General features: G+C 50.8%; 46 protein-coding genes and 1 pseudogene. 22 read left to right on the forward strand and 25 right to left on the reverse strand.

Annotated features, from left to right (window positions below):
* Positions 1–6: 6 nt before the first annotated feature.
* Complete coding sequence (gene cobO, locus FDX03_RS11900; protein ID WP_061068008.1) at positions 7–597, reverse strand: cob(I)yrinic acid a,c-diamide adenosyltransferase; 591 nt, start codon at positions 595–597, stop codon at positions 7–9.
* Positions 594–1,355, reverse strand: a complete 762-nt coding sequence (locus tag FDX03_RS11905) for a YciK family oxidoreductase (RefSeq protein ID WP_115601974.1) — start codon at positions 1,353–1,355, stop codon at positions 594–596. The genes cobO and FDX03_RS11905 overlap by 4 nt, the downstream gene beginning before the upstream one ends.
* 220 nt (positions 1,356–1,575) lie before the next feature.
* Here FDX03_RS11905 and sohB point away from each other — a divergent pair, with 220 nt between their 5' ends.
* The gene (gene sohB, locus FDX03_RS11910; RefSeq protein WP_115601975.1) at positions 1,576–2,622 is read left to right on the forward strand and encodes a protease SohB; all 1,047 of its coding nucleotides are present in this window, start codon (positions 1,576–1,578) and stop codon (positions 2,620–2,622) included.
* Positions 2,623–2,730: 108 nt separating this feature from the next.
* Here sohB and FDX03_RS11915 read toward each other — a convergent pair whose 3' ends face one another.
* The gene (locus tag FDX03_RS11915) at positions 2,731–2,982 is read right to left on the reverse strand and encodes a YciN family protein (protein ID WP_003020616.1); all 252 of its coding nucleotides are present in this window, start codon (positions 2,980–2,982) and stop codon (positions 2,731–2,733) included.
* A 398-nt stretch (positions 2,983–3,380) separates the two neighbouring features.
* Between FDX03_RS11915 and topA the strand changes: the two genes are divergently transcribed.
* From topA to acnA, 5 genes are all read left to right on the forward strand, one after another.
* A complete protein-coding gene (topA, locus tag FDX03_RS11920; RefSeq protein WP_061068007.1) occupies positions 3,381–5,978 on the forward strand; it encodes a type I DNA topoisomerase in 2,598 nt (865 codons plus the stop codon).
* Positions 5,979–6,186: 208 nt separating this feature from the next.
* A complete protein-coding gene (cysB, locus tag FDX03_RS11925) occupies positions 6,187–7,161 on the forward strand; it encodes an HTH-type transcriptional regulator CysB (protein WP_005126442.1) in 975 nt (324 codons plus the stop codon).
* Between the two features lie 310 nt (positions 7,162–7,471).
* Positions 7,472–7,612 carry a YmiA family putative membrane protein gene (locus FDX03_RS11930; RefSeq protein ID WP_213083770.1) on the forward strand — a complete coding sequence of 47 codons (141 nt, stop codon included), beginning with the start codon at positions 7,472–7,474 and terminating at the stop codon, positions 7,610–7,612.
* Positions 7,613–7,615: 3 nt separating this feature from the next.
* On the forward strand, positions 7,616–7,786 hold the full coding sequence (locus FDX03_RS22715) for a hypothetical protein (RefSeq protein ID WP_162873148.1): 171 nt from the start codon (positions 7,616–7,618) through the stop codon (positions 7,784–7,786).
* A 301-nt stretch (positions 7,787–8,087) separates the two neighbouring features.
* Positions 8,088–10,763: an aconitate hydratase AcnA gene (acnA, locus tag FDX03_RS11935; protein ID WP_137345968.1), complete on the forward strand. Its 2,676-nt coding sequence runs from the start codon at positions 8,088–8,090 to the stop codon at positions 10,761–10,763.
* Positions 10,764–10,817: 54 nt separating this feature from the next.
* On the opposite strand, the gene ribA is transcribed toward acnA, so the two are convergent.
* Positions 10,818–11,408: a GTP cyclohydrolase II gene (gene ribA / locus FDX03_RS11940; RefSeq protein WP_005126450.1), complete on the reverse strand. Its 591-nt coding sequence runs from the start codon at positions 11,406–11,408 to the stop codon at positions 10,818–10,820.
* Between the two features lie 196 nt (positions 11,409–11,604).
* On the opposite strand from ribA, the gene pgpB reads away from it, so the two are divergent.
* The 5 genes from pgpB to yciH all read left to right on the forward strand — a co-directional run bounded on the left by pgpB (position 11,605) and on the right by yciH (position 15,257).
* Complete coding sequence (gene pgpB, locus FDX03_RS11945) at positions 11,605–12,363, forward strand: phosphatidylglycerophosphatase B (RefSeq protein ID WP_048211500.1); 759 nt, start codon at positions 11,605–11,607, stop codon at positions 12,361–12,363.
* Positions 12,364–12,518: 155 nt separating this feature from the next.
* Positions 12,519–12,827 (forward strand): LapA family protein, encoded by a 309-nt coding sequence (locus tag FDX03_RS11950; protein ID WP_005126452.1) that lies wholly within the window; start codon positions 12,519–12,521, stop codon positions 12,825–12,827.
* Positions 12,828–12,833: 6 nt separating this feature from the next.
* Positions 12,834–14,003 carry a lipopolysaccharide assembly protein LapB gene (gene lapB, locus FDX03_RS11955; protein WP_137345969.1) on the forward strand — a complete coding sequence of 390 codons (1,170 nt, stop codon included), beginning with the start codon at positions 12,834–12,836 and terminating at the stop codon, positions 14,001–14,003.
* A gap of 189 nt (positions 14,004–14,192) precedes the next feature.
* Positions 14,193–14,930, forward strand: a complete 738-nt coding sequence (pyrF, locus tag FDX03_RS11960) for an orotidine-5'-phosphate decarboxylase (protein WP_061068003.1) — start codon at positions 14,193–14,195, stop codon at positions 14,928–14,930.
* Entirely contained in the window at positions 14,931–15,257 is a 327-nt protein-coding gene (gene yciH / locus FDX03_RS11965; RefSeq protein WP_048211503.1) for a stress response translation initiation inhibitor YciH, read from the forward strand.
* 91 nt (positions 15,258–15,348) lie between these two features.
* Here yciH and osmB read toward each other — a convergent pair whose 3' ends face one another.
* From osmB to fabI, 7 genes are all read right to left on the reverse strand, one after another.
* Positions 15,349–15,567 carry an osmotically-inducible lipoprotein OsmB gene (gene osmB / locus FDX03_RS11970; RefSeq protein ID WP_003020583.1) on the reverse strand — a complete coding sequence of 73 codons (219 nt, stop codon included), beginning with the start codon at positions 15,565–15,567 and terminating at the stop codon, positions 15,349–15,351.
* Between the two features lie 266 nt (positions 15,568–15,833).
* Positions 15,834–16,586: a DNA-binding transcriptional regulator YciT gene (locus tag FDX03_RS11975; protein WP_048211504.1), complete on the reverse strand. Its 753-nt coding sequence runs from the start codon at positions 16,584–16,586 to the stop codon at positions 15,834–15,836.
* Positions 16,587–16,682: 96 nt separating this feature from the next.
* On the reverse strand, positions 16,683–16,865 hold the full coding sequence (locus FDX03_RS11980; protein ID WP_048211505.1) for a hypothetical protein: 183 nt from the start codon (positions 16,863–16,865) through the stop codon (positions 16,683–16,685).
* 194 nt (positions 16,866–17,059) lie between these two features.
* On the reverse strand, positions 17,060–19,051 hold the full coding sequence (gene pdeR, locus FDX03_RS11990) for a cyclic di-GMP phosphodiesterase (RefSeq protein ID WP_115601980.1): 1,992 nt from the start codon (positions 19,049–19,051) through the stop codon (positions 17,060–17,062).
* A gap of 261 nt (positions 19,052–19,312) precedes the next feature.
* A complete protein-coding gene (locus tag FDX03_RS11995) occupies positions 19,313–21,247 on the reverse strand; it encodes an exoribonuclease II (RefSeq protein WP_119922088.1) in 1,935 nt (644 codons plus the stop codon).
* An 89-nt stretch (positions 21,248–21,336) separates the two neighbouring features.
* Positions 21,337–22,482, reverse strand: coding sequence for a carboxymuconolactone decarboxylase family protein (locus FDX03_RS12000; protein ID WP_115643341.1), 1,146 nt, complete (start codon positions 22,480–22,482; stop codon positions 21,337–21,339).
* Positions 22,483–22,698: 216 nt separating this feature from the next.
* A complete protein-coding gene (gene fabI / locus FDX03_RS12005; RefSeq protein WP_005126472.1) occupies positions 22,699–23,487 on the reverse strand; it encodes an enoyl-ACP reductase FabI in 789 nt (262 codons plus the stop codon).
* 511 nt (positions 23,488–23,998) lie between these two features.
* On the opposite strand from fabI, the gene FDX03_RS12010 reads away from it, so the two are divergent.
* Positions 23,999–24,688, forward strand: coding sequence for an EAL domain-containing protein (locus tag FDX03_RS12010; protein WP_048212578.1), 690 nt, complete (start codon positions 23,999–24,001; stop codon positions 24,686–24,688).
* 44 nt (positions 24,689–24,732) lie between these two features.
* Here FDX03_RS12010 and sapF read toward each other — a convergent pair whose 3' ends face one another.
* The 5 genes from sapF to sapA are packed head-to-tail and all read right to left on the reverse strand — an operon-like array spanning position 24,733 to position 30,015.
* Positions 24,733–25,539, reverse strand: coding sequence for a peptide ABC transporter ATP-binding protein SapF (gene sapF, locus FDX03_RS12015; RefSeq protein ID WP_048211509.1), 807 nt, complete (start codon positions 25,537–25,539; stop codon positions 24,733–24,735).
* Position 25,540: 1 nt separating this feature from the next.
* A complete protein-coding gene (gene sapD / locus FDX03_RS12020; protein ID WP_003020556.1) occupies positions 25,541–26,533 on the reverse strand; it encodes a peptide ABC transporter ATP-binding protein SapD in 993 nt (330 codons plus the stop codon).
* The gene (gene sapC, locus FDX03_RS12025) at positions 26,533–27,423 is read right to left on the reverse strand and encodes a peptide ABC transporter permease SapC (protein WP_005126480.1); all 891 of its coding nucleotides are present in this window, start codon (positions 27,421–27,423) and stop codon (positions 26,533–26,535) included. Before sapC ends, sapD begins: the two co-directional genes overlap by 1 nt.
* A complete protein-coding gene (gene sapB, locus FDX03_RS12030) occupies positions 27,410–28,375 on the reverse strand; it encodes a peptide ABC transporter permease SapB (protein ID WP_005126482.1) in 966 nt (321 codons plus the stop codon). The genes sapC and sapB overlap by 14 nt, the downstream gene beginning before the upstream one ends.
* Entirely contained in the window at positions 28,372–30,015 is a 1,644-nt protein-coding gene (gene sapA / locus FDX03_RS12035) for an ABC transporter substrate-binding protein SapA (protein ID WP_048211510.1), read from the reverse strand. Before sapA ends, sapB begins: the two co-directional genes overlap by 4 nt.
* A gap of 545 nt (positions 30,016–30,560) precedes the next feature.
* On the opposite strand from sapA, the gene FDX03_RS12040 reads away from it, so the two are divergent.
* Positions 30,561–31,013 carry an SgcJ/EcaC family oxidoreductase gene (locus tag FDX03_RS12040; RefSeq protein ID WP_137345970.1) on the forward strand — a complete coding sequence of 151 codons (453 nt, stop codon included), beginning with the start codon at positions 30,561–30,563 and terminating at the stop codon, positions 31,011–31,013.
* Between the two features lie 74 nt (positions 31,014–31,087).
* Here the strand turns inward: FDX03_RS12040 and FDX03_RS23305 are convergent.
* The 7 genes and pseudogenes from FDX03_RS23305 to pspF form a co-directional block, all read right to left on the reverse strand.
* Positions 31,088–31,228: pseudogene (locus tag FDX03_RS23305) on the reverse strand (pentapeptide repeat-containing protein); the annotation flags it as partial.
* Between the two features lie 5 nt (positions 31,229–31,233).
* Positions 31,234–31,875 (reverse strand): PAS domain-containing protein, encoded by a 642-nt coding sequence (locus FDX03_RS12050; protein WP_048211512.1) that lies wholly within the window; start codon positions 31,873–31,875, stop codon positions 31,234–31,236.
* A gap of 126 nt (positions 31,876–32,001) precedes the next feature.
* Complete coding sequence (locus FDX03_RS12055; RefSeq protein ID WP_048211513.1) at positions 32,002–32,970, reverse strand: threo-3-hydroxy-L-aspartate ammonia-lyase; 969 nt, start codon at positions 32,968–32,970, stop codon at positions 32,002–32,004.
* Between the two features lie 26 nt (positions 32,971–32,996).
* Positions 32,997–33,392, reverse strand: coding sequence for a RidA family protein (locus FDX03_RS12060; RefSeq protein WP_048211514.1), 396 nt, complete (start codon positions 33,390–33,392; stop codon positions 32,997–32,999).
* 374 nt (positions 33,393–33,766) lie between these two features.
* Positions 33,767–34,339, reverse strand: a complete 573-nt coding sequence (locus tag FDX03_RS12065; RefSeq protein ID WP_061067996.1) for a TetR/AcrR family transcriptional regulator — start codon at positions 34,337–34,339, stop codon at positions 33,767–33,769.
* A gap of 85 nt (positions 34,340–34,424) precedes the next feature.
* Entirely contained in the window at positions 34,425–35,288 is an 864-nt protein-coding gene (locus tag FDX03_RS12070) for an arginase family protein (RefSeq protein ID WP_115643346.1), read from the reverse strand.
* Positions 35,289–35,502: 214 nt separating this feature from the next.
* On the reverse strand, positions 35,503–36,492 hold the full coding sequence (pspF, locus tag FDX03_RS12075; RefSeq protein WP_161958607.1) for a phage shock protein operon transcriptional activator: 990 nt from the start codon (positions 36,490–36,492) through the stop codon (positions 35,503–35,505).
* Between the two features lie 155 nt (positions 36,493–36,647).
* On the opposite strand from pspF, the gene pspA reads away from it, so the two are divergent.
* From pspA to tyrR, 8 genes are all read left to right on the forward strand, one after another.
* Positions 36,648–37,316 (forward strand): phage shock protein PspA, encoded by a 669-nt coding sequence (pspA, locus tag FDX03_RS12080; protein WP_003020532.1) that lies wholly within the window; start codon positions 36,648–36,650, stop codon positions 37,314–37,316.
* A gap of 54 nt (positions 37,317–37,370) precedes the next feature.
* Complete coding sequence (gene pspB / locus FDX03_RS12085) at positions 37,371–37,595, forward strand: envelope stress response membrane protein PspB (RefSeq protein ID WP_048211519.1); 225 nt, start codon at positions 37,371–37,373, stop codon at positions 37,593–37,595.
* Positions 37,595–37,954 (forward strand): envelope stress response membrane protein PspC, encoded by a 360-nt coding sequence (gene pspC / locus FDX03_RS12090; RefSeq protein ID WP_048211520.1) that lies wholly within the window; start codon positions 37,595–37,597, stop codon positions 37,952–37,954. The genes pspB and pspC overlap by 1 nt, the downstream gene beginning before the upstream one ends.
* A gap of 8 nt (positions 37,955–37,962) precedes the next feature.
* Positions 37,963–38,184, forward strand: a complete 222-nt coding sequence (pspD, locus tag FDX03_RS12095; protein ID WP_040230893.1) for a phage shock protein PspD — start codon at positions 37,963–37,965, stop codon at positions 38,182–38,184.
* Between the two features lie 76 nt (positions 38,185–38,260).
* Positions 38,261–38,578: a thiosulfate sulfurtransferase PspE gene (gene pspE / locus FDX03_RS12100; RefSeq protein WP_101742271.1), complete on the forward strand. Its 318-nt coding sequence runs from the start codon at positions 38,261–38,263 to the stop codon at positions 38,576–38,578.
* A 142-nt stretch (positions 38,579–38,720) separates the two neighbouring features.
* Positions 38,721–40,118: a YcjX family protein gene (locus FDX03_RS12105; RefSeq protein WP_048212579.1), complete on the forward strand. Its 1,398-nt coding sequence runs from the start codon at positions 38,721–38,723 to the stop codon at positions 40,116–40,118.
* A complete protein-coding gene (locus tag FDX03_RS12110) occupies positions 40,115–41,176 on the forward strand; it encodes a YcjF family protein (protein WP_061067994.1) in 1,062 nt (353 codons plus the stop codon). The genes FDX03_RS12105 and FDX03_RS12110 overlap by 4 nt, the downstream gene beginning before the upstream one ends.
* Positions 41,177–41,322: 146 nt before the next feature.
* Positions 41,323–42,867 (forward strand): transcriptional regulator TyrR, encoded by a 1,545-nt coding sequence (gene tyrR / locus FDX03_RS12115; RefSeq protein WP_061067993.1) that lies wholly within the window; start codon positions 41,323–41,325, stop codon positions 42,865–42,867.
* A 52-nt stretch (positions 42,868–42,919) separates the two neighbouring features.
* Here the strand turns inward: tyrR and tpx are convergent, their stop codons facing one another.
* On the reverse strand, positions 42,920–43,426 hold the full coding sequence (tpx, locus tag FDX03_RS12120) for a thiol peroxidase (protein ID WP_040230898.1): 507 nt from the start codon (positions 43,424–43,426) through the stop codon (positions 42,920–42,922).
* A gap of 115 nt (positions 43,427–43,541) precedes the next feature.
* Between tpx and ycjG the strand changes: the two genes are divergently transcribed.
* A complete protein-coding gene (gene ycjG, locus FDX03_RS12125) occupies positions 43,542–44,528 on the forward strand; it encodes an L-Ala-D/L-Glu epimerase (protein WP_137345971.1) in 987 nt (328 codons plus the stop codon).
* Here ycjG and mpaA read toward each other — a convergent pair.
* Positions 44,503–45,104, reverse strand: a 602-nt coding sequence (gene mpaA / locus FDX03_RS12130; protein ID WP_249357045.1) for a murein tripeptide amidase MpaA, incomplete at its 5' end; no start/stop codon positions are given. The two genes, ycjG and mpaA, sit on opposite strands and share 26 nt — an antisense overlap.

Consider the following 45,104-nt stretch of genomic DNA (forward strand, 5'->3'; position numbering starts at 1 on the left):
CTGCTGTTAGTAATCAATCCCCATTTGGGCTTTAATGCCCGCCTCAAAAGCATGCTTGACCGGACGCAACTCGCTGACCGTGTCGGCTAACTCCAGAATATCGCGATGGCATCCTCGACCAGTAATAATGACCGTCTGCTGGGCTGGGCGCGCGTTTAAGGCGTTGATCACCTCTTCAAGCGGTAGGTAGTCGTAGGCCACCATATACGTCAGTTCATCCAGCACAACCATATCCAGCTCAGGATCGGTCAACATTCGCTTACCGTGTTCCCATACGGCCAGACAGGCAGCGGTGTCAGCTTCACGATTCTGTGTTTCCCAGGTAAACCCGGTCGCCATCACCTGAAATTCTACACCATGAGGTTCGAGCAGGTTTCTTTCGCCGTTTGGCCATGTACCTTTAATGAACTGCACTACACCGACTTTTTTGCCGTGGCCCACCGCGCGAGTCGCTGTACCGAACGCAGCTGTAGTTTTACCTTTACCATTACCGGTAAAAACGATGATAATTCCGCGCTCGTCCCTGGCGGCCGCAACACGCGCGTCAACCCGGTCTTTTACGCGCTGCTGGCGCTGCTGATAGCGTTCTTCACTCATTGGGCAATTCCTGGTTTACGGCCCGGCTGGGCATCAAAAGTCATACCGGTTTTACGGCGGCTGTCATCGCCCATCAGCCACAGGTAAAGCGGCATAATATCGGCGGGGGTTTTGAGTTTTTGCGGATCTTCCGTCGGGAATGCGCTGGCACGCATGCCGGTACGCGTGCCGCCTGGATTAATGCAATTTACGCGCAGATGACGATTCTGGTATTCGTCTGCCAGTACCTGCATCATTCCTTCAGTAGCAAATTTCGAGGTGGCGTACGCTCCCCAGTTAGCCCGTCCCTGACGACCGACGCTGGAGGAGGTGAAGACCAGCGATCCTGAATCTGATTTGAGTAACAGCGGCAGCAATGCCTGAGTCAACATAAATGTCGCGTTGACATTGACCTGCATGACATCCTGCCATACCTGCGGGTTTTGTTCGCTCATCGGGCAGATATCGCCCAGCAATCCGGCGTTATGCAGTACGCCATCCAGACGCGGGAAATGTGCAGCAATGCGCTGCGCAAGCTGGTGACATTCTTCAGAGGTACAGGTCAGTAGATCCAGCGTGAACCATTGTGGTTGTGTTCCGTTTTCATCGGCGACGGCGCGGGCAACCTGACGCAATTTTTCTTCATTACGTCCAAGCAGGATAACGGTCGCGCCGTAGCGTGCATAGGTAAGCGCGGCTTCACGCCCGATGCCATCACTGGCTCCGGTGACCAGAATAATGCGATCCTGTAACAGGTCTTGTTTAGGTTGGTAATGCACGGCTACTCCTCGGCGACGTCTGGCCATCTCGTTCGCGATAACTTTTCGGCTTTATGCCTTAAACACTGGTGTTTTTCAATCAGCCAAAGGTAATAACACCGCAAAATGAACACTTTGTCATGCTTTTTGCCGATTCAGCATCGGATGGATGAAGCAAGACGGGTTTACACGCCTGTTGTACACTGAGCGAAAGTAGCGTTGTTTAACCAAGGTGGGTCTCGTGGAATTGTTGTCTGAATATGGGCTGTTTTTGGCAAAAATTGTCACTGTTGTGGTGGCTATTGCGGTGATTGTCATGCTGATTGTAAACGCGACACAACGTAAGCGTCAGCGTGGTGAACTACGCGTTATTAATCTTAGCGATCAATATAAAGAGATGAAGGAAGATCTGTCGATGGCATTGTTGGATAGTCATCAGCAGAAGTTATGGCATAAAGCGCAGAAAAAGAAGCACAAGCTGGAGGCCAAAACCGCCAAAGCCAAAGCAAAACTGGGGGACAGTTTGTCATCAGAAAAACCTCGCGTCTGGGTGCTTGATTTTAAGGGCAGTATGGACGCCCACGAGGTCAGCGCATTACGGGAAGAGGTCACGGCGGTACTGGCAGTGGTGAAACCGCAAGATCAGGTGGTTGTGCGTCTGGAAAGCCCCGGCGGTGTGGTACATGGCTATGGTCTGGCCGCTTCGCAGTTACAACGCCTGCGCGATAAGCAGATCCCGCTAACCGTCACGGTAGATAAAGTCGCTGCCAGCGGCGGATATATGATGGCCTGCGTGGCGGATAAAATTGTCTCAGCGCCGTTTGCCATTGTCGGCTCTATTGGCGTCGTCGCGCAGATCCCAAACTTTAACCGTTTCCTGAAAAACAAGGATATTGATATCGAACTGCACACGGCAGGACAGTACAAACGCACGCTGACACTGCTTGGTGAAAACACGGAAGAAGGGCGACAGAAATTCCGTGAAGATTTGAATGAAACCCATCATCTGTTTAAAGATTTTGTGCAGCGCATGCGTCCAACTCTGGACATCGAACAGGTTGCTACAGGTGAACACTGGTTCGGGCAACAGGCGTTGGCAAACGGGTTGGTCGATGAGATCAATACCAGTGACGAAGTGATTCTGGGGTTGATGGATGGCCGTGAAGTGCTGAACGTCCGCTATATGCAGCGTAAAAAACTGATGGACCGTTTCACTGGCAGCGCGGCAGAAAGTGCAGACCGCTTACTCATGCGTTGGTGGCAGCGGGGACAGAAGCCCCTGATGTAAAATTGCAATTGCCGGATGGCGATGCTCACGCATCTTCTCCGGCCTACAGGTTCAGAGCATCGTAGGCCGGAGAAGGCAGCGCCGCCATCCGGCAAATGATTTCTCGCGTTAATCGATCAAGTGATACTTTTCAGAAAGTACGTGCGCCAGGTGTTTAAACATATTAAACACAGCCGTACTTTTGGGCGTCGGCAGCCCTTGCTCGTCTAAAAAGTAATCTCCGCTGAAAACCAGCACACCATTTCGCTGCGTAACACCGGTGGCGACAATCCCCGCCAGCGTGTCCTCATGCTCACGAATGATTTTGTTGGCTTCAATCAGCAGTGTCTCGCGATCGATGGGTTGAGTATCTTTATGCATTTTTTACTCCTTAAACAAGGACATTAGTCTACGCCGAGCCCGGCTTATGGGCAAATATTCCCTGACACAAATGAAGGTTTTACGACGGTGTTACAACTAGCGAGATTTGTTTTTGCATGCTAATAAAGTTGCGTAACGCATTTTATCAGGTACAGTGTGACGCTTTCGTCAATCTGGCAACAGATTTGCTTGACATTCGACCAATACTCCGTCGCGCCATAGCGTTTGCGTGTGAAAAAGCCTGTTAACTCAGTTATATGAGCGTTACATTACAAGCGCGAATCAGTTTAAGGGGTTGATATCCGCCGACACAGAGACCATATCGATGTCTCGTCGCCAGTGGAAGGTGAATCAACGTGCGACGCATTCTGGAAGAATCAAATTAGGTAAAGGTGAATATGGGTAAAGCTCTTGTCATCGTTGAGTCCCCGGCAAAAGCCAAAACGATCAACAAGTATCTGGGTAATGACTACGTGGTGAAATCCAGCGTCGGTCATATCCGTGATTTGCCGACTAGTGGCTCAGCAACTAAAAAGAGCGCCGACTCAACCTCCACCAAAACGGCTAAAAAGCCCAAAAAGGATGAACGTGGCGCTCTCGTCAACCGCATGGGCGTTGACCCGTGGCACAACTGGGATGCGCGCTATGAAGTGCTGCCTGGTAAAGAGAAAGTTGTCTCTGAACTGAAACAACTGGCTGAAAAAGCCGACCACATCTATCTCGCAACCGACCTTGACCGCGAAGGGGAAGCCATTGCCTGGCACCTGCGGGAAGTTATCGGTGGCGACGACACCCGCTACAGCCGCGTGGTGTTTAACGAAATTACTAAAAATGCTATTCGTCAGGCGTTTGAAAAACCGGGCGAGCTGAACATCGACCGCGTTAATGCGCAACAGGCGCGTCGCTTTATGGACCGCGTTGTCGGCTATATGGTGTCGCCGCTGCTGTGGAAAAAAATTGCCCGTGGCCTGTCTGCTGGCCGCGTACAGTCTGTTGCCGTGCGTCTGGTGGTTGAGCGTGAACGCGAAATCAAGGCATTTGTACCCGAAGAGTTCTGGGAAATTGATGCCAATACCACGACGCCAGGCGGCGACGCGTTACCGCTCGAAGTGACGCATCAGAACGATAAACCGTTCCGTCCGGTTAATCGCGAGCAAACACTCGCGGCAGTAAGCCTGCTGGAAAAAGCGCGCTACAGCGTTCTGGAACGTGAAGATAAGCCGACCAGCAGCAAGCCGGGCGCGCCGTTCATCACCTCCACGCTACAGCAGGCCGCCAGCACGCGTCTGGGCTTCGGTGTGAAGAAAACCATGATGATGGCGCAGCGCTTGTATGAAGCGGGTTACATCACTTACATGCGTACTGACTCAACCAACCTGAGTCAGGATGCGGTGGCGATGGTTCGCGATTACATCAGCGATAATTTTGGCAAAAAGTATTTGCCGGAGAGCGCGAACCAGTACGCCAGCAAAGAGAACTCGCAGGAAGCGCACGAAGCTATCCGTCCTTCCGATGTCGCCGTACAGGCAGAATCGCTGAAAGATATGGAAGCCGATGCGCAAAAACTGTATCAGCTGATCTGGCGCCAGTTTGTTGCCTGTCAGATGACGCCAGCGAAATACGACTCCACCACGCTGACCGTGGGCGCGGGTGATTTCCGTCTGAAGGCGCGCGGTCGTATTCTGCGCTTCGATGGCTGGACGAAAGTAATGCCTGCACTGCGTAAGGGTGATGAAGATCGCATTTTACCGGCGGTAGAAAAAGGCGATACGCTGACGCTTATTGAACTGACGCCAGCACAGCACTTTACTAAACCGCCTGCGCGCTTTAGTGAAGCTTCGTTGGTTAAAGAGCTTGAAAAGCGTGGCATTGGTCGTCCTTCCACCTATGCGTCGATCATTTCTACGATTCAGGATCGCGGTTATGTTCGCGTGGAGAACCGTCGTTTCTACGCAGAAAAAATGGGTGAAATCGTCACCGACCGTCTGGAAGAAAACTTCCGCGAACTGATGAACTACGATTTCACCGCGCAGATGGAAGACAGCCTTGACCAGGTGGCGAACCACGAAGCCGAGTGGAAAGGTGTGCTCGACAACTTCTTCAGCGATTTTACTCAGCAACTGGATAAAGCCGAGAAAGATCCTGAAGAAGGCGGTATGCGTCCGAACCAGATGGTGCTGACCAGCATTGATTGTCCGACATGTGGGCGCAAGATGGGTATTCGTACCGCCAGCACCGGCGTTTTCCTTGGTTGCTCCGGCTACGCACTTTCCCCGAAAGAGCGTTGCAAAACCACCATTAACCTGGTGCCGGAAAACGAAGTATTGAACGTGCTGGAAGGCGACGACGCGGAAACGAACGCTTTGCGCGCGAAACGTCGCTGCCAGAAGTGTGGTACGGCGATGGACAGCTATCTCATCGATCCAAAACGTAAGCTGCATGTCTGTGGTAACAACCCGACCTGCGATGGTTACGAAATCGAAGAGGGCGAGTTCCGCATTAAGGGTTATGACGGTCCTGTCGTTGAGTGCGAGAAATGTGGTTCTGAAATGCACCTGAAAATGGGGCGTTTCGGTAAATACATGGCATGTACTAACGACGAGTGTAAAAACACCCGTAAGATCCTGCGTAACGGCGAAGTGGCTCCGCCGAAAGAAGATCCTGTTCCGTTGCCGGAACTGCCGTGTGAAAAATCGGACGCGTATTTCGTGTTGCGTGATGGTGCAGCAGGTATTTTCCTGGCTGCGAACACCTTCCCGAAATCACGTGAAACCCGTGCGCCGTTAGTGGAAGAGTTGTATCGCTTCCGCGATCGTTTGCCGGAAAAACTGCGCTATCTGGCCGATGCGCCGCAGACGGACCCCGATGGAAATAAGTCGATGGTTCGCTTTAGCCGTAAAACTAAGCAGCAGTATGTCGCTGCGGAAAAAGACGGTAAAGCAACCGGGTGGTCTGCATTTTTCGTTGATGGCAAATGGGTAGAAGGGAAGAAATAACAGCATTCCGGCTGAATTTCTCCTCAAAGGGTCGCGTAAGCGGCCCTTTTTGTTTCTGGCGTATTATTTTTTGTCATCCCTATACAGCGTACATAGAAATGATATAGTGGTTATAGTTGGCAGGCTTTTTATTATTAAATCGTATTAGCAGCGCGTGTGAGTCTGCTTTTAAACGATGTTCTGATGGCATAATTCTGGATGGCTTAACATGAAATTACAGCAGCTTCGCTATATCGTTGAGGTGGTAAATCACAACCTTAATGTCTCCTCAACGGCCGAAGGACTCTATACCTCCCAGCCAGGGATCAGTAAGCAAGTTCGTATGCTGGAAGATGAGCTTGGCATCCAGATTTTTGCCCGTAGCGGTAAGCACCTGACGCAGGTGACTCCGGCAGGGCAGGAAGTTATTCGTATTGCCCGCGAAGTCTTGTCTAAAGTGGATGCTATTAAGTCGGTTGCAGGTGAACATACCTGGCCCGACAAAGGCTCGTTGTATATCGCAACCACGCACACCCAGGCGCGTTACGCGCTGCCCAACGTGATTAAAGGTTTTATTGAGCGTTATCCTCGCGTCTCGTTGCATATGCATCAGGGATCGCCGACGCAAATTGCCGAGGCCGTTTCGAAAGGGAATGCTGATTTTGCCATCGCGACGGAAGCACTGCATTTGTACGATGATCTGGTGATGCTGCCATGCTATCACTGGAACCGTTCGATTGTTGTTACGCCAGACCATCCGTTGGCAGGCAAAGCCTCCGTATCCATTGAAGAGCTGGCGCAATATCCGTTGGTGACTTACACCTTTGGTTTTACGGGGCGCTCAGAACTGGATACCGCGTTTAATCGCGCGGGTCTTGAGCCGCGTATTGTCTTTACCGCGACTGATGCCGATGTTATTAAGACCTATGTCCGACTGGGGCTGGGCGTGGGCGTGATTGCCAGCATGGCGGTAGATCCTATCTCTGATCCGGATCTGGTGCGTGTTGATGCTCATGATATTTTCAGTCACAGCACCACTAAAATTGGTTTTCGTCGCAGCACGTTTTTACGCAGCTACATGTATGATTTTATTCAGCGTTTCGCACCGCATCTGACACGCGATGTGGTGGATACGGCGGTGGCGTTGCGTTCCAACGATGATATTGAAGCTATGTTCAAAGATATTAAATTGCCAGAGAAATAATAACGGAAGTTGCCTCGTTGGTATCCTGGGTCTCCAGCCATACCAGCGGGGCGGTTGAATGTATTCATGATTTTTATTTGTCTATTATCCCTAAATTATTTATGGAAAATATTCTCCAAAGTAGTTTCAAATGAGTAACCCTGCCAAAATCCCTTTCAAATATTTATAACCGATCAAACAATTAAGTTATTTATAAAGCTGGGTTCGAAAATTATCTGGCTTTTTCAGGATGTTTTTATTAGGATTCCTCTTATCTGATGATTAATTGTACCGATTGTTTGGTGCCTAAATGATAAGTGATTTCGATAGTATGAGGTTAGCAATGCCTTCTGGAAACCAGCCTGCGCGCAGAGATCCCGCGATGAAACGTAAAGCATGGTTCATCGTGTTTCTGGGCTCCGCCGTGTTCTGGATCGTGGTTGCTCTGGTGGTCTGGAAAGTGTGGGGGTAATTGATGTCCACACAGGAACAGCAGTCTACTGTTACACCTGCTCATCATAATAATGAGCAAGAGAATGAAACCGTTATAGAAAAAAAGCAGGATATTCCCGCTTCGTGGGATCTTTCACCTGAGCAACGGGCATTTATTGATCTGTTTATTGAAGATGATAAGCAAGAACAATAAGCAATACGTTTTTTATAATAATAAGTATTAACATGCTTATTGAATTCAGTATGAATAATCACATCGCAATCGCAGTACGTCATCTAAACAGTGTATTGTCGGTTGCATCGATGTATCGGGTCCGTTCATTTACCGCACTTTAATCTTATTCCCCGCCACTTGCATAGTTCGTTACCTTTTTGTCGTTCTCCTCGTTTATCAATTTGAGTTGTTATCAAAGCGTTACATTTTGTTTGTGTTATCTTTAATACTAACCCTGAGGAAGATCAGGGGATCCAACCCTGTCATTTAAGGAGGAGCTATGTCGTCTACCCTACGAGAAGCCAGTAAGGACACATTGCAGGTTAAAGATAAAACCTACCGCTACTACAGTTTGCCCCTGGCTGCCAAATCACTGGGTGATATCACCCGTTTACCTAAATCACTAAAAGTATTGCTGGAAAACCTGCTTCGCTGGCAGGACGGTGATTCTGTTACCGAAGAGGATATTCATGCTCTGGCGCAATGGCTGAAAACGGCGCATGCCGAGCGCGAAATTGCCTACCGACCCGCTCGCGTTCTCATGCAGGACTTTACCGGCGTTCCGGCAGTGGTCGATCTGGCTGCCATGCGCGAAGCGGTTAAACGCCTTGGCGGGGATACAGCAAAAGTGAACCCGCTTTCACCTGTTGATCTGGTTATTGATCACTCCGTTACGGTCGATCGTTTTGGTGACGATGATGCTTTTGAAGAGAACGTTCGACTGGAAATGGAGCGCAACCATGAGCGCTATGTGTTCCTTAAATGGGGGCAGCAGGCATTTAGCCGATTCAGTGTCGTTCCACCGGGAACAGGAATTTGCCACCAGGTAAACCTCGAATACCTGGGTAAAGCGGTGTGGAGTGAGCTGCAAAACGGCGAGTGGATCGCTTACCCGGATACGCTGGTCGGTACCGATTCCCATACCACGATGATTAATGGTCTCGGTGTGCTGGGCTGGGGTGTCGGAGGGATTGAAGCTGAGGCCGCCATGCTGGGGCAACCGGTTTCAATGCTGATTCCGGATGTCGTGGGCTTCAAACTTGTTGGTAAACTTCGCGAAGGGATCACCGCTACCGATCTGGTACTGACCGTCACGCAGATGCTGCGTAAACACGGTGTGGTCAGTAAATTTGTTGAGTTCTATGGTGATGGGCTGGACAGCCTGCCGCTCGCTGACCGGGCGACCATTGCTAACATGTCGCCGGAATACGGCGCAACCTGCGGCTTTTTCCCGATTGACGGGGTAACTCTTGAATACATGCGTCTGAGTGGGCGTAGTGAAGAGCAGGTTGAATTAGTCGGTGCGTATGCTAAAGCACAGGGGATGTGGCGTAACCCAGGTGATGAACCTGTGTTTACCAGCTCATTGGAACTGGACATGGGCACTGTGGAAGCCAGCCTGGCCGGGCCGAAGCGTCCACAGGATCGTGTCGCATTGGGTGATGTGCCGAAAGCATTCGCCGCGAGTAATGAACTTGAAGTGAATAGCTCGCAAAAAGATCGTCAACCGGTCGACTATGTCATGAGCGGTCATCAATATCAGCTACCGGATGGTGCTGTGGTGATTGCAGCGATCACGTCATGTACCAACACCTCCAACCCCAGCGTCCTGATGGCGGCTGGGTTGCTGGCGAAAAAAGCAGTGACGCTTGGTCTGAAGCGCCAACCGTGGGTGAAAGCGTCGCTGGCGCCTGGGTCAAAAGTCGTCTCTGATTACCTGGCGCAGGCAAAACTGACGCCGTATCTTGATGAGCTGGGTTTTAACCTTGTTGGTTATGGCTGTACTACCTGTATCGGCAACTCTGGCCCGTTACCTGACCCTATTGAAACGGCGATTAAAAAAGGTGATCTGACGGTAGGGGCGGTGCTTTCCGGTAACCGTAACTTTGAAGGGCGTATCCACCCGCTGGTGAAGACAAACTGGCTGGCTTCTCCGCCGCTGGTGGTGGCTTATGCGCTGGCCGGGAATATGAATATTGATCTGACGAAAGATCCGCTGGGTCATAACAGAAAAGGCGATCCTGTCTATCTGAAAGATATCTGGCCGAGTGCGCAGGAAATTGCCCGTGCCGTGGAGCAGGTCTCTACCGAGATGTTCCATAAAGAGTATGCCGAAGTGTTCGAAGGCACGCCGGAATGGAAGTCGATTAATGTTGATCGTGCAGACACCTATGGCTGGCAGTCGGACTCAACCTACATCCGGTTATCACCGTTCTTTGATGGTATGCAGGCGAAGCCGGACCCGGTACAGGATATCCATGGTGCTCGTATCCTGGCGATGCTCGGCGATTCCGTCACCACCGATCATATTTCTCCTGCGGGGAGCATCAAGCCGGACAGCCCGGCGGGTCGCTATCTGCAAAGCCACGGTGTTGAGCGCAAAGATTTTAACTCCTACGGTTCTCGCCGTGGAAACCACGAAGTAATGATGCGTGGCACGTTTGCCAATATCCGTATCCGTAACGAAATGGTACCGGGTGTGGAAGGGGGGATGACGCGTCATTTGCCGGGTACAGAAGTGATGGCTATCTATGACGCCGCTATGCAATACCAGCAAGAGAAGACCCCGTTGGCGATTGTTGCTGGCAAGGAGTATGGCTCGGGTTCCAGTCGGGACTGGGCGGCGAAAGGCCCGCGTTTGTTAGGTATTCGCGTAGTAATCGCCGAATCTTTTGAGCGCATCCACCGTTCTAACCTGATTGGCATGGGGATCCTGCCTCTGGAATTTCCGCAGGGGGTTACACGTAAAACCCTGGGGTTAACCGGGGAGGAAGTCATTGATATTACGGACTTACAAAATATTAAACCGGGAGCGACTATCCCGGTGAATATGGTCCGTGCGGATGGGCGAAAAGAGGTGATTTCGTGTCGCTGTCGTATTGATACCGCGACAGAGCTGACCTATTACCAAAACGATGGTATTTTGCACTATGTTATTCGTAATGTGTTGAATTAAATTATAAAAAAGCCTGCGAAAGCAGGCTTTTTGTACTGTCAGCAAGCGAGAATGTCACTCGCTTAACAGATGTCCCATCTTAGCGGCTTTGGTATCCAGATAGTGTTCATTCTTCGGGTTACGGCCAACAATTAGCGGCACACGCTCCACAATATTGATCCCAGCTTCTGTCAGAATTTCCACTTTCTTCGGGTTATTGGTTAGCAGACGGACTTCATCCACGCCCAATAATTTGAACATATCAGCACACAAGGTGAAGTCACGCTCGTCCGCCGCAAAGCCTAACTGATGGTTGGCTTCGACGGTGTCATAGCCCTGATCCTGCAACGCATAGGCGCGGATCTTATTCAACAGGCCGATGTTACGTCCTTCCTGACGATGGTAGAGCAGAATACCGCGTCCTTCTTCAGCGATATGCGTAAGCGCCGCTTCCAGTTGAAAGCCACAATCACAACGCAGACTGAACAGCGCATCGCCGGTCAGACATTCGGAATGAACACGTGCCAGGACAGGCGTCTGGCCTGAAATATCGCCAAAAACCAGTGCGACATGATCGTGTCCGGTTGCCAGTTCTTCAAATCCCACCATCAGGAAATCACCCCAGGGGGTTGGCAGTTTGGCTTCTGCCACACGTTTAAGCTGCATGTAATTCTCCAGATTATGCTGGCACTATGCGTGCCGTAGCCTGTTGGCTTCTGTATTGCACTATTTTGCCATAAGGCAAGGGTGTTCACCTAATTGCAGCAACGCATTCATTTCCGAATGGCACAAAATTGTCAATTTCCCCGGTGTGCGGATTTTTCAGTTATGATTGTGGGACTTATCGACGAAAGGAGACGCAATGCTGTCTATTGCCAAGCGAACCACTGTAGGCGCAGCACTGTTACTGATTATGCCGGTTTCCGTATGGATATCCGGCTGGAGCTGGCAGCCTGGACAGAATGTCTGGTGGTTAAAATCCTTATACTGGGTAACTGAAACGGTGACGCAACCCTGGGGGATTATCACCCATGTTGTTCTCTGTGCGTGGTTTTTGTGGTGTCTGCGATTTCGTCTGAAAGCTGCGTTTATGCTATTTGCGATCCTGGCGGCGGCTATCTTAATTGGCCAGGGTGTGAAATCCTGGGTTAAAGAGAGGGTGCAGGAGCCCCGGCCATTTGTTCTGTGGCTGGAAAAAACGCACCATGTTCCGGTAGATGAGTTCTACACTTTAAAACGTAAAGATCGCGGACACTTAGTAAAAGAGCAGTTGTCCGGGCAGCAGGATATTCCGCCTTTTTTACGTAAGCACTGGCAAAAAGAGACCGGTTTTGCTTTCCCTTCCGGGCATACCCTGTTTGCTGCCAGTTGGGCGTTACTGGGTGTCGGGTTGTTATGGCCACGCAGGCGCACGCTGACGATTGTGTTCTTACTCGTCTGGGCGACCGGCGTAATGGGCAGTCGTTTGCTTCTGGGCATGCACTGGCCGCGCGATTTGGTTGTTGCGACGCTGATATCGTGGCTGCTGGTAACGCTGGCAACATGGCTTGCACAGCGAATATGTGGACCTCTGACACCGCCCGTCCAGGAGACAAAGGAAATAGCGCAGCGTGAGCAATAACGCAGACCGTGATTGATTTTTCAAATTTAGCCCTCAAATCATACAGCGTAAGGCGCTTTTCCGTTTCGCACTCGTCGTGAAAATGGTAATTTAAAAGGCTTAACGCGGTAAGTTGTACACGATTTATTCGCTCAAACCACATAACGGGAAGTAATGTGAAATATTTACTCATTTTCTTACTGGTGTTGGCGATTTTTGTTATTTCGGTGACATTGGGTGCGCAAAACGATCAACAGGTTACGTTTAATTACCTGCTAGCTCAGGGTGAGTATCGTATCTCCACGCTGCTTGCTGTATTGTTTGCAGCAGGTTTTGCGATTGGTTGGTTAATTTGCGGCCTGTTCTGGCTGAAGGTTCGTGTGTCTCTTGCGCGCGCCGAACGCAAAATTAAACGCCTGGAAAACCAGCTTGCGCCTGCGACCGACGTTGCGGTAACTGCCGACTCGTCGGTTGTGAAGGAATAATTATTTATGTTGGAGTTGTTGTTTCTGCTTTTGCCTGTAGCCGCTGCCTATGGGTGGTATATGGGTCGCAGAAGTGCGCAACAAACAAAGCAGGATGAAGCTAACCGTCTTTCGCGCGACTATGTCGCCGGGGTTAACTTCCTCTTGAGCAACCAACAAGATAAAGCGGTAGATCTGTTCCTCGATATGTTGAAAGAGGATACCGGCACCGTTGAGGCTCATCTCACCCTCGGAAACCTGTTCCGCTCACGCGGTGAAGTCGACCGCGCTATCCGTATCCACCAAACCCTCATGGAAAGTGCTTCGCTGACTTACGAGCAACGTTTGTTGGCTGTACAGCAGTTGGGACGTGACTACATGGCAGCCGGATTGTATGACCGTGCGGAAGACATGTTCAATCAGCTAACTGATGAAACGGATTTCCGTGTAGGGGCATTGCAGCAACTGTTGCAAATCTATCAGGCAACCAGCGAATGGCAAAAAGCCATTGATGTTGCAGAACGACTGGTGAAACTCGGCAAAGATAAACAGCGTATTGAAATAGCGCATTTTTACTGTGAACTGGCCTTGCAGCAAATGGGTAGCGACGATATGGATCGCGCCATGGCATTGCTGAAAAAAGGATCTGCTGCAGACAAAAACAGTGCTCGTGTCTCGATTATGATGGGGCGCGTTTACATGCTGAAGGGAGATTACGCGAAGGCCGTTGAATGCCTGCAACGCGTGATCTCGCAGGATAAAGAGTTGGTCAGTGAAACGCTGGAAATGCTGCAGAGCTGCTACCAACAGCTGGGTAAAAACGATGAATGGGCGGAGTTTTTACGCCGTGCGGTCGAAGAAAACACCGGTGCTGCCGCTGAGTTGATGCTGGCTGATATTCTTGAGGCGCGCGAGGGTACTGATACTGCGCAGGTTTATATTACCCGTCAGTTGCAACGTCATCCGACGATGCGCGTGTTCCATAAACTGATGGATTACCACCTTAATGAAGCGGAAGAAGGGCGCGCAAAAGAGAGTCTGATGGTCCTGCGCGATATGGTTGGTGAGCAGGTGCGCAGCAAGCCGCGTTATCGTTGCCAAAAGTGCGGGTTTACTGCTTATTCGCTGTACTGGCACTGCCCATCGTGCCGCTCCTGGTCAACCATTAAGCCAATTCGCGGTCTGGACGGGCTCTAATTTTTAAAAAAAACTCACTTTAGTTACAACATACTTATTTATTTTTCTTCATCCAGCGCTCAGGCTCCTGAGCCACATCGTTTCGCAGAAATGTAAACGCACCTGTTAATTTTCTATTACCACAGGTAGAATGCACGCCGTTTATCCATTTTGCGCCGTTCGTGCGCCCATCATCAAGAAGGTCTGGTCATGACGTTTACTGCTTCATCTTCTTCCCGCGCAGCTACTGATTCTCCCGTCGTTGTCGCGTTGGATTACTCAAATCGTGATAAGGCATTAGCGTTTGTCGACAGAATTGATCCCCGTGATTGTCGTTTGAAAGTGGGCAAAGAGATGTTCACGCTTTTTGGACCTCAATTGGTACGGGATCTGCAACAACGTGGCTTCGACATCTTTTTGGATTTGAAATTTCATGATATTCCCAACACCACGGCGCATGCCGTCGCGGCAGCTGCTGACCTTGGCGTCTGGATGGTAAACGTGCATGCTTCTGGTGGGGCACGAATGATGACCGCTGCCCGCGAGGCATTACTGCCTTTTGGTAAAGATGCGCCACTGTTAATTGCAGTGACGGTCCTGACCAGTATGGAAGCCACCGACCTTGCCGATCTTGGTGTGACGTTGTCACCTGCGGAGCATGCTGAAAAGTTGGCGCGTTTGACGCAAAATTGTGGGTTGGACGGGGTAGTATGCTCGGCGCATGAAGCGTTGAGGTTCAAGCAGGCGTTTGGACAGACATTCAAGCTGGTGACGCCAGGCATTCGTCCTGAAGGTAGTGAGGCGGGTGACCAGCGCCGTATTATGACGCCACAGCAGGCGCTGGCCGCTGGTGTGGATTACATGGTGATTGGTCGTCCAGTCACGCAGTCGGAAGATCCGGCGCAAACGCTGAAGATGATCAACGCCTCTCTGAATCGAGGTGCATAAATGAGCGACTCAAACTCTCGACTGGTTTATTCAACTGAGTCCGGACGAATTGATGAACCCAGAGTGGTAGCAGAGCGTCCGAAGGGCGATGGTATTGTTCGCATCCAGCGCCAGACCAGCGGTCGTAAAGGTAAGGGCGTTTGCCTGATTACCGGTATTGATCAAGATGACGCTGCACTGGTTAAATTGGCCGCAGAGCTGAAAAAAAAATGTGGTTGTGGTGGGGCAGTGAAGGACGGCGTAATTGAAATTCAGGGTGATAAACGCGACCTGATAAAATCGCTGCTGGAAGCCAAAGGAATGAAAGTTAAGCTGGCCGGCGGCTAATAAAAAAGCCACGGAGAGCATCCGTGGCTTCTCTAATAATACAAACCTGAAAAAGTAAACGTATTATTATATCGAGCCGTTCAACCGTAAATTATTTACCCACCTGGTGGCCGATAATACCACCTACTGCAGCACCACCCAGCGTACCCAGCGTGCTGCCGTCAGTCAGGACTGCACCGCCTATCGCACCTGCACCAGCACCTATCGCAGTGTTACGGTCACGTTTGGACCAGTTAGAGCAGGCACTCAAAGACATTGCTAGTGTAATCGCCAGAATGGCAGCGGTCATTTTTTTGCTCGTTACTAACATAATACTTTCTCCTGAATTATTGAATCACGGAATCCAGTTCACTTTAATGATAGCGCCAAAATAGGACGACTAAAGATATTTCCGCGAAACCGTTTAGCGCAGGACGTTACAATCAAATCCTGAGGTGACTGTTCGCTCCTGTTATATCGCTAACATTAATTCTACGACTTTATCCTGTTAACGACAGGTAAAAAGTCTTAATTGGACTGTCGGATAAGTCTCAGAGAGAAGATGATCTGCCCGCGGACAAATCATCTGCTGAAGTATTATGCGTGAGCATCAATGATATTGACGGTTAAACCCGAGTGTTCAAGTTGCATTTGCACGCTGGCGCTGAGTCTGGAGTCCGTGACTACGCGACTGAATCTGTCTAACGGGCCCAGCGTGTATGGATGAATGGCCTCAAATTTAGAGCTATCGGTGAGTACAATCACCTCAGCACCTTTTTCCAGAACCGCATTAACCACATCAGAGCGCATCATATCACGCCCGGTGAAGCCGGTGTCAGCCTGCCAGCCGTCAATACCGATAAAGGCTTTACTGAAATGTACCTGCTGAATAAACTGGCGAGTCAGCGGTCCGACCATGCTCTCGCTTTTTTTCTGATAGATCCCACCGAGGAGAATGACTTCACACGGTGTTTCTTTGAGCAGGTGCGCGATGTAGCTACTGACCGTGATGATGGTGACATCTTTTTGTTCTGCCAACGTTCTGGCCAGCAGCGCATTGCTGCTGCCATTTTCAATAAAGACGGATTCACCAGGATTAACCAGTGACGCCGCAAATTCGGCCAGTTCACGTTTAAGGGTGAAATTGGTCATCATGCGCGTTTCGACATCATCACTGTTCAGTGACACCGCAAAACCGTGCGCACGGCGCAAGTAGCTCTGTTTTTCCAGTGTGTTCAGATCCTGTCGAATCGTCACTTCGGAGACACCGGTGATTTTAGCCAGGTCGGCCACGCTCATCTGACCTTTATCGATCACCATCTGCAAAATAGATTGTTGTCGGGAATTCATAGTATTAATTTTTATAGCGATATCGTATCGGAAATTAAACGGTAGCTGCGTTATCTGAAATCTGATGGCTACAGCGACATAACGTGAGTGAAGTCATCAGATTTCCCACGGGGCCTTCGGTTTTTTTGACACAGACGCGGTATCTTCTTTGACCGTATCTAACAGTTCAGCCTTGAGAATTTCGAGATTGTGGATCGCTGAGTGGTAATCGCCTGCAACGAGAATATCCAGCACAGTATCAATGCGCTCGGCCAGACGTTGTGCGTCGGTATCAGACATGGTCATCATCCTAATGTCAAAAAGGTTTGAATTTCATGATGCAGAAATTCATGCCAAAAGAGAAGGGAAAAATAGTATTAACATGAATGATTGGAGAATATTATATATTCCGTGATTACATACAGATATGGTCATCACGTAGTGTCCATTTATGGCTATTTTTCACGTTTATCCCTTGCACTTTTCTTGTTGCGTTATCGCAATTTTTTATTCAGATGACGTTTATACCAACGTTCAAATGCAGCGGCTGGCATTGGCTTGGCGAACAAAAAACCCTGACGTTCATTGACGCCATTTTTGGTCAAAAAAGCATCCTCTTTCGTACTTTCAACGCCTTCAGCTATCACCTGTAGGTTAAGCGCCTGCGCCACTGCGACAATAGCGCGCACCAGCGACTGTGAAATGGGTTGTTTATGAATATCCCTGACGAACGCCTGGTCCAGCTTAATGGCATCAAGTGGGAAGCGGGCCAGTTGAGACAACGATGAATAACCCGTCCCAAAATCATCTAAATGGATCTGTGCCCCAAGCTGGCTAAATTGCTGAATAACGGACAGTGCCAGGTGTTCGTTTTCAATTAAACTGCTCTCGGTCAATTCGACATCGATAGGGCAATATTCAAAATTGAGATCGTGAAGCACCTGTTTCAGGTCGGTAAACAGCGTCTGATCGGCAAGCTGGCGAGCAGAAACGTTCACGGCCACTCGCAGATTAATCCCTTTATCGCGCCACTTTGCGACCTGACGAACAACGTCGAGAATAACCCAGCGCCCCAGCGGCACAATCAAGCCTGATTCTTCAGCGTAGGAGATAAACTCCAGCGGAGGAATGAGACCACGTTCAGGGGACTGCCAGCGCACCAGCGCCTCCAGACTACGTACTTCACCACGCCATGTTATTTTCGGCTGGTAATGAATCAACAGTTGATCGTTTTCCAGCGCCTTACGCAAGTTGGTATCCAGCCAAAGATACTCAAAGACTCGCTGGTTCATTTCCGGAGAGAAAACGCAGAATTGTCCCCGTCCGCCTTCCTTTGCGGTATACATGGCGGTATCGGCATTGCGAATAACGCTCTCGCAGTCGTGTCCATGCTGTGGTGCAAGGGAAATTCCAATCGAACAACCGGTATAAACCTCAATCAGGCCAATTCGGAAGGGCTGGCGCAAACGGGTCAAAATACGTGATGCCGTGGCTTCCAGCGCCACTTGATATGTTTGAGTCGCGAGGACAATAAACTCATCGCCACCAAAACGGGCCAGTAACTGGTTATCATCAAGACAGCTGAGAATTGCCAGTGACACGCTTTGCAACAGTTGATCGCCGAACATATGTCCGTAGGCATCGTTTACTTTTTTGAAATTATCCAGGTCGAGGTACACAATACCAACCTGGGTATCTCCTGCATTCTCAATGGCTTCAGTGATCAGTTCATGAATCGCATTCCGATTAGGTAATCCGGTAATGGAGTCGGTATTTGCCAGAACTCTCAGGCGTTCCTGAGCACGCCGTTCTTCGGTGATATCGGTACCTGAGCAGATTAGAAATATTTCGTTCTTACCGCTGCCGTTGTGCACAAATTTATTGCGAAACAGAAACAGTCGCTGACCTTTACAGGTCTTCACCCAACGTTCGACTTCATATGAGTTACCTTCGCGAAAGAAAACATCGATGTTGCGTCTGGAGGCTGCGGCTTCGCGTCGACTCATAAACAGCGTGAAGACACTTTGACCAATCACTTCGCGTTCTTTGAGTCCGGTATATTCTTCACACAGGCGATTGAAACGCTGAATGTTCCCCATGCGGTCAAGGATGACAATAACGGAGTTGGCTTCAGAGACCACCTGTTCGGCAAAAGAAAGTCCTTGTGCCAAATCGCGGGCGACCGGAGGGGTATCATCCCAGGCGGATGCACTTCCGGCCCATTCGCGTTTATTTATTTTCCGCCCGACCAGGTGAACAGGGATATCGTCATCTTCAATCGACAGTGTTATTAACAGGCTTGACGTGATGACCGTCATCTCCCGGATGCGGTCGGCTTGCTCAGGTGATAATTCGATGTTTTGGTTCGTTTCTGCCGCTTCGTCAATAGAGAAATGCAGGATGTCGCAATCCTCTGACAAACGCCAGTAGGGGTTATGGGTGCCCACATAGCTATACAACGTAGCCAGCTCCCGAACGTCTTTCATGATGTGTACTATCCCGTTTAAAGCGCATAGAGCCTCAAAAGTAAGGGTAGCCATAATTCAAAGGGTGATGATGGCTGAACATATTGTTTTATTTATATATTTATGTGTAATCCAGATTCAGGAAAAAGCAAAGCTGGCGAACGGAAAATAGTAAAAAATAAATCTGACTGGATGGAAGAAGTGTAGTGCGTGGCAGGCAATTGGTCGGGAAAAAAGAAAACGACCTTTCACAAAAGAGAAAGGTCGTTGAGTTAATGCGTATTATACGGCAGGGCGCGCGATGACGCTGCGGGTTTCCATCCGCACTTCGGCGATGGTGACGTCAATGACATCAGTAACTTTGTAAACCACCTCACCTTTGATCTGGACCGTACCACTTTCCTGGCTACACACCAGTTCATCACGAACCGCGTGCAGGAAGGGGGCCGGAATAAAGGCTACCGCGCCGTTATCAATTAAACGTACACGCATACCACCACGGCTGACATCAATAATCTCGGCCGCAAAGCGGGTGTCGGTGCCGGCTTTGTCATTCAGAAAACGTGCATACAGCCAGTCACCCACATCACGTTCGGCCATGCGGTTCAGGCGGCGACGTTCAGCCATCTGCAAAGTCGTATCATCCTGCGGGCGGGAAATTGTCTCACCTTTGATGATGGCCTTAAGCAAGCGATGGTTGATCATGTCGCCATATTTACGGATAGGCGAGGTCCAGGTGGCATAAGCTTCCAGGCCCAGACCAAAATGCGGACCCGGCTCGGTGCTAATCTCAGCGTAAGACTGGAATCGGCGGATGCGGCTGTCGAGGAAACCGGAAGGCTGCGCATCCAGTTCACGACGCAGTTTACAGAAGCCTTCCAGCGTCAGGACCTCTTCAGCATCAACGTGCATACCATGGGTTTTCAGTAGGGCAGCCAGTGCTTCTGCGTTAGCCGGATCGAATCCCATATGCACGTTATAAATACCAAAGCCCAGCTTGTCGCGCAGTACGCGGGCAGCACAAATGTTCGCCGCAATCATGGACTCTTCCACAATGCGGTTCGCGATGCGGCGCGGTTCCGCCACGATATCCAGTACTTCGCCTTTTTCACCGAGAACAAAACGGTAATCCGGGCGGTCTTTGAATACCAGAGCGTGATTATGGCGCCATTCGCCACGACTGAGACAGATACGGTGCAGCAGATGGATCTGCTGTGCAATTGCGTCATTCTCCGGCTGCCAGTCACCCGTGCCTTCAAGCCAGTCAGAGACGTTGTCGTAGGCCAGCTTCGCTTTCGATTCAATCGTTGCTGCGAAGAAGGTGATATTGTCTTCGATCGTGCCGTCAGCAGTGATGCTCATGCGGCAGGCCAGAACCGGGCGAATTTCGTTAGCACGCAGAGAACACAGATCGTCCGAAAGCTCGCGCGGCAACATTGGGATGTTGAACCCCGGCAGGTAGTTGGTAAATGCACGAATTTTTGCAATGTTATCCAGCTTACTGCCTTCAGCAATCCAGGCGGTAGGATCGGCAATCGCGACGGTTAACTGCAATTTACCGTCCGTTTGTTCTTCGGCGTAAAGCGCGTCATCCATGTCCTGCGTACTGGCGCTGTCGATGGTGACGAAGTTCAGTGCGGTTAAGTCCTCGCGCACCAGACCCTCATCCAGCATCTCAGTGGCGATGCCATCGGGTGCTTCTTTTTCCAGATTATGGCGAGCCAGTGTGACCCACCACGGAACGAAGTGATCGTCAGCGAAGGTAATAAATTGGGTTAACTCGGCGTAGAAGGTGCGGTCGCCTTTTAACGGGTGGCGACGCATTTCTGCAACAGCCCAGTCACCTTCTTTAAATTCATGTTCAACGCCACGCGCGGCGCGGCAGGGAATCGCATCTTTCAGGAGCGGATGATCCGGCACAATGGACAGGCGGTCATTCTTACCCTGAACTTTGCCCACGAAGCGCGTCAGGAACGGCTCGATCAGTTCTTCCGGTTCGGCAGATTCGCGATCTTTTTCCGTATGGATAACCGCCACAATGCGGTCGCCATGCATCACTTTTTTCATCTGCGGCGGTGGAATGAAATAGCTTTTTTGTGCATCGACTTCCAGGAAGCCAAAGCCTTTTTCCGTGGCTTTTACCACCCCTTCAGCACGTGGCGTCTGGGAATGTAGTTGCTGTTTAAGCTGCGCTAGCAGCGGGTTGTCCTGAAGCATAATTGTCTATTTTCGTGGCTGAAAGAGCGGCTGACAGTTTTACGCGAATCTGCCAGTCGCAGCAAGCGCTCTTTCAGCAAGTGGATCGGTTAATACGTCTCGCCCAACGCGATCTTCAAACGATTTAACCATCCGCACAATCCGCTCCAGGCCAGTACGTTAATTGCCTGTTCTGAAGATATACCCTGGTCGAGTAACGGAGTAAGCAGTGCGGCGCTAAAGCGATCGGGCGCCCGGGTTAGCCATTGTACCGCCTGCAGGGTGACGCGCTCAACCGGATGTCGTTGCTCCCAACGCTGTATTTGGCGCTCATCCTGGCGAAGTACGGTAATAATCTCAGTGAACTCAGTGGCTGAGAGGGCGTACTCATTGAAGCAGGACACGCTACCGTTAATCCGCGATGTGAACAGCGTGGCCAGAGAAAATGTCCGTGATTGCACATCGCTGTGTAATGTGCTGGTAAAAAGCGCTTCAAATAACGCCAGTTCTTCAGGTGAGTGTTGCAGTAATGGCCTCAGCGCTTGCAACACAATGGGAGTATGGCTGGCATGTGCTTCTGCGCTGGCAAGATGTTTTTCAATTGGCAGGTCGGCGGTGTGCCACTGTGCTTCTTCTGCACTAAAGGGGGATGCCTCGGCAAATTGCTGAATATCAAGGCCTGGAATGCGTCGCACAGGATGGCCAAACCAGGCCTGAAACAACGCAACGACGCGGGCCTGAAAGCCGACAAAGCCAACGATTTGATTCATCAGAACACTGTCGCTGGTCGTGAGGCCAACCGCCTCCAGATGCTGGCGATCGCGTGAGCCGATGACGTCCGGAGAGCTGGCTAGCTGGCGAGCATATTGGGTGATTTGCGCTAGTCGGTGGTTGCTTTCCCTGGATGAATTAGGGCCAGGAAGGGGGGTCAGACGTGCAGCATAATGATTACATAAACGCTGTACGCCACAAACCTGTGCGACGGTTAAAGCGGTACTCATACGTTCATAGGCGCTGAACGTGTGCATTGAATCCAGAGAAACATGCACTGGGAAGAGAAGTTGAGCAAGTTTACGGGCAGGTTCTAACCAGGACTGAAAGGGTAAAAGCGCAACGGCAGGTATTGTCAGATCCAGCAAAAATCGGTCCTCTACGTGTGCGGCTTCGGGCACCAACGGTAGAACATCTTGCGGATATGTACTGGACTGTGTCTCATGATACCAGTGGCTTTTGCCTTCAATTCGGCGTTGTTCCATGGGCGTTCCTTGGTCTAAAAAGTGGCGACCCGGATACGTCGTCATACCTGTACGCCGGATCGTTTGCGCTGCGATATCCTGACGTAAGCGAATGAGGTGATGAAAGATTGTTAAGTGATAATAAATATCAGAAAAGCATATATAGCCACGAGCGAAGGAGAAGGGAGAGGAAAATAATGGGCGACGGACCGTCGCCCATAGAGGAAGTCTGAAAGATTATTTCAGTTCCAGTTCGTTCATTGCGGCGATGCTGAAGCCGCCGTCAACGTGAACGACTTCACCGGAGATACCGGCGGACAGGTCTGAGCACAGGAATGCCGCAGAGTTGCCCACATCTTCAATGGTAACGGTACGACGAATCGGCGTAACCGCTTCGCAATGTGCCAGCATTTTACGGAAATCTTTGATACCGGAAGCCGCCAGAGTACGGATTGGGCCGGCGGAGATTGCGTTCACACGCACGCCTTCAGGACCCATCGCGTTAGCCATATAACGAACGTTGGCTTCCAGAGAGGCTTTCGCCAGACCCATTACGTTATAGTTCGGGATCGCGCGCTCTGCACCCAGGTAGGACAGCGTCAGCAGTGCAGAACCAGGGTTCAGCATTGAACGGCATGCTTTTGCCATTGCAACAAAGCTGTATGCGCTGATGTCATGAGCAATTTTAAAGCCTTCGCGGGTGACCGCATTCACGTAGTCGCCATCCAGCTGGTCAGCAGGTGCGAAACCGATGGAATGTACGAAACCGTCGAATTTCGGCCAGACTTTGCCCAGTTCAGCGAACATGGTGTCGATGCTGGCGTCTTCAGCCACATCACACTGCAGTACGATGTTGGAACCCAGCTGAGCGGCAAATTCTTCCACGCGGCCTTTCAGTTTGTCGTTCTGGTAGGTGAACGCCAGTTCAGCGCCTTCGCGGTGCATCGCCTGTGCGATACCATAGGCGATGGACAGTTTACTGGCAAGACCGGTCACCAGAATGCGCTTACCGGAAAGAAAACCCATAGCTTTAATCCTTATAGTCATTACTTATTTTTTTAGCAATCAATGAGTTATGATTGCAATTTCAAGGTCACTCGAAATTGGTGTGAAATTATATCCCACTCTTTGCCCCTTGTGTCACGATCTTTCTCTGCTATTCACCAGACGGTGAGCAGCAGTAATCGGCATTTCAGAGGGCAGGGAATCGTTGTCAGCACCTGGTGGCCTGTCACTATTCATTGCACGTGAGGAGTATATCACTCCCCCCTGGTTCTGCCTCATCCAACCAGAGAAGAGCAGGGGTATAAGGTGAAAATACAAGGCGTCAGAGGGTTAAAATGGTATGATCTGACCTCTAGTCGATGTTTTAACACATATCAATGTAAGAACATTCTTAAAACAAAAAATATGACCATATTCATTTAGTTATGATATATTGTTTTTATCGATCAATATCGATTCATTGATCGATATTATTGATTGATTATGATTAAAAGTGCATTATCAGGACGTTATGATCAATTGGAGTGGTCTTATGCACTATCATTTCATCGCGGAACCGATGAGAGACACAACAGATAAGTTGCTGGGTGTTGAGATGCTCGCCCGCTTCACCTCTGAGACGGTTCATCCGTTACACGCAGATTCCATCATTTCGGCATGGAGTAGCGAACAAAAACGTAATTTCATGCTTGAGCAAATTCGGTTAATTGCAGAAAAGCGTAATTGGTTCGAGAACAATAATCTGCTCTGTACGCTAAGCCTTATTGATGAAATGGCGCTATTAGCAATTGGTGATCCCGTCATTAAGTCGGCCTTGCATTCCATGCCCTTTATTGCGCTGGAACTCTCAGAACGCTTTCTGTCGAATACAGTTTGCCTGAACAACCTGCTGATTAATTCGCTGAGTGATGGCCCAAATGCCTTGTGGCTGGGCGATCTCGGATCTGGCAGTATTGGCGCGAGTCCGCTGGTGTGCGGCCGTTTTGACGTTGTGAAAATGGATCGCGACTTTTTCCTGTCACAGGTAGAAAAAACAATTTTCCCGGTGTTGATTAAAAATATCAGGGGATATTGCGAGCGCGTTGTGGTTGAGGGGATAGATACGACCCATCTTATCGAGGAAGTCTGCACCGCCGGCGTTTGGGCGATGCAGGGTGAAATTTTCCCGTCAGTCACGTTCTCTGAGGTTGACGCGCTACTCTTGCCCCGGTTTTGTCACTGATGACAGAGCGGATAGCCCTCCCGTCCTGGCGGGCTATTATCTGATTAACGGTCTTTCCGCCAGGCATCGGCGGTAAGCGCCTCGCCAAAATGCCCTGCAATAAGACGACGAGTCAGCTCATGTAGCGGAGAGGCCAGCACGTCCGCCGTACTGCCGCGCTCGACAACTTCGCCCTGATGCATGACTAACACCTGGTCGCTGATGTGTTTCATCATCCCAATATGTTGGGTCACATAGATATACGAAATCCCTTGTTTTTCCTGTAATTCCAGCATCAGGTTGATGAGCTGTGATCGCATCGACATATCCAGAGAAGCCAGCGCTTCGTCGGCGATAATAACTTTTGGCCGCAAAATCAGCGCACGGGCAAGGCCCAGACGCTGTTTTTGCCCTGGGGCCAGCATATGCGGATAGTAGCTAACATGATCGGGTAGCAGACCTACCATACGCATAGTTTCCACAATCTGTTTGCGGCGCTGTTCAGGCTCCAGATCGGTATTCAGGCGTAACGGAAAATCGAGGATCTGTGAGATACGCTGCCGTGGGTTTAGCGACGTTGACGGATCCTGGAAAATCATGCGAATACGCTGACTACGAAATGAATAATCGCCATATTTTAGCGGATGATCGTCAATCAGCAGCTCGCCGCTGGTCGGCTCAACCATCCCAGCCAGCATTTTCGCCAGCGTGGACTTGCCTGAGCCGTTCTCGCCAATAATAGCGAGCGTTTGACGTTCACGCAGCGTAAAGCTCAGCGGTTTAACGGCTTCGACGGTCTGGCGGCGAAATAATCCCGTCCGGTAGCGGAAGGTTTTGCTCAGATTACGCACTTCGAGCAGGGTTTCTACCATCTCACTCTCTCTCCATATTCAGCGGGAAATGACAGGCGTAGAGATGATTCTTTGCTCCGGTCAGTCTTGGGGTTTCAATGCATTCGCGCTGTGCATAAGGGCAACGCGGCCCCAGACGACAGCCGATGGGCAACTGTTCTAACAACGGAATTGCTCCAGGCATGGTATTCAGGCGGCTTTTATGCGGCATTGCGCTACCAAAATCAGGAATGGCGCGAATCAGCGCTTGCGTATAAGGGTGATGGGGTATCGTCACCAAATCTTTACTGGGCGCGGTTTCCACCGTTTGTCCGCAGTACATTACGTTGATTTTGTCTGCCCATTGGCTGAGCATTTGCAGGTCATGGCTGATCAACAAAATGGTGGTATTGCTGTTTTGATTCAGTCGAGTCAGCAGACGAAAAATTTGCGCCTGGGTTGTGGGTTCCATCGCATTGGTGGGTTCATCTGCAATCAGCAGGCGAGGTTGGTTTGCCAGTGCGATGGCGATCATGACCTTCTGGCACTCGCCGTCAGTCAGCTCATAAGGGAAACTGCGCATGGCATCTTTATGATCTTTTATCCCGACGCGGTGCAGGAGCTCAATCGCGCGGCGTTTGCGCCAGCCGATACGTTGCCACCAGCGCCCCTTGTAAGTCCAGGCGGGAATGTTTTGCATCAGTTGGCGTCCAATACGTTCAGACGGATCCAGACAAGACTGCGGCTCCTGAAAGATCATGGACACGTTATGGCCGACCAGCTTACGTCGCTCGCGGGCGGAAAGGCGCAACAGGTCGATATCATCAAAACGCATGCGGTCCGCGGTAACGCGCCAGTTATCTTTGGCGACGCCGCAGATGGCCTTAGCGATCAAACTTTTACCTGAACCCGATTCACCGACCAGTCCACGGATCTCACCTTCGTTTAGCGTCATGCTGACGCGGTCCACTGCTTTCACCCAGTCGTCACCGGTCCTGAACTCGATAGTCAGGTTGCGGATATCCAGTAATGGCATTATTCCACCCCCGCAATAATTGCGCGGCGTACGCCGTCACCTAACAGATTTACCAGCAGCACACTTATCATAATTGCCGCTCCGGGCAGCATGACGGTCCACGGCGCAACATAGATCAACTCCAGCGCATCGCCGAGCATGGCGCCCCATTCTGGGGAGGGCAGCTGTGCGCCGAGATCAAGGAAGCCCAGGGCGGCGATATCCAGAATCGCCATTGACAGTGCTCGGGTGATTTCAGTGATAAGACCGGCAGTGATATTCGGCAGAATCGCAAACCACAGGATATTGAGCGTGCTCGCGCCATCCAGACGAGCAGCAATGACATACTCTTTTTCCAGCTCGTCATGCACCATGCTGTAGACGGAGCGCACCATACGCGGCAGTAAAGCCAGCCAGACGGCGAACATCGCATGCGTCAGATGTGGCCCGGCAAAAGCCACCACAATAATGGCCAGCAGTAGCGATGGAATTGACAGCAGGGTATCCAGAATGTGGTTCAGCACCGCTGAGCGTAGTCCGTGCGTTGCCCCGGCAACCACGCCCAGCAACAGACCGCAGAGTGTGGCGGCGAGGGTAACGACAAACGCACCGCCAACGGTCGGGGCCGCGCCGCTGAGCAGACGGCTTAATACGTCGCGGCCCAGATCGTCGGTTCCGAGGAAGAATGACACTTCGCCATAACGTGACCAGGACGGTGGCAACAGTTGGTAGCCAAGAAATTGCTGATCGATGCCGTAAGGGGCAAACCAGCCACCAAACACACACAGAATGACCAGTCCCGCACAACCGTACAGACCCACCATCGCAGAAGCATCGCCATAAAAATTACGCCATGCGGTGCGTAGCGTTCCGGGTGGGCGCTTCTCGCTATATACGCTATCGTAAGGCATACCATTCCTTATGTTTCAGCGGGTTAGCCATAGCACCCAAAATATCAGAGATGACGTTAACGATAATAACCAGTGAGCCAATCACCATCACACCTGCCGAAATAGCGGCGTAGTCTTGCTGGCGAATCGCGTTAATCAACCAACGTCCCAGTCCTGGCCAGCTAAAGACCATCTCGGTGATCATCGCCAGCGTCAGCATGGTGGAAAACTGTAATCCAAGACGAGGAATGACCGGCGGAAGTGCGTTGTGCAATACGTGGCGACGCAGAATGGTGAAGCGTGACAAACCGCGCGTGGCTGCCGCTTTGACATAGTTCTGATCGAAGACCTCAATGGTGCTGATACGCATCAGGCGAATGACCTCCGTGGTGGGCGCGACGGAAAGCGTCAATACCGGAAGCACCATATGACGGATTGCGCTAACCAACATTTCGTCGCGCCAGGGGGAGTCAGAGATCCACGCATCAATAATGGCGAAACCGGTCACCGGTTTTACTTCGTAAAGTAGATCGAAACGTCCCGAAACGGGTAACCAGCCGAGAGTTAGTGAGAAGAGGAGCGTCAGCAGCAGCGCCAGCCAAAAAACGGGAATGGAAAACCCCATCAGAGCCAATGCGCTGATGCAGCGATCCTGCCATTTATTACGTGTGATGCCGGCCAGCATGCCGATGGGGATCCCGACCATCAGCGCAAACCCAAAGGCAAGAATACACAGCTCCATCGTGGCTGGGAAAACCTCTTTCAGCTGTTCTGAGATTAACTGACCGTTAATACTGGAAACGCCAAAATCCCAGTGGATCAGACCGTTGAACCAGAATATCCAGGCGTTCCACAGCGATGCGCCTTGTAACGGCGCATGGGGGGTGAAGTAGCTCAGGCTGAACCCAATGAATGTCAGGAAGAACAGGGTGACCAGCAGCAATAAGAAGCGGCGCAGGGTGAAGATAATCATGGTTTTTTCACCTCATCAGTCTTTTCCCTGGAAACCCCGGCAAAGGAAGCATTCCCGAACGGACTTAGCACCAGACCTTTGATGTCATAGCGGTAAGCCTGTAGACGCAATGATGAGGCCAACGGCAGGATCGGCAACTCTTGCGCCAGGATATTTTGTGCTTCGTCATAGGCGTCAATACGCGAGGAGAGCTGCTGCGAAGACAGCGCTTTGCGTAAAATGCTGTCGAACTGCGGATTGCACCAGTGTGCGAAGTTAGTCTGTGAGTTGATGGCGGCGCAACTGAGCAACGGTCGGAAAAAACTGTCAGGATCGTTACTGTCCGTCGCCCAACCGGACAACGTCAGATCATGGTTCATATCCATTAATCGCGCCTCCTGAAAACGACCTTCAACCGGGATGATCTTCACTTTCACACCCACCTGCGCCATATCTGCCTGGATCAGTTCCGCTGTTTTCAGCGGACTCGGATTCCAGGCCTGAGAGCTGGTCGGGACCCACAGTTGCAACGTCAGGTTCTCAAGTCCCAGTGCTTTTAGCTGCTGACGGGATTTAGCCGGGTTGTATTCAGTAATCTTAGCTTCATTGTCATAAGCCCACGAAGCGCGGGGCAAAATAGATGCTGCAGTTTCTGCCGTACCGTAGTAGATAGACTGCATCAGACGCTGGTTGTTAATGGCCAGTGCCAGCGCATGCCGCACTGCGGGGTTATCCAGCGGCGGTTTATTGGTGTTGAATGCCAGATAGGCAATGTTCATTCCAGGACGCAGCGTCAGGCGCAGGCGTGGGTCATCACGTAATATGGTGAGCTGACTGGCCGCGGGCCAGGCCAGAACGTCGCACTCCCCGGTCAGGAGCTTTGATAACCGTCCGGTGCCGCCTGAACCGAGATCCACAACGACCTGTGGCATCAGGGGCGTGCCGCGCCAGAATTTTTCGTGACGTTGTAGACGAATATATTGCCCCGCGCGGTTTTCTGAAAGCAGGAACGGTCCGGTACCGACGGGCTGCCTGTCGAGTAATTCCTGGCGATCCTGTTTGGCCAGTTGTGTGGCATATTCAGCCGACATTACAGAGGCATAGTGTGTCGCCAGATGCCACAGGAAGGAGGCATCTGGCTGAGTCAGACGAAATTCAACCGTGTTGTTATCCAGCTTGCGCACGCTTTGCACGTTATCAGCGAATTGCAGGCTATCGAAGTAGGGAAAGCTGCTGCCATTGACGTTGTGCCACGGATGGTGACGGTCAAATATGCGCTCAAAGGTAAATACCACATCATCTGCATTTAGCTTACGGGTAGGCTTAAACCAGGCCGTCTTTTGAAACGAAACGTCGCGGCGCAAGTGGAAACGGTAGGTTGCGCCGTTGTCCAGCACTTCCCAGCTCTCAGCCAGTTCTGGCACCAGTCGGTAGGTGTACGGATCCACATCAAGTAGCCGGTCATAGAGTTGGGCTGCCAGAGTGTCGACAATCAGGCCGCTGCTCGCTTTCTGTGGGTTGAATGTATTGACTTGCCCGCTGACGCAATAGACAAAGCCGCTGTCACGAATATCAGCGTGCGTGGTCTGCAGAGGCGCGGCAACAGCCTGACCACTCAGAAGTCCAGCCATTACGATCAGAGTTGATAAAACCAGGCGCATAATTTTAAGGGACTATGAATAAAGAAGCTATCTTACTAATATTTAATGACATTCGCCATTACCGTTTGAGTTTGGGGGCAACCATACAGTTAGTTGCAAATTCTACGTCGCGGCCTGGTCAATATTCATACCAGCGCTCCACTTTGAATATAACTCATAAACTATCTTAGCATTTTCATGCCTCATCTGACCCGTAATAAACGAAGCGCGAGTTTCATGAGGGTATAGCTATGCCAAATTTATGTGCTGGGGTGTCGCAAGTACCGAAACGTAAGGAAGGGATAGCGTTAAAGAGATTCGGGAAGGAGGACAGAAATCATATGCATGCTGAACTATAATCATTCAGGTAGTGGTTTATGTTAAATACAGAGCATCAATGCCAAAATATCTAATTATTTCATTGTATTAATTACTCATTTATTTAACGTCTTTATTTTCTACACCCGGCGTATGTTAATGGTTTCTATTGGTTATTACAGGTGATTTGACTATCCGGTTATCAATGACCTTCTTGTGGCCATCTAACCATTAATGGAATGATTACTATGAAGCAATTACTTGGTTTTGCTTGTTCACTGATCCTTTTATCGGGCCCCGTTTTTGCGACTCCGGCCCCAGAATGTGTGAAGGTGAACAAAGCGCAAATCGAAGCGCTATTCGACAAGTGGAATGAATCACTGAAAAGGGGTAACGCGAAGACAGTATCTGAAAATTATCTTAGTGATGCAGTATTACTTCCCACGGTGTCGAATAAAGCCCGCTTAACAGATGCTGAGCGTGAGGATTATTTTGAACATTTTCTGGCAAAGAAACCGACCGGGAAAATTGACAGTCGTACCATTCGTCTTGGCTGTAATAAGGCGATTGATGCTGGTACCTATACCTTCACCTTCGCAGACAAATCGACTGTTTCGGCCCGTTATACGTTTACTTACGCATGGGATGGGAAGGCGTGGAAAATTTCCACCCACCACTCTTCAGCAATGCCTGAAGGGTAACAGAACAGATACGTAGGGGGCGGGGATTCACCGCTCCCAGGTGTATTACGGGCTTGATTAACCAGGGCTAACCGCCCAGACCGTTCCATGATCAAAGAGGCCTGGTAACTATCTATCTTAACGCCTTGTAAATCGACGCCCCGAATATCTAAATCACCCAGTTCAGAATTGGTCAGATCGCAATGCGTGAAGTTCGCTGCTCGCCAGTTAAACGACCAACTTATTCGCCGATAGCGTTAGCCTGACGGGCGTACAGGTATGCGGTTGCTCTGGACACTCCCAGATGCTGCGCCACTGTATCCATGGATTTTCGTACGTTCAGTAAACCTTCCTTACGCAATTGTTGAATCAGTACCTTTCTGTCTTCTGTTTTCAGCGCTCGCGCCGTTGTTGCACGTTCAGCCGCAAAGTTATCAATACGCTGGCGAATCACTTCATTACTGCCAGGATCGAGGTGTTCGCTGACAGGTGAGCACTCGGTTTCAGTAAACCGTGCAAGCGCACTCTGCATCCCGCGAAATAGCGTCATATCAACATTCAGGCATAGCGCCGCGATGTATTTGCCTTGTTCGTCCTTGATGCCAATAGAGGTACTTTTTACCGGGCGACCATCAGCAAACTGATTGCTGTAGTTGGCAACGATGCTAGGAAAATCAGGTGATGCGATCCGCGCCAGTCCAAGCTCCGTTGCGGGCTGGCCAGCTTTGCGACCGGACAGATTATTATGTATGGATAAGATCGCATGCTCAGGGTTCTTGAGGTCATGAACCACAACCTCGCAAAACGGAGAGAAGGTATCGCTCAGTCCTTTGGCGATGGTTTCAATTTGATTGAGTAGCGAGTTATCGTCGGTTTTTGGCATGCCAGTCTCCTGCAGTGATGCCTGTTGCCATTATGGCGGCCAGTTTACAGCGTCCTGGGGCTTCTTTTCCAGACTGGAACAGGCGTATAGCGATAAGGTATCCGCACCGCAGATACCTTAATGAGATTACCCTGCAAGGAATTCACTGTAGCGGTTGATATCAACATTGCCACCGCTGATGATAATGCCGATTCTCTTTCCCCGAAGGCCTGCTTTTCGCGCTCTCGCGGCGGCAAAACCAAGGCAGCCTGTTGGCTCCACGACCATTTTCATTCGTTCCGCGATAAATTTCATTGCGGCAATTAATTCATCATCTGAAACCGTCAGAATATCGTTAACATGTTTCTGGATCAGTGGAAAGGTATGCTGTCCTAGATGTTGGGTTTGCGCGCCATCTGCAATGGTTTTCGGCGTATCGATGTGCACAACTTTGCCACTGCGAAACGACTGTTGACCGTCGTTGCCTGCCTCAGGTTCCACACCATAGATAAGACAATCAGGGGACAAGTGTCGCGCGGCCAGTGCGGAACCAGATAGAAGACCGCCACCACCCAGACAAACAAAAAGGGCATCCAGAGCACCAACTTCTTCAATCAGTTCTTTCGTGGCAGTCCCCTGGCCTGCAATAACGTGCGGGTGATCGTAAGGTGGGATCAGCGTTAGTCCCTGTTTTTCTGCCAGATCCCGGCCAATTTTTTCACGATCTTCAGTATAACGGTCGTACATCACGACATGTCCGCCATACCCTTTCGTGGCAGCAACCTTAGCGGCTGGCGCATCGTGCGGCATGATAATTGTCGCCGGAATACCCAGTAATTTTGCGGACAGGGCAATTGCCTGAGCATGGTTTCCGGATGAAAAAGCCACGACGCCGGCTGCTCTCTGTTCTGGTGTAAACTGGCGCAAAGCATTCATCGCGCCGCGAAACTTAAATGCCCCCATCCGCTGGAAGTTTTCGCATTTGAAGAAAACGTCAGCACCAAACTCTTCATTCACCGTTCGTGATGTCATAACCGGTGTCTTGTTCGCATAACCTGCGATACGCTCAGCGGCCGCGGCAACATCGTGGTAATCAGGTAGTGTCATTTCAGTCATTGTTGTTCACCTGTAACAGTTAATAGTCACACTTGTTGTGCTAACGCAATGGCTTCAATTTCTACGGCAAAGCCGTAATGAAGCTCTGCAACGCCAGCGACAGCACGGGCTGGACGGGAATCACCGATCCATTCGCCGTAGATCCGATTAAACGTCGGCCACTGATTAATGTCCGTGACATAGACGCGTACCGATACCAGGTGCTGACGGGAAACGCCGGCTCCTGCCAGACAAGCATCAACATTCTGTAGAGCCAGTCTGGTCTGTTCTTCAAAAGAAGCATCCGCTTTTCTTTCGCCATTAGTCGTGACAGGTAGCTGTCCAGAAATGAAAACGAATCCTCCGGCAGTCACACTATGTGAGTAATGGCCTGCTGGCGGGAAGCTATCCGTCGTTGTGTTCTGGGTAATATTGGTGGGCATGGTTCAATCTCCAGCTTAAGTATTGATGATTCATTTAGTATAAAATAATACTGTTTGTATTATTTTATACACCATCGTCATCCTGGCATCCAGTCTCTTTTTTCAACGACATGGCCCTGTGGACGACATAAAACGATCGGCATACCCGCTGAAATGCTTGTATAACGTTAGGATTTATGGCTGTGAGGTCGGGCAGGAATGATGAGTGCGCAGAAATGATTTTTTGCTTTTACTCGTGGTCGGGAGTTCAGCTGCAATTCACCAAAAATTGTATAAATTGATACTTTATGTATTGATTGTGTTGACACCCGGAATGCCCACTTCTGGCGCGAAGTGGGCAGGGGAAAGATCAGAAAGCAGGCTCGGGCAGTATTTTATTTAAGCAACTTTGACATTAAATCAGGGAACGCTGGTACATCTGTTTCCAATGAGAACGCAGGGTTAATAGCCTTACGTGCAATCAGTCCGTCAATAAATGCAAACAGAATGATGGTTATCGCTTGTGGGTTAATATCCCGACGAAACTCTCCTGCGGCGATACCTTGCGCAATTATTCCCGCAATGCTTTGTCGCATGATGTTATCACTGGCGATAAACGCTTCCCTCAGTTCCGGGTTGCGTGCCGATTCGGCCATGATCTCTATCCAAAGGTTGTGCGTGACAGGGTAACCGACATCGCTTATGCAAGAAACGACCTGCTTGCAAAGACGATCAAAAAACGATCCGCTACAGGGCTCATTATGGGCAGCCAGCGCAGTGTTTTGCTCTTCCAGAACGATTGCCCGAATAAGCTCATCCTTACTTTTGAAGTAAGTGTACATGGCTCCCTGGCTGATACCTGCACGCGTGGAAATTTCGCGCACGCTGGTTGCATTGAATCCTTTCTCAGCAAAACAGGCTGCGGCAGCGGTAATAAGCTTATGGTAGGTTTCAGTATTCTTTAGCATATCGACCTTTATCTTTGAATCTATGGCGAAACTTTACCGTGCTTTGAGGCCTGGAACCAGCGATGAGATTTATCGATATCTTGCGTTACTTCATGAGAGGTAATGCACTGAGCATGTTCTTCAGGTTCACCATATCCCACGGCAGATGTTCAGCAATGGTAAGCCCGACGGCCTCGGCGTTTGCAGTGGCAAGATTAACCAGTTTAAGCACCTCTTCAATAGTCAGCTTACCCTCGGGCACATCGCCAAAATCATGTTCCCCTCGGCCTGGTTTGGCGAACAAAACAGAACGGAAAAGTGACGGGTCCAGAACATCCAGATCAATATGAATCGCCAGATATTCAATGTGTTCGCGGGCAATCCATTCCATAACCTCGTTGGCACCGTTTTTGACATCATCAGGGCCAGCCGTCGCAATCCGGTGATGGGCCAGATAGTCGCTTTCGTATATCAGTGGATTGTGAATGCCGGCAATCATAATTTTTGACGGCGAAACCTTGTGTGTGACGTGATCCACTAAATCTTTATCGCCCGTGCCAATCAGTGCGCCAAGTACATGGGCATGCGCATTTGGATACTGTTCAGCCGTCTGCACGTCGGGGTGAGAGTCGATCCAAAGCACGCCCAGCTTATCACCGTACTTATTCAGCAGATGCGCGAAGGGCACCAAAGAAACCAGGCAGTCACCGCCCAATACGACAATCGCGTCGGGATCGTGTTTTTCAATACGCGTCACCGCATCGTTCAACTGTTTAAGAATCTGTGGTTTACCAGTAATGCCATCTATTACACTCAGCGGCTCGCTTTCAGGTAAAGCAACCGGAACATCCTCGACGGGGCCTTTCGCTTCAGGCGAGAGAAAGGACAACAGAAGTGATCCGAGATGATAGGGGGGATTGTTGCCTCCCTGCCACTGGGGGAAGGAAAGTCGAAGCGTTTTTTTAGCCATAATTTACCTGCTGTCAGTTTCTAAAGAGGATCCTCAAGGCGTATTCGTGTTGGTCGCCTTGTAATGATTGTATGAATGAACGCTCATTCATTATGGAGTCAGTATGAAACTTATGCAAGAATGATGATATGTGGGAACCGTTAAACGGTACTATTTCAATGTGCTTTGTGGAGGATTTTGCACATGAAGGCGCTTAACGGTCGGTAATGCATCGCTAAATCTGGTGTTTTTTAAGCAACGCGCGGAGCTGATGGTACGTCAGCCCAAGCAGTTCGGCGGCCTTTTTCTGGTTAAATTTTGCCTGTTGTAGGCTGGTTTGCAGAAACGTCTTTTCTTGCTGTTGCTGGAATGCGCGCAGATCCAGCGGTAACGTTGCCGCTGTAGAGTGGGTTTCCTGCTGCTGAACGTCTGTAGTGTGGCGCTTAAACGGATCTATCACTACCTCGTCCAGCGGATAATCGCTGGTACCATGTCGGTATACCGAGCGTTCAACAACGTTTTTCAATTCGCGGATATTGCCCGGCCAGCGATAGTGGAGAAGTGTTTCTCTGGCTTGTGTGCTAAAACCGGGAAACAGCGGTAATCCAATCTCGCGGCACATTTGAATCGCAAAATGTTCGGCCATCAACATGATGTCGCTTTTACGCTCCCGTAAAGGTGGAAGTTGCACGACATCAAAGGCCAGTCTATCCAACAGGTCTGCGCGGAAAGTACCTTCACTGACCATTCTCGGTAAGTCGGCATTGGTGGCACAGACCAGGCGCACGTTAACCTGCAGCGGCTGGCTACCGCCTACGCGCTCGAGCTCTCCATACTCAATAACGCGCAGCAATTTCTCCTGTACCAACATCGGTGCGGTTGCCAGTTCATCAAGAAAAAGTGTGCCACCGTCGGCGCGCTCGAAGCGGCCAGGATGGCGTTTTTGCGCTCCGGTAAAAGCGCCAGCTTCATGGCCGAAGAGTTCGGAATCGAGTAAATTTTCGTTCAGCGCCGCACAATTAAGAGAAATAAACGGTCCTTGCCAACGAGTGGAAAGGTAGTGCAGACGGTTGGCGATTAACTCTTTTCCTGTGCCACGCTCACCGATAACCAGCACGGGTTTTTCCAGGGGGGCCAGATGGGAGACTTGTTCCAGCACTTCAATGAAGCTGTTTGCTTCCCCCAGAAGAGTATCTTTGTATCCTGCCATGATGAAATTCACCATTTGTTAGTGTTATTCACCAATTTACCCTAATTATCTCGTCAGGTAAAATTAGATATTATCTTCAAAATCAATAATATAAAAAGTTGGCACGACAAGTGCATTATGGAAGCAGCAGGGCATTGCCCGATATCAGAACAGTAAGTGAGGATTACATTATGGGTATTTTTTCTCGTTTTGCCGACATCGTGAACGCCAATATTAATGCGTTGCTGGAAAAGGCCGAAGATCCGCAGAAACTGGTGCGGTTGATGATTCAGGAAATGGAAGACACGCTGGTTGAGGTTCGATCTAACTCAGCGCGTGCACTGGCAGAAAAAAAACAGCTGTCCCGCCGGATTGAACAGGCCAGTGCGCAGCAGGCGGAGTGGCAAGAAAAAGCTGAGCTGGCGCTGCGTAAAGAGAAAGAAGATCTGGCGCGTTCTGCATTAATTGAAAAGCAGAAACTGACCGATTTAATTGCCTCTCTGGAGCATGAAGTGACGCTGGTTGACGATACGCTGGCGCGGATGAAAAAAGAGATTGGTGAGCTGGAAAATAAACTCAGTGAAACCCGGGCTCGTCAGCAGGCATTGATGTTGCGTCATCAGGCGGCGAGTTCTTCTCGTGATGTCCGTCGTCAGTTGGATAGCGGCAAACTGGATGAAGCAATGGCCCGCTTCGAATCTTTTGAGCGCCGTATTGATCAGATGGAAGCGGAAGCCGAAAGCCATAACTTCGGTAAGCAAAAATCTCTGGATCAGCAATTTGCTGACCTGAAAGCAGATGATGAAATCAGCGAGCAACTGGCGCAGCTTAAAGCCAAAATGCAGCAAGACAAGCAATAATAACATCTGGCGGTGCCCGAACGCGCCGCCGCTCATCACCTGTAAGGAGTACTCATGAGCGCGCTATTTCTGGCCATTCCGTTAACTATCTTTGTGCTGTTCGTTTTGCCGATCTGGCTGTGGCTGCATTACAGCAATCGTTCCAGCCGTGGTGAACTGTCGCAAAGCGATCAGCAACGTCTGGTAGAGCTCAACAATGATGCACAGCGTATGCGTGAACGTATTCAGGCGCTGGAAGATATCCTTGATGCCGAACATCCAAACTGGAGGGACCGCTAATGGGGGGCGTTAACCTGAACAAAAAGCTGTGGCGTATCCCGCAGCAGGGCATGGTTAAAGGGGTCTGTGCTGGTATTGCGCACTATCTTGATGTCCCCGTGAAGCTGGTAAGGATCCTGGTGGTACTGTCAGTCTTTTTTGGTCTGGCCTTTTTCACCGTAGTTGCCTATATCGTGTTGACGTTTGTGCTGGACCCAATGCCGGACAACGTCGTATCCGGCGACCAACAGCCATCAAGCGGGGAACTGCTAGATTCCGTCGATCGTGAACTGGCCGCGAGTGAAAAGCGTTTGCGTGAAATGGAGCGTTATGTGACATCGGACACCTTCACATTGCGCAGTCGTTTCCGTCAATTGTGAGGATTGAAATGAATAATCGCTGGCAACGTGCCGGGCAAAGGGTTAAGCCGGGCTTTAAAATAGCAGGCAAGCTGGTACTTTTGACTGCGCTTCGCTACGGCCCCGCAGGTGTTGCGGGGTGGGCGGTGAAATCAGTGGCCCGCCGTCCGTTAAAAATGTTGCTGGTGTTGGTACTGGAGCCATTATTGAGCAAGGTTGCCAGGAAAATTTCCCAACGCTACGGCCAGTGATAGCATGCTCGCAATATTTCCTTAAGATCAAGTATATAGTGTTAGGTGACTTTCCATCATTTAACGGAACGATACTATGTTGAAAAAAGGAGTATTCGCGCTAGCGCTGGTCATCGGGATGCCGGTATTTGCGGCCGAGCACTGGATTGATGTTCGTGTTCCTGAACAATATCAGCAGGAACACCTTCAGGGGGCCATCAACATCCCTTTAAAGGATTTGCAGGCACGAATTGCGGCAGAAGTCCCTGATAAGACCGACACCGTGAAGTTGTATTGCAACTCAGGTCGTCAATCCGGGATGGCAAAAGATATGCTGACCGGGATGGGCTATACACAGGTAACCAACGAAGGCGGTATTAGCGGGATTAATCTTCCTAAAGTAGAGAATAAATAATCCGCATGCTTTCTTTTGGCTAAAGGCGACATGAATGATGTCGCCTGATTTCTTTCAGGGAGTTGATAACTCAGTATTAAACCTTATGTTTGCTCCCTGTTTGTTATAATTTCTTCGGTTCCTTCAGCATAACGGGATGGCGATGAAGCGACTTAAAAATGAACTCAACTCGCTGGTTAATCGCGGCGTAGATCGGCATCTGCGCCTGGCTGTCACCGGACTTAGCCGCAGCGGTAAAACAGCGTTTATTACCGCAATGGTAAACCAGTTACTCAATATTCATGCCGGTGCGCGCCTGCCGTTGCTCAGTTGTGTGCGTGAAGAGCGTCTGCTTGGCGTAAAGCGGGTTCCTCAGCGCGATTTTGGTATTCCGCGCTTTACCTATGATGAGGGACTGGCGCAGCTTTATGGCTCTCCGCCAACCTGGCCGACGCCAACGCGTGGCGTCAGTGAAATTCGCCTGGCGTTGCGCTACAAATCCAACGATTCTTTGCTGCGTCACTTTAAAGATACGTCCACGTTGTACCTGGAGATCGTCGATTATCCGGGGGAGTGGCTGCTCGATTTACCGATGCTGGCCCAGGATTACCTTGGCTGGTCACGGCAAATGACCGGATTATTGCAGGGCCAGCGAGGTGAATGGTCGGCCAGATGGCGGCAGCTATGCGAGGGGCTTGACCCGCTGGCGCCTGCTGACGAAAACCGTCTGGCGGAAATCGCCGCGGCGTGGACAGATTATCTGCATCAGTGCAAACAGCAGGGATTGCATTTCATTCAGCCCGGGCGCTTTGTGCTGCCGGGGGACATGGCTGGCGCACCTGCGCTGCAATTTTTCCCGTGGCCGGATGTTGATGCTTTTGGTGAGTCAAAACTGGCACAGGCGGATAAACATACCAACGCAGGTATGTTACGCGACAGGTTTAATTACTACTGCGAAAAGGTCGTGAAAGGGTTCTACAAGAATCACTTCCTGCGCTTTGATCGCCAAATTGTGCTGGTCGATTGCCTGCAACCGCTTAACAGCGGACCACAGGCGTTTAACGATATGCGACTGGCGCTGACACAACTGATGCAAAGTTTTCATTATGGTCAGCGCACGTTGTTCCGCCGGTTGTTCTCGCCGGTAATCGATAAGTTGCTGTTCGCTGCCACCAAGGCCGACCACGTTACGGTCGATCAACATGCCAATATGGTGTCGTTGTTGCAGCAATTGATTCAGGACGCCTGGCAAAATGCTGCGTTTGAAGGCATCAGTATGGACTGTCTGGGACTGGCATCGGTGCAGGCAACCACCAGCGGCCTGATTGATGTGAAGGGCGAGAAGATCCCCGCGTTGCGCGGCAATCGCCTGAGCGACGGCGAGCCGTTGACCGTCTATCCGGGAGAAGTCCCTGCGCGTTTACCGGGCCAGGCTTTTTGGGATCGCCAGGGTTTCCAGTTTGAAGCCTTTCGCCCGCAGGTCATGGATGTAGATAAACCCTTACCGCATATTCGCCTGGATGCCGCGCTGGAGTTTTTAATAGGAGATAAATTGCGATGAGCGAGCCGTTAAAACCGCGTATCGATTTCTCAGGTCCACTGGAAGTGGAACCAAACACGGCATTTAAAGCACAGCAAATGTTCAACGATACGGAGGCGCAGACTTTTTCTCCGGCGACAGTGGATGAACCACTGGAAGACGAAGGTCAGGCAGAAGCCGTTGTTGATGCGGCCCTTCGCCCTAAACGCAGTCTGTGGCGCAAGATGGTGATGGGCGGGCTGGCACTGTTTGGCGTAAGCGTTGTCGCTCAGGGTGTGCAGTGGACCATGAACGCCTGGCAGACTCAGGACTGGGTCGCGCTGGGGGGCTGTGCTGCGGGTGCGCTGATTATTGGCGCAGGCGTTGGGTCGGTGGCAACCGAGTGGCGTCGGCTGTGGCGTTTGCGTCAACGCGCACACGAGCGTGATGAAGCGCGTGATCTGTTACACAGTCACGGAACCGGAAAAGGCCGCGCATTTTGTGAAAAGTTGGCACAACAGGCGGGTATCGATCAGTCTCATCCTGCGCTACAACGCTGGTATGCCTCTATCCATGAAACGCAGAATGATAGGGAAGTTGTGAGCCTGTATGCCCACCTGGTGCAGCCAGTGCTGGATGCGCAAGCACGACGTGAGATCAGTCGTTCTGCGGCGGAATCCACGCTGATGATTGCCGTCAGCCCGTTAGCGTTGGTGGATATGGCGTTTATTGCCTGGCGAAATCTGCGGTTGATTAACCGTATAGCTACGCTGTATGGCATCGAACTCGGCTATTACAGCCGCCTGCGCCTGTTTCGTCTGGTACTGTTAAATATCGCTTTTGCCGGGGCCAGCGAGTTGGTGCGGGAAGTGGGGATGGACTGGATGTCGCAGGATTTAGCGGCCCGGTTATCCACGCGTGCCGCGCAGGGTATTGGCGCGGGCTTGTTAACAGCGCGTCTGGGGATTAAAGCGATGGAGCTGTGCCGTCCATTACCGTGGATTGATGATGATAAACCGCGACTGGGGGATTTCCGCCGTCAGTTGATCGGTCAGGTGAAAGAGACCTTACAAAAGAACAAATCCCCGCGTGAAAGTTGAGTAAATACGGGTGCCGATCGTATAACTTTACGCTCCGGCGCCCAATTTTCCAGCGTGCTGTCAATATTTGTTGACAGAGTCCTTCCTGCTAACCCAATACTGGCTTATCATTTAATACATAATCCCTTGTCCAGGTGAAGGTTCCTATGCGTTTGGAAGTCTTTTGTGAAGACCGTCTTGGTCTGACCCGCGAATTGCTCGATTTACTGGTGCTGAGAAGCATTGATTTACGCGGTATCGAGATTGACCCCATCGGGCGAATTTACCTTAATTTTGCGGAGCTGGAGTTCACTAACTTCAGCAGCCTGATGGCTGAAATCCGCCGCATCGCAGGGGTAACGGACGTCCGTACCGTGCCCTGGATGCCTTCCGAACGCGAACATCTGGCGCTTAGCGCGTTGCTTGAAGCATTGCCTGAACCCGTTCTTTCTCTGGATATGAAAAGCAAAGTGGAGATGGCAAACCCGGCAAGTTGCCAGCTTTTTGCCCATCCCCAGGAGCGGATGCGCAACCACACGGCGGCACAGCTCATTAATGGGTTTAACTTCCAGCGCTGGCTGGAAAGTAATCCGCAGGATTCCCATAGTGAACATGTGGTGATTAACGGACAGAACTTCCTGATGGAAATTACGCCGGTCCATTTGCAGGGCGAAAATCAGGAGCAAATGCTGACCGGTGCCGTTGTCATGTTGCGTTCTACCCTCCGCATGGGCCGCCAATTGCAAAACATGACCACCCAGGATCTGAGCGCATTCAGCCAGATTATTGCCGTAAGCGCCAAAATGAAACACGTTGTTGAACAGGCGCGCAAGTTGGCGACGCTGAGTGCGCCGCTGCTGATCACCGGGAATACCGGTACGGGCAAAGATCTCTTTGCGCATGCCTGCCATCTGGCGAGTCCACGTGCGTCAAAACCTTATCTGGCGCTGAACTGCGCGTCTATTCCTGAAGATGCGGTAGAAAGCGAACTGTTTGGTCACGCCCCGGAAGGTAAAAAAGGGTTCTTCGAGCAGGCGAATGGCGGTTCAGTGTTGTTGGATGAGATTGGCGAAATGTCGCCGCGCATGCAGACGAAATTGCTGCGCTTCCTCAATGACGGGACGTTCCGTCGCGTGGGTGAAGATCATGAAGTTCATGTTGATGTTCGTGTAATCTGCGCGACGCAAAAGAACCTGGTGGAACTGGTGCAGAAAGGTCTTTTCCGCGAAGATCTCTATTATCGTCTGAATGTCCTGACGCTTAATCTGCCGCCGCTACGCGATTGCCCACAAGATATTATGCCACTCACAGAGCTGTTTGTGGCGCGTTTTGCCGATGAGCAGGGTGTACCGCGTCCGAAGTTGTCTGCCGATCTCAGCACGGTGCTCACCCGCTACGGCTGGCCGGGCAATGTGCGTCAGCTTAAAAATGCTATCTATCGGGCGTTAACTCAGCTTGAGGGCTATGAACTGCGTCCGCAGGATATCTTATTGCCGGATTATGATGCAGCGACAGTTGCCGTCGGAGAAGAAGTGATGGAAGGGTCGCTGGATGAGATCACCAGCCGCTTTGAACGTTCCGTGTTGACGCAGCTTTATATGAATTATCCCAGCACGCGTAAACTGGCTAAACGCCTGGGGGTTTCACATACCGCGATCGCCAATAAGTTACGCGAGTATGGTCTGAGTCAGCAGAAAAAAAACGAAGAGTAATGATGCAAATAAAAATGCCTCCATCCGGAGGCATTTTTGTATTCAGGGCAACTTAGGCTTTCAGCACGGCCAACGCTGCATCATAGTCAGGCTCGTTGGTAATTTCATTGACCAGTTGGCTGAACACGATGTTGTCATTTTCGTCGATAACGACAACGGCACGAGCAGCCAGACCTTTCAGCGGACCTTCGGCAATTTCAACGCCGTAGTTTTTCAGGAATTCAGCGTTACGCAGGGTGGACAGCGTGATAACGTTGCTCAGACCTTCCGCGCCGCAAAAACGAGAATGGGCGAATGGCAGATCGGCTGAAATGCACAGTACGACGGTGTTGTCGATTTCTGTCGCCAGTTGGTTAAACTTACGTACTGATGCCGCGCACACGCCGGTATCGATGCTTGGGAAAATATTCAGCACTTTGCGCTTGCCTGCGAACTGGCCCAGCGTAACGTCAGACAGGTCTTTAGCCACAAGGGTAAAAGCCTGGGCTTTGCTTCCAGCCTGAGGAATAGAGCCGGCAACTGCAACCGGGTTGCCCTGGAAATGAACGGTTTGTGACATGGTTATCTTCCTGTTTACATATAGTTAACGTCAAGGCTAGTTTATGCCATCAGCAGTTAACACGGCAAACGCTATTTGCGGATATCCGCTTCAGGGACTGCATTAAGGAAAACAAATGAGATCAGTTAAGGTGTATGAGGAAGCCTGGCCGTTACACACTCCCTTTGTGATTGCCCGCGGGAGCAGGACCGAAGCGCATGTGGTGGTGGTTGAACTGGAAGAGAATGGTGTAAAGGGCGTTGGAGAATGTACGCCTTATCCTCGCTATGGCGAAAGCGATGCGTCAGTACTGGCTCAAATCATGAGTGTTGTGCCGCAACTGGAACACGGTGTGACGCGTGAAGCGCTGCAGGCATTGCTGCCCGCGGGGGCGGCGCGTAATGCCGTTGACTGTGCGCTTTGGGATCTCAATGCGCGTCAGCAACAACAGTCTCTGGCCGACTACGTTGGTACTGAACTGGATGCAACAGTAACGACCGCGCAAACCGTCGTGATCGGCACGCCGGAGCAGATGGCGGCGAGCGCGACTGCGCTATGGGAGAACGGTGCCAGATTGCTGAAAGTCAAACTGGATGCACACTTAATCAGCGAAAGGATGGTTGCGATCCGGGCGGCTGTGCCTGAGGCGACAATCATTGTTGATGCTAATGAATCCTGGCGTGCTGAAGGGCTGGCCGCACGCTGCCAGTTAATGGCGGATTTAGGCGTTGCGATGCTGGAGCAGCCTCTGCCGGCTAATGATGATGCCGCGCTGGAGAATTTCGTGCATCCGCTGCCTGTCTGTGCAGATGAAAGCTGCCATACCCGCAGCAGTCTGAAAGCGCTGCATGGACGCTATGAAATGGTCAATATCAAACTGGATAAGACAGGCGGACTGACGGAGGCGCTGGCGCTGGCGACCGAAGCCCGCGAGCAGGGATTTGCACTCATGCTGGGCTGTATGTTGTGTACATCAAGGGCGATCGGCGCTGCATTGCCGCTTACGTCACAGGTCAGCTTTGCCGATCTGGATGGCCCAACATGGCTGGCCAGAGACGTGGAGCCTGCCTTGCATTTTACAACCGGACAGCTTCATCTCAAGGATGCCAGCGCAAAAGATTAGACATTGCCAGCAGGTATTTTTCGCTCGCTTCATCCGATGAAATGGGCGGAAATTCTGCAGTAATGCAATGTAGGTTTAGATCGGCGCACCAGCTACCAAAAGAGCCTGGCGTTTCATAACCGACGCTGGTTACCAGCGGCAATTCGAACGACTGCGCCAGCCACGCGCCTAATTCGCTGTGTCTGGGATCTTCAATACAGGCCAGCGGATCGTGGAAAGAAACTACCCATGCAGGATGAATGTGGTGAATAAGTTGGCATAGTGCCTGGGTCTCAGGCTCAGATCCCGGATGATCGCCAGTCAATAACACCACATCACGCTCTTCTGCGCTGCTGTTCCAGCGATATACCGTTTCACCAGATTTCCAGTTTGCCGCCGGAAAGTTACGGTTAAGATCTACGCCGTTTGCATTTGCACGCAGACCCAACTGGCAACCGTCAGGGTTTACCGCCAGCACCACATGATGGCGACGCAGGGAGGGGTTAAGCGTACGCAATGCGCAGGAAAGGGTAACGACCGAGGAGTTTTCGTCGCCGTGCGTTCCCGCCAGTATCAGGCCGCTTTCACGATCGGCTG

The organism is Citrobacter sp. wls827 (assembly GCF_005280875.1).
Taxonomy (GTDB): domain Bacteria; phylum Pseudomonadota; class Gammaproteobacteria; order Enterobacterales; family Enterobacteriaceae; genus Citrobacter; species Citrobacter youngae.

Excerpts from the sequence above, each read along its gene's own strand:
- cobO (WP_061068008.1), bottom strand. The coding sequence starts at position 597 with ATGAGTGAAGAACGCTATCAGCAGCGCCAGCAGCGCGTAAAAGACCGG.
- FDX03_RS11915 (WP_003020616.1), bottom strand. The coding sequence starts at position 2,982 with ATGCATAAAGATACTCAACCCATCGATCGCGAGACACTGCTGATTGAA.
- topA (WP_061068007.1), top strand. The coding sequence starts at position 3,381 with ATGGGTAAAGCTCTTGTCATCGTTGAGTCCCCGGCAAAAGCCAAAACG.
- cysB (WP_005126442.1), top strand. The coding sequence starts at position 6,187 with ATGAAATTACAGCAGCTTCGCTATATCGTTGAGGTGGTAAATCACAAC.
- FDX03_RS11930 (WP_213083770.1), top strand. The coding sequence starts at position 7,472 with ATGAGGTTAGCAATGCCTTCTGGAAACCAGCCTGCGCGCAGAGATCCC.
- FDX03_RS22715 (WP_162873148.1), top strand. The coding sequence starts at position 7,616 with ATGTCCACACAGGAACAGCAGTCTACTGTTACACCTGCTCATCATAAT.
- acnA (WP_137345968.1), top strand. The coding sequence starts at position 8,088 with ATGTCGTCTACCCTACGAGAAGCCAGTAAGGACACATTGCAGGTTAAA.
- ribA (WP_005126450.1), bottom strand. The coding sequence starts at position 11,408 with ATGCAGCTTAAACGTGTGGCAGAAGCCAAACTGCCAACCCCCTGGGGT.
- pgpB (WP_048211500.1), top strand. The coding sequence starts at position 11,605 with ATGCTGTCTATTGCCAAGCGAACCACTGTAGGCGCAGCACTGTTACTG.
- lapB (WP_137345969.1), top strand. The coding sequence starts at position 12,834 with ATGTTGGAGTTGTTGTTTCTGCTTTTGCCTGTAGCCGCTGCCTATGGG.
- pyrF (WP_061068003.1), top strand. The coding sequence starts at position 14,193 with ATGACGTTTACTGCTTCATCTTCTTCCCGCGCAGCTACTGATTCTCCC.
- yciH (WP_048211503.1), top strand. The coding sequence starts at position 14,931 with ATGAGCGACTCAAACTCTCGACTGGTTTATTCAACTGAGTCCGGACGA.
- osmB (WP_003020583.1), bottom strand. The coding sequence starts at position 15,567 with ATGTTAGTAACGAGCAAAAAAATGACCGCTGCCATTCTGGCGATTACA.
- FDX03_RS11975 (WP_048211504.1), bottom strand. The coding sequence starts at position 16,586 with ATGAATTCCCGACAACAATCTATTTTGCAGATGGTGATCGATAAAGGT.
- FDX03_RS11980 (WP_048211505.1), bottom strand. The coding sequence starts at position 16,865 with ATGTCTGATACCGACGCACAACGTCTGGCCGAGCGCATTGATACTGTG.
- pdeR (WP_115601980.1), bottom strand. The coding sequence starts at position 19,051 with ATGAAAGACGTTCGGGAGCTGGCTACGTTGTATAGCTATGTGGGCACC.
- FDX03_RS11995 (WP_119922088.1), bottom strand. The coding sequence starts at position 21,247 with ATGCTTCAGGACAACCCGCTGCTAGCGCAGCTTAAACAGCAACTACAT.
- FDX03_RS12000 (WP_115643341.1), bottom strand. The coding sequence starts at position 22,482 with ATGGAACAACGCCGAATTGAAGGCAAAAGCCACTGGTATCATGAGACA.
- fabI (WP_005126472.1), bottom strand. The coding sequence starts at position 23,487 with ATGGGTTTTCTTTCCGGTAAGCGCATTCTGGTGACCGGTCTTGCCAGT.
- FDX03_RS12010 (WP_048212578.1), top strand. The coding sequence starts at position 23,999 with ATGCACTATCATTTCATCGCGGAACCGATGAGAGACACAACAGATAAG.
- sapF (WP_048211509.1), bottom strand. The coding sequence starts at position 25,539 with ATGGTAGAAACCCTGCTCGAAGTGCGTAATCTGAGCAAAACCTTCCGC.
- sapD (WP_003020556.1), bottom strand. The coding sequence starts at position 26,533 with ATGCCATTACTGGATATCCGCAACCTGACTATCGAGTTCAGGACCGGT.
- sapC (WP_005126480.1), bottom strand. The coding sequence starts at position 27,423 with ATGCCTTACGATAGCGTATATAGCGAGAAGCGCCCACCCGGAACGCTA.
- sapB (WP_005126482.1), bottom strand. The coding sequence starts at position 28,375 with ATGATTATCTTCACCCTGCGCCGCTTCTTATTGCTGCTGGTCACCCTG.
- sapA (WP_048211510.1), bottom strand. The coding sequence starts at position 30,015 with ATGCGCCTGGTTTTATCAACTCTGATCGTAATGGCTGGACTTCTGAGT.
- FDX03_RS12040 (WP_137345970.1), top strand. The coding sequence starts at position 30,561 with ATGAAGCAATTACTTGGTTTTGCTTGTTCACTGATCCTTTTATCGGGC.
- FDX03_RS12050 (WP_048211512.1), bottom strand. The coding sequence starts at position 31,875 with ATGCCAAAAACCGACGATAACTCGCTACTCAATCAAATTGAAACCATC.
- FDX03_RS12055 (WP_048211513.1), bottom strand. The coding sequence starts at position 32,970 with ATGACTGAAATGACACTACCTGATTACCACGATGTTGCCGCGGCCGCT.
- FDX03_RS12060 (WP_048211514.1), bottom strand. The coding sequence starts at position 33,392 with ATGCCCACCAATATTACCCAGAACACAACGACGGATAGCTTCCCGCCA.
- FDX03_RS12065 (WP_061067996.1), bottom strand. The coding sequence starts at position 34,339 with ATGCTAAAGAATACTGAAACCTACCATAAGCTTATTACCGCTGCCGCA.
- FDX03_RS12070 (WP_115643346.1), bottom strand. The coding sequence starts at position 35,288 with ATGGCTAAAAAAACGCTTCGACTTTCCTTCCCCCAGTGGCAGGGAGGC.
- pspF (WP_161958607.1), bottom strand. The coding sequence starts at position 36,492 with ATGGTGAATTTCATCATGGCAGGATACAAAGATACTCTTCTGGGGGAA.
- pspA (WP_003020532.1), top strand. The coding sequence starts at position 36,648 with ATGGGTATTTTTTCTCGTTTTGCCGACATCGTGAACGCCAATATTAAT.
- pspB (WP_048211519.1), top strand. The coding sequence starts at position 37,371 with ATGAGCGCGCTATTTCTGGCCATTCCGTTAACTATCTTTGTGCTGTTC.
- pspC (WP_048211520.1), top strand. The coding sequence starts at position 37,595 with ATGGGGGGCGTTAACCTGAACAAAAAGCTGTGGCGTATCCCGCAGCAG.
- pspD (WP_040230893.1), top strand. The coding sequence starts at position 37,963 with ATGAATAATCGCTGGCAACGTGCCGGGCAAAGGGTTAAGCCGGGCTTT.
- pspE (WP_101742271.1), top strand. The coding sequence starts at position 38,261 with ATGTTGAAAAAAGGAGTATTCGCGCTAGCGCTGGTCATCGGGATGCCG.
- FDX03_RS12105 (WP_048212579.1), top strand. The coding sequence starts at position 38,721 with ATGAAGCGACTTAAAAATGAACTCAACTCGCTGGTTAATCGCGGCGTA.
- FDX03_RS12110 (WP_061067994.1), top strand. The coding sequence starts at position 40,115 with ATGAGCGAGCCGTTAAAACCGCGTATCGATTTCTCAGGTCCACTGGAA.
- tyrR (WP_061067993.1), top strand. The coding sequence starts at position 41,323 with ATGCGTTTGGAAGTCTTTTGTGAAGACCGTCTTGGTCTGACCCGCGAA.
- tpx (WP_040230898.1), bottom strand. The coding sequence starts at position 43,426 with ATGTCACAAACCGTTCATTTCCAGGGCAACCCGGTTGCAGTTGCCGGC.
- ycjG (WP_137345971.1), top strand. The coding sequence starts at position 43,542 with ATGAGATCAGTTAAGGTGTATGAGGAAGCCTGGCCGTTACACACTCCC.